This is a genomic window from Clostridium sp. OM02-18AC (assembly GCF_003481825.1).
Classification (GTDB): Bacteria; Bacillota; Clostridia; order Lachnospirales; family Lachnospiraceae; genus Brotaphodocola.
In genome coordinates this window covers 1-57,671 of sequence record NZ_QULW01000022.1, presented here as the reverse complement: position 1 = coordinate 57,671, position 57,671 = coordinate 1, and the positions used below count along the sequence as shown (strand labels likewise).

44 protein-coding genes, 1 tRNA gene, 1 pseudogene and 1 other annotated feature (1 of these 47 running past the window's edge) are annotated in these 57,671 nt (G+C 49.8%); of the genes and pseudogenes, 40 read left to right on the top strand and 6 right to left on the bottom strand.

The annotated features are described in order from the left end of the window. From DXB18_RS14120 to DXB18_RS14100, 6 genes are all read left to right on the top strand, one after another. Window positions 1–1,797 carry the 3' portion of a hypothetical protein gene (locus tag DXB18_RS14120; protein WP_347560900.1) on the top strand. Its footprint begins 450 nt before the window's first position, so the window shows 1,797 of its 2,247 coding nt (coding positions 451–2,247); its start codon lies beyond the left edge, outside the window; the stop codon is at window positions 1,795–1,797. A 171-nt stretch (window positions 1,798–1,968) separates the two neighbouring features. Beyond that, window positions 1,969–2,598 (top strand): cytidylate kinase-like family protein, encoded by a 630-nt coding sequence (locus DXB18_RS14115; RefSeq protein WP_118708483.1) that lies wholly within the window; start codon window positions 1,969–1,971, stop codon window positions 2,596–2,598. Continuing rightward, window positions 2,595–3,431 (top strand): hypothetical protein, encoded by an 837-nt coding sequence (locus DXB18_RS14110; RefSeq protein WP_118542169.1) that lies wholly within the window; start codon window positions 2,595–2,597, stop codon window positions 3,429–3,431. The genes DXB18_RS14115 and DXB18_RS14110 overlap by 4 nt, the downstream gene beginning before the upstream one ends. Before the next feature lie 176 nt (window positions 3,432–3,607). Then, window positions 3,608–4,738, top strand: coding sequence for an ATP-binding protein (locus DXB18_RS14105; RefSeq protein WP_118708481.1), 1,131 nt, complete (start codon window positions 3,608–3,610; stop codon window positions 4,736–4,738). A 206-nt stretch (window positions 4,739–4,944) separates the two neighbouring features. After that, complete coding sequence (locus DXB18_RS16765; RefSeq protein WP_279220639.1) at window positions 4,945–5,067, top strand: hypothetical protein; 123 nt, start codon at window positions 4,945–4,947, stop codon at window positions 5,065–5,067. A gap of 174 nt (window positions 5,068–5,241) precedes the next feature. Further along, a tRNA-Gly gene (locus DXB18_RS14100) sits at window positions 5,242–5,312 on the top strand. 78 nt (window positions 5,313–5,390) lie between these two features. Here DXB18_RS14100 and DXB18_RS14095 read toward each other — a convergent pair. Further along, window positions 5,391–5,939, bottom strand: coding sequence for a Uma2 family endonuclease (locus tag DXB18_RS14095; protein ID WP_118708479.1), 549 nt, complete (start codon window positions 5,937–5,939; stop codon window positions 5,391–5,393). A 237-nt stretch (window positions 5,940–6,176) separates the two neighbouring features. Here DXB18_RS14095 and DXB18_RS14090 point away from each other — a divergent pair, with 237 nt between their 5' ends. Genes DXB18_RS14090 through DXB18_RS14080 form a run of 3 tightly spaced genes read left to right on the top strand, consistent with a single transcriptional unit; the run spans window position 6,177 to window position 9,002 of the window. Beyond that, the gene (locus tag DXB18_RS14090) at window positions 6,177–7,556 is read left to right on the top strand and encodes a Na+/H+ antiporter NhaC family protein (protein WP_118708477.1); all 1,380 of its coding nucleotides are present in this window, start codon (window positions 6,177–6,179) and stop codon (window positions 7,554–7,556) included. A 1-nt stretch (window position 7,557) separates the two neighbouring features. Then, a complete protein-coding gene (locus DXB18_RS14085; RefSeq protein WP_118708475.1) occupies window positions 7,558–7,902 on the top strand; it encodes a TIGR04076 family protein in 345 nt (114 codons plus the stop codon). 50 nt (window positions 7,903–7,952) lie between these two features. Next, window positions 7,953–9,002, top strand: a complete 1,050-nt coding sequence (locus DXB18_RS14080) for an aldo/keto reductase (protein WP_118708473.1) — start codon at window positions 7,953–7,955, stop codon at window positions 9,000–9,002. Between the two features lie 92 nt (window positions 9,003–9,094). On the opposite strand, the gene DXB18_RS14075 is transcribed toward DXB18_RS14080, so the two are convergent. Then, on the bottom strand, window positions 9,095–10,153 hold the full coding sequence (locus DXB18_RS14075; protein ID WP_118708471.1) for a tripartite tricarboxylate transporter substrate binding protein: 1,059 nt from the start codon (window positions 10,151–10,153) through the stop codon (window positions 9,095–9,097). Window positions 10,154–10,177: 24 nt separating this feature from the next. Continuing rightward, the gene (locus tag DXB18_RS14070; RefSeq protein WP_118708469.1) at window positions 10,178–11,323 is read right to left on the bottom strand and encodes an amidohydrolase family protein; all 1,146 of its coding nucleotides are present in this window, start codon (window positions 11,321–11,323) and stop codon (window positions 10,178–10,180) included. A gap of 131 nt (window positions 11,324–11,454) precedes the next feature. Here DXB18_RS14070 and DXB18_RS14065 point away from each other — a divergent pair, with 131 nt between their 5' ends. After that, window positions 11,455–12,354: a LysR family transcriptional regulator gene (locus DXB18_RS14065; protein WP_118708467.1), complete on the top strand. Its 900-nt coding sequence runs from the start codon at window positions 11,455–11,457 to the stop codon at window positions 12,352–12,354. 78 nt (window positions 12,355–12,432) lie between these two features. On the opposite strand, the pseudogene DXB18_RS14060 reads toward DXB18_RS14065, so the two are convergent. Next, window positions 12,433–12,771, bottom strand: a pseudogene (locus DXB18_RS14060) (hydrolase); the annotation flags it as partial. Here DXB18_RS14060 and DXB18_RS16610 point away from each other — a divergent pair. From DXB18_RS16610 to rplL, 15 genes are all read left to right on the top strand, one after another. Further along, window positions 12,757–13,047 (top strand): hypothetical protein, encoded by a 291-nt coding sequence (locus DXB18_RS16610; RefSeq protein WP_243103507.1) that lies wholly within the window; start codon window positions 12,757–12,759, stop codon window positions 13,045–13,047. The pseudogene DXB18_RS14060 and the gene DXB18_RS16610 overlap by 15 nt on opposite strands. A 191-nt stretch (window positions 13,048–13,238) precedes the next feature. Beyond that, entirely contained in the window at window positions 13,239–14,792 is a 1,554-nt protein-coding gene (locus tag DXB18_RS14050; protein ID WP_118708465.1) for an ABC-F family ATP-binding cassette domain-containing protein, read from the top strand. Between the two features lie 476 nt (window positions 14,793–15,268). Beyond that, on the top strand, window positions 15,269–16,099 hold the full coding sequence (locus tag DXB18_RS14045; RefSeq protein WP_118708463.1) for a DUF6273 domain-containing protein: 831 nt from the start codon (window positions 15,269–15,271) through the stop codon (window positions 16,097–16,099). Between the two features lie 186 nt (window positions 16,100–16,285). Further along, window positions 16,286–19,990: a hypothetical protein gene (locus DXB18_RS14035; protein WP_118708459.1), complete on the top strand. Its 3,705-nt coding sequence runs from the start codon at window positions 16,286–16,288 to the stop codon at window positions 19,988–19,990. 4 nt (window positions 19,991–19,994) lie between these two features. Next, window positions 19,995–31,778 (top strand): hypothetical protein, encoded by an 11,784-nt coding sequence (locus DXB18_RS14030; RefSeq protein WP_118708457.1) that lies wholly within the window; start codon window positions 19,995–19,997, stop codon window positions 31,776–31,778. 473 nt (window positions 31,779–32,251) lie between these two features. Further along, window positions 32,252–33,259: a rod shape-determining protein MreB gene (gene mreB, locus DXB18_RS14025; RefSeq protein ID WP_118542213.1), complete on the top strand. Its 1,008-nt coding sequence runs from the start codon at window positions 32,252–32,254 to the stop codon at window positions 33,257–33,259. 397 nt (window positions 33,260–33,656) lie between these two features. Beyond that, a complete protein-coding gene (locus DXB18_RS14015; protein WP_118708454.1) occupies window positions 33,657–35,903 on the top strand; it encodes an ATP-dependent RecD-like DNA helicase in 2,247 nt (748 codons plus the stop codon). A gap of 26 nt (window positions 35,904–35,929) precedes the next feature. Then, entirely contained in the window at window positions 35,930–36,778 is an 849-nt protein-coding gene (locus DXB18_RS14010) for a ComF family protein (RefSeq protein ID WP_347560899.1), read from the top strand. A 186-nt stretch (window positions 36,779–36,964) separates the two neighbouring features. Continuing rightward, the gene (gene rpmG / locus DXB18_RS14005) at window positions 36,965–37,114 is read left to right on the top strand and encodes a 50S ribosomal protein L33 (protein WP_080552267.1); all 150 of its coding nucleotides are present in this window, start codon (window positions 36,965–36,967) and stop codon (window positions 37,112–37,114) included. Between the two features lie 12 nt (window positions 37,115–37,126). After that, entirely contained in the window at window positions 37,127–37,330 is a 204-nt protein-coding gene (gene secE, locus DXB18_RS14000) for a preprotein translocase subunit SecE (RefSeq protein ID WP_118542217.1), read from the top strand. Between the two features lie 19 nt (window positions 37,331–37,349). Next, the gene (gene nusG / locus DXB18_RS13995; RefSeq protein WP_118531258.1) at window positions 37,350–37,865 is read left to right on the top strand and encodes a transcription termination/antitermination protein NusG; all 516 of its coding nucleotides are present in this window, start codon (window positions 37,350–37,352) and stop codon (window positions 37,863–37,865) included. A gap of 77 nt (window positions 37,866–37,942) precedes the next feature. Then, complete coding sequence (gene rplK / locus DXB18_RS13990; RefSeq protein ID WP_118531260.1) at window positions 37,943–38,368, top strand: 50S ribosomal protein L11; 426 nt, start codon at window positions 37,943–37,945, stop codon at window positions 38,366–38,368. An 81-nt stretch (window positions 38,369–38,449) separates the two neighbouring features. Further along, the gene (gene rplA, locus DXB18_RS13985) at window positions 38,450–39,145 is read left to right on the top strand and encodes a 50S ribosomal protein L1 (protein WP_118708452.1); all 696 of its coding nucleotides are present in this window, start codon (window positions 38,450–38,452) and stop codon (window positions 39,143–39,145) included. Between the two features lie 48 nt (window positions 39,146–39,193). Next, window positions 39,194–39,333 (top strand) — a sequence feature (ribosomal protein L10 leader region). Between the two features lie 33 nt (window positions 39,334–39,366). Then, window positions 39,367–39,867, top strand: coding sequence for a 50S ribosomal protein L10 (gene rplJ, locus DXB18_RS13980; RefSeq protein ID WP_118542221.1), 501 nt, complete (start codon window positions 39,367–39,369; stop codon window positions 39,865–39,867). Between the two features lie 119 nt (window positions 39,868–39,986). Beyond that, on the top strand, window positions 39,987–40,361 hold the full coding sequence (gene rplL / locus DXB18_RS13975) for a 50S ribosomal protein L7/L12 (protein WP_118542223.1): 375 nt from the start codon (window positions 39,987–39,989) through the stop codon (window positions 40,359–40,361). Between the two features lie 148 nt (window positions 40,362–40,509). Here rplL and DXB18_RS13970 read toward each other — a convergent pair whose 3' ends face one another. Together DXB18_RS13970 and DXB18_RS16055 are read right to left on the bottom strand one after the other, a co-directional pair. Next, window positions 40,510–40,716: a cold-shock protein gene (locus DXB18_RS13970; RefSeq protein ID WP_118531268.1), complete on the bottom strand. Its 207-nt coding sequence runs from the start codon at window positions 40,714–40,716 to the stop codon at window positions 40,510–40,512. A 344-nt stretch (window positions 40,717–41,060) separates the two neighbouring features. Next, on the bottom strand, window positions 41,061–41,984 hold the full coding sequence (locus DXB18_RS16055; protein ID WP_182430589.1) for a LysR family transcriptional regulator: 924 nt from the start codon (window positions 41,982–41,984) through the stop codon (window positions 41,061–41,063). 173 nt (window positions 41,985–42,157) lie between these two features. Here DXB18_RS16055 and DXB18_RS13955 point away from each other — a divergent pair, with 173 nt between their 5' ends. The 15 genes from DXB18_RS13955 (at window position 42,158) to DXB18_RS13885 (ending at window position 57,618) form a co-directional block, all read left to right on the top strand. Continuing rightward, a complete protein-coding gene (locus DXB18_RS13955; RefSeq protein WP_118542227.1) occupies window positions 42,158–42,922 on the top strand; it encodes a polysaccharide deacetylase family protein in 765 nt (254 codons plus the stop codon). A gap of 244 nt (window positions 42,923–43,166) precedes the next feature. Continuing rightward, on the top strand, window positions 43,167–44,513 hold the full coding sequence (locus DXB18_RS13950; protein WP_118542229.1) for an AAA family ATPase: 1,347 nt from the start codon (window positions 43,167–43,169) through the stop codon (window positions 44,511–44,513). A gap of 228 nt (window positions 44,514–44,741) precedes the next feature. Next, window positions 44,742–46,499, top strand: a complete 1,758-nt coding sequence (rho, locus tag DXB18_RS13945; protein WP_118708448.1) for a transcription termination factor Rho — start codon at window positions 44,742–44,744, stop codon at window positions 46,497–46,499. A 272-nt stretch (window positions 46,500–46,771) separates the two neighbouring features. Continuing rightward, window positions 46,772–46,975, top strand: coding sequence for a 50S ribosomal protein L31 (gene rpmE, locus DXB18_RS13940; RefSeq protein WP_118531274.1), 204 nt, complete (start codon window positions 46,772–46,774; stop codon window positions 46,973–46,975). Window positions 46,976–47,072: 97 nt separating this feature from the next. After that, window positions 47,073–48,029, top strand: coding sequence for a DUF1385 domain-containing protein (locus DXB18_RS13935; protein ID WP_118708446.1), 957 nt, complete (start codon window positions 47,073–47,075; stop codon window positions 48,027–48,029). Beyond that, entirely contained in the window at window positions 48,026–48,892 is an 867-nt protein-coding gene (gene prmC, locus DXB18_RS13930; RefSeq protein WP_118708444.1) for a peptide chain release factor N(5)-glutamine methyltransferase, read from the top strand. Before DXB18_RS13935 ends, prmC begins: the two co-directional genes overlap by 4 nt. Before the next feature lie 208 nt (window positions 48,893–49,100). After that, window positions 49,101–50,174: a peptide chain release factor 1 gene (gene prfA / locus DXB18_RS13925; protein WP_118708442.1), complete on the top strand. Its 1,074-nt coding sequence runs from the start codon at window positions 49,101–49,103 to the stop codon at window positions 50,172–50,174. Window positions 50,175–50,187: 13 nt separating this feature from the next. Further along, window positions 50,188–51,084, top strand: a complete 897-nt coding sequence (gene srtB, locus DXB18_RS13920) for a class B sortase (RefSeq protein WP_243035253.1) — start codon at window positions 50,188–50,190, stop codon at window positions 51,082–51,084. A 158-nt stretch (window positions 51,085–51,242) separates the two neighbouring features. After that, window positions 51,243–51,920, top strand: a complete 678-nt coding sequence (locus DXB18_RS13915; protein WP_118708440.1) for a DUF3990 domain-containing protein — start codon at window positions 51,243–51,245, stop codon at window positions 51,918–51,920. Further along, the gene (locus tag DXB18_RS13910; RefSeq protein WP_118708438.1) at window positions 51,901–52,605 is read left to right on the top strand and encodes a helix-turn-helix transcriptional regulator; all 705 of its coding nucleotides are present in this window, start codon (window positions 51,901–51,903) and stop codon (window positions 52,603–52,605) included. Before DXB18_RS13915 ends, DXB18_RS13910 begins: the two co-directional genes overlap by 20 nt. Window positions 52,606–52,844: 239 nt before the next feature. Further along, window positions 52,845–53,747, top strand: coding sequence for a glucose-1-phosphate thymidylyltransferase RfbA (gene rfbA / locus DXB18_RS13905; protein ID WP_118542241.1), 903 nt, complete (start codon window positions 52,845–52,847; stop codon window positions 53,745–53,747). A 25-nt stretch (window positions 53,748–53,772) separates the two neighbouring features. Continuing rightward, window positions 53,773–54,801 carry a dTDP-glucose 4,6-dehydratase gene (gene rfbB, locus DXB18_RS13900; protein ID WP_118542243.1) on the top strand — a complete coding sequence of 343 codons (1,029 nt, stop codon included), beginning with the start codon at window positions 53,773–53,775 and terminating at the stop codon, window positions 54,799–54,801. Window positions 54,802–54,837: 36 nt separating this feature from the next. Beyond that, window positions 54,838–55,683 (top strand): dTDP-4-dehydrorhamnose reductase, encoded by an 846-nt coding sequence (gene rfbD, locus DXB18_RS13895; protein ID WP_118542245.1) that lies wholly within the window; start codon window positions 54,838–54,840, stop codon window positions 55,681–55,683. Between the two features lie 90 nt (window positions 55,684–55,773). After that, window positions 55,774–57,144: a phosphoglucosamine mutase gene (gene glmM / locus DXB18_RS13890; protein ID WP_118708436.1), complete on the top strand. Its 1,371-nt coding sequence runs from the start codon at window positions 55,774–55,776 to the stop codon at window positions 57,142–57,144. 18 nt (window positions 57,145–57,162) lie between these two features. Further along, a complete protein-coding gene (locus DXB18_RS13885; protein ID WP_118708434.1) occupies window positions 57,163–57,618 on the top strand; it encodes a class I SAM-dependent methyltransferase in 456 nt (151 codons plus the stop codon). The last annotated feature ends 53 nt before the right edge of the window (window positions 57,619–57,671 follow it).

Sequence of the window (57,671 nt, the reverse complement as noted above, 5' to 3'; positions counted from 1 at the left end):
GATGCGAAAAAGGTAGCCCTTCCGTGGAACTTTGATGTGTCCTATAAATTAAACGGCGTGCCGAAAAATGCCGATGAGCTGGCAGGTGCATCTGGGCTCATTGAGATTCACGTTGATGCGAAGTTCAATGACAGCGCGGATGTAAACGAATATTATAAGAACAACATGGTGCTGGCGGTAGCTGTTCTGGTGGATTTAAATGACTGCTACAGCGTGGAGGCAGACGGGGCACAGAAGCAGACCATTGGCGGTCAGAGCGCCGTTGTCTTTACCGCGCTTCCGGGTGAGGACGGAGACTACACCGTGCGCATTGGTACGGACAGCTTTGAGACGAGTGGTGTTTTCATGGCTATGACTCCGTTAACCGGCAGTGACCTGGAGCATGTGACGGATTTAAAGGAAGCAAAGGATACCTGGAAGGAAAGCGGCGACCAGATGCACGACAGCATGCAGCAGATGGCACTTTCCATCGAGGCGATGCGGGACGGTGTCAACGCTCTGCAAAACGGCATGAACTCCGCAGAGAGTGCGAGACAGACCTGGAGCGGTGCGAAAGACAGTATCCTGGCAGGCAACGACCGGGCGCTGGAAACCCTGAGCGCAGTATCCGACCAGCTCGAAGCCATGATCCCGCATATTGAGACTGCAAAGGATGCAGCGGATACGGCACACGACAGCCTGGGCGATATCGTAGCAACCGTGCGGGAAATGCAGGATCCGTTAAACAAGCTCCACAGCGCGTTAAAGGGCATTAAGAGTGGTTCCGAGGATATGGCGGGTCAGGTTTCTCCGCTGAACCAGCTGATGCAGCAGATCATTGCGCTGGATGCGAAGCTGCAGGCGAGTGAACAGATTTATGTAACTGCTGCTCTGCCTGGGTTGCTGACTAGCACGCAAGATCTGGAAGATGATTATTACATAGATGATGACTGGATCGTGAATGACGGCTGGGGCACGGATGAGGTTTATCTGCAGAATGACATGCAGGCAACGGAGAGTGACGCAGATGACGATGATGCAGGAATTGCCACTTATGCAGCGGGTGCCGGTGCATCTGCGGCTGCAGCATCGGGCGTTATGATGAATACAGAACGGCTGATCGAAAAGTTGCAGGAAAAGGCCCAGCTGTTGCAGACCTTATCCGCAGCCAGCAACAAACTGGCATCCGAACTTTCCAGTCTGCTGGACGATGTTTCTGACGCAGCAAAATACACCTCTGAGCTGACCGACAATCTGGAAATGCTCACCGAGGATACCGCAGCTCTGTACGATTCCATGGACAGCTATTACCCGGATCTGCAGGCAGCCCTGGACGATTCCGAGGAGCTGTTAAATCGCACCACGGAAGCGTTAAACACCGGAATCAGCACTGCGGCCATTGTGCAGAATACCCTGAAAAACAGCAGTGACAATCTGGATGCAGCCACCCGCGACAGCATCCGCGGCACCCTGGAACTTCTGGATAAGAGCTTAAGCGTACTGGACAGCACCGCTTCCATCCGCCATGCAGGCGTGACCATGAAAGAGGCAATCGACAAAGAATGGGATGACTTAGACGGCGATACCCGTTTCCTGAATATGGATCCGAATGCAGAAAAGGTATCCTTCACATCCGATGAAAACGAAGAGCCGCAGTCTGTGCAGATCATCCTGCGCACCGCGGAGATCAGCCTGGATGACGACGATGAACTGCTGGATGCGGAGAGCGAGGCAGCAAGCGAGAGCCCGTTAAAGCGGATCTGGAACGTACTCGTGAAAATGTGGAAAGCATTTGTGGAGATTATCAAGAACCGGTAGGAAGAGATAAAATGGCATTCCAAATGAATACAGTGGAAACGCGGCTGGCTGGCGATGTGTGGACAGGAATGGGAAAGCAAAGCCACAAAAACAGCTGCGCGAAAGCAAACGTGCGGGAACAGGAATGCATCGACAAAAAATGCGAAATGTTGGACAGGGGGAACACTACATATGAAAGAAAATAAAATCATCACGATCGGCCGACAGATCGGAAGCGGCGGCAGTCAGATCGGCATGGAAGTGGCAAAGCGTCTGGGCATTAAATGTTACGATAAACAGCTCATTGAACTGGCCAGCAGTTACGGAGAACTGGAGCAGAAGGTGCTGGAGGAAGCGGAAGAGAAACGCCCAAATCCGTTTCTCTATTCCGTACCGCGTCAGATGCAGAACGATAAGACCGGCCGCGGCATTGCCATCAACGATATGGTATTTAACGTGCAGTCGGAGGTGATTCGGCAGTTGGCGGCAAAAGAATCCTGCGTGCTGATTGGACGCTGTGCTGATTATGTGCTGCGCGAACAGCCGGGAGTAACGTCTGTATTTATCTATGCAGATATGAATGACCGGATCTGCCGGCTCATGGAAGCCCGTAAGATTACCCGCGATGAAGCAATCACCCTGATCAAAAAGACCGACAAGAGCCGGAGAAATTATTATGAGTGCTATACCGGAAAGCGCTGGGGAGCCGGAGCCAGCTACGATGTGACGCTCAACAGTGCGGAGCTCGGGTTCGATACCTGCGTGGATCTGATCTGCCATCTCTATGAGCGGAAACAGGAAGGGGAGACCGAAAAATCATGAAACATACAGTAAAACGTCTTTTTACAGGTGTGCTGATAAGTGCCATGGCTGTGCTTCTTTCCATCGGGGCAGCAGGTACCATGTATGCAGCATCCGATAAGAGCAAGGTAGGAAAGATCAGCCTGGTGTTCGACTCAGACCTGGGAATCGGGGTGGACGGAAAAGAACTTTCCGTTACCTGCGACGGCGCGAATACAGACCGTTACTACATCAGCGATGTGGATGTGGTCAACACCGACACCGACGATTTCAGCGACAGCAACCCGCCGGAAATCGAAGTCACCCTGTTTGTGGAAGATGAAGATCAGTGGTATTTTGCCAGCTCTTCCTCGGATGCATTCCGCTTAAGCCTTGCACCGTCTTCCAAGTCCCACTACGATAAGGTGGAGTTTGTCAGTGCAAAGCGGACGGAAAAGAATGCCATGCTGACGTTGCGTGTCCGGCTGATCTATGACAAAAAATCAAAGATTGACCGGCGTCCGGCAATTTCCCTGGCACAGAGCGATGCCTCTTCTTCGGCAGGTTTTGGCTGGGACAGCGCCCATCCTGGGACAGCATCCTGGAATGCGGAAAGTTCCGCTCGGTATTACCAGATCCAGCTGATGCGAAATGGCATCGACACCGGCATCATGCGCTCCGTTTACAAGACCAGTTATGACTTTTCCAGCCAGATGACGGAACCGGGAGACTACACCTTCCGCGTCCGCACCGTGCGCCAGTCCAGCCACAACAAGAGCGAGTGGGTGACCTCGGAGGTATGGACTGTGGCAGCGCAGGAGCAGGCGGAAGAAAACAGCCAGAATGTGGTTGTGGCAGGAAACAGTGGAAACTGAGTGCTGCAATTGCAAAATCTGCAAACAGAAAACCATGGATCAAGAAAGATAAATATTGAGTTTTGTGCACGTTTCCTGTATGATGGATATGCGCAAATCAGAGCAGACGGCTGCAGCGCAGGCGTCTGTTTTTGCATGATAAGAATTTAGATTTACCATCACACAGGAGTGAAATTATGAACGAGATCACAATAGAAGAATTTGACGCGCTGGACCCGGCTTCCTACCTGCTCTACGACATCCGCAGCACGGAAGAAATCAATCACGGTGCCATTAAGGGAGCCATTGCAAGCTCCGCAGAAGAGCTGGAAGAAAACCCGCCGGAAGAAAAGAATAAAAAGATCATCATCTGCTGCAGCCGCGGCCGTGTCAGCCGTGATGTAGCAGAGAATCTCTGCGAGCAGGGCTACGACGCAGTCAGCTTAAAGGGCGGCTACATTACCTGGCTCATGGCCGAGATCAAAAAGCAGGAAGCAGACGAGATCTGCGACTCCGTAGAAAAGAGCCTGCGCAAGAAATTCCACAAAAACATTTTCAGTAAATTTGCGAAAGCTATCAACCAGTATGAACTGGTGAAAGAAGGCGACCGCATTGCCGTCTGCATTTCCGGAGGCAAGGACTCCATGCTGATGGCAAAGCTGTTCCAGGAATTAAAGAAACACAACAAGTTCCCGTTTGAGGTAAAATTTCTGGTTATGGATCCGGGCTACAGCCCGGAAAACCGCCAGGTCATCGAGGAGAATGCCAGAAAGTTAAAGATTCCGATTGAGATCTTTGAGTCCGACATTTTCGATGCGGTCTATACCATCGAGAAATCCCCGTGTTATCTCTGCGCCCGCATGAGACGCGGTCATCTCTACACGTTCGCGAAGCAGCTGGGCTGCAACAAGATCGCGCTGGGACACCACTATGACGATGTCATCGAGACCATTCTTATGGGTATGCTCTACGGTGCCCAGGTCCAGACCATGATGCCGAAGCTTCACAGCACCAACTTCGAGGGCATGGAGCTCATCCGCCCGCTGTATCTGGTGCGCGAGGATGACATCAAGGCATGGCGTGATTACAACAACCTGCACTTTATCCAGTGTGCCTGCAAGTTCACCGACACCTGCACCACCTGCAACAACGAAGAAAACCAGTCCAAACGTGTAGAAATCAAAGAACTGATCCGCACCTTGAAACAGAAGAATCCATTCGTGGAGAGCAACATCTTCAAGAGCGTGGAGAACGTCAATCTGGATACCGTGGTAGCGTACAAAAAAGATGGGGTACGGCATCATTTCCTGGATGATTATGACGCGTAGGTTCCTGTTCAGAAACAGGGTTTTTGCATGGATATTTACAGGATTTATTCCCAGGAAAGTCCCGGAAGTTCTCTTTACTTGAAAAACAAGCTGTGCTATACTTAACTTAATTGTTGATAAATGAGCAGGTATTTTAAATGGATTTTTGCCTGTATCTGTGAAGCATTGAACAGATACAAGTCAAGTAAGAATGGAGGCGTTTTCAAATGGATATCATGATTTTTCTTGGATGCATTCTTTTGCTGGTGTTGTTCGTGGTAGTATCCGTGGTAGCCAGCATGCTGGGCATCATCGGCAGTGTTGTGGCAGAAGAGGATGACGAGGAATAAATATGGACGTAAAAAACAGCGCCAGATCGACATGAGGCGCTGTTTTTTATCGTCAGGCATCGGGGGAAAGTTGCTTTCTGCCAACGGAAGCTGCCCGGGGCAACTTTTGTCGCTGAAAAGTCCTTTACTTTTCTGACAATCGGACTTATAATAGTCTGTGTTTCCACAATATGTGCAGGCGTAGTTCATTGGTAGAACATCAGCTTCCCAAGCTGAGGAGGCGGGTTCGATTCCCGTCGCCTGCTCTTAAAAAATGGCTTAAATAAGCCATTTTTTATTGAGCGTGTTGCATTTCGTGTTGCATAGTTTCTAAATATAAGTTTTTAATAATTTTTCAGTAAATCATTTATCTTTATGCTCAAACCAGGATAAATCCCCACCGGAATATCAGAATCATAGGAATAGAGACATGGATCACTATCGCGGTCATAGTAGTAAACAACGACTTTTTCTTTTGCCGGATCCACGATCCAGTATTCCCGGACGCCGGACTGGGAATAAATTCCATTTTTTATTCCGTAATCTAATTTTCGGCTGGCTTGGGAGACGATTTCAAAGATCAAATCCGGAGCGCCCGAGCATCCCCGGTCCGTTAATTTGTTCGGGTCGCAGATCACAGAGATGTCTGGCGCTACCCAGTCCTTGTCATTGGCATCCAGGTTAACGGCGAAGGGTGCGGCATAAACTTTGCAGGATCCACGGCGAGCATCAATATAGTTTGCCAGTGTTTTGTAGATTTGTTCGGAAATTTCCTGATGGATCTGGCTAGGCGGAGCTATATCATAAAATTTTCCGCCGATCAGTTCCGCACGTTCCCCTTCTGGCAGATTCCAGTAATCTTCCGAGGTGTAATGATCTTTCGATAATGGCATGGTAACACTTCTTTTCTGCAATGATATGGTTCTTCAAAATTTTTCGATAACAAATCCCGCTTAAAATTGAAAATGTAACAGTGTTCATACGTATTTGTAATTGTACGGTATCATATTTACAAAACAAACACAAATATCCCTCTGATTGCTTGACATGATTTTTGAATGTTGCTATGATGGTTTACAACATTAAATTGCGAAAGCAAATCACAAAACTTGCGAAAAGAGGACCTGCATATGGAAGAGGAAAAGAAGTTAGAGTTTCGCGGCGGGATCGGTATGTCGCTGATCCCGGTTGGTATCTATGTGTTTTTCTGTATGGTGCTGTTTATCGGGTTTAAGGCATTCAATATGGAAGCTTTGGCGGTGGGCGGATTTCTGGCGCTTTTGATCGGAGGCGTCTTCTGTACCAGCTACAGCAAGTTCTGGGACAGTGCCATTCGCGGCATTTCCTCGATCACGTCAGTGTCGGTTGTTGTGATCCTGCTGCTGGTCGGCATGTTCAATGCGCTGATCAAGCTCTGCGGTCTGTCCGGCGGTTTTGTGTGGATCGCCAATGCCGTTGGTATGAAGGGCGGTATCTTTGTAGCGTTTACGTTTCTGGCTACCTGTATTGTATCCACTGCGACCGGTTCTTCCATCGGAACCATGTTCATTGCATTTCCGATCTTTTACCCGGCGGGTATGATGTTAGGTGCCAATGAGATGATGATGGCTGGCTGCATCGTATCCGGCGCTATTTTCGGCGACAACCTGGCACCGATCTCCGATACCACGATTGCCTCTGCTTCTACCCAGCAGTTCAAAAATGGCAAGCCGGCCGATATTGGCGGTGTCGTATCCAGCCGTATCAAATATTCTGCAGTCGCAGGCATCATTACGATCGTGCTGTTTGCGGTGCTTGGCGGAATTGGCGGTACCTACGAGGGCGGTTCCATTGATGCGGCAGCAAACCCGATGTCACTGATCATGCTGATCCCGGTTGTGCTGATGCTGGTCGTTTCCACCAAAACCCGAAATATTTACGAGGGCATTCTGGTTGGTCTTGCAGTTGGCACGGTGACCGGTCTTGCAGCAGGATTGTTTACTCCGGCACAGGTATTTTCCAATGATGCGGCGAACAATGCGGCAGTCGGATTTTTGGTAGACGGCATCAACAACATTCTGCCGACCTGCGCGCTGGTCATTTCGGTATTTGGTATTATGGGCGTTTTGACGGATGCGGGCATGCTGAACCTGATCGCAGAGAAAATCCTGGACAGTAAAATGGCAGAAAGCGCACGCGGCGCGGAGTTAGTCTGCATGGCAGGCATTGCGTTTACCACCATTTTGCTGGGTGGTGTGACCAGTGCTTCGATCCTGACGTTTGGTCCGATCTTAAACAAGATCGGTGCAGCAAGAAATATTCACCCGTACCGCCGGGCAAACCTGCTGGATGGAACAGCAAACAGCCTTCCGGCGATCATTCCGTTCATGAGCGTGTTCGTGTTCATCGGTTCCGCCCTGACCGGTCTGTCTCCGGTTATGGTAGCGGGCGGCACGATTTACGGATTTGCACTGTTCTTTGTATTTTTGATTGCGGTCATCACCGGCTGGGGATGCCAGAAAGAGGAATGATATGGACGATACCTTTGAGTTATATGATTTAAAAGTAGAAGTCGTGGCAACGGACCGTCCCATGGTCTGCAGTCACAAAGTGGGCGATTACTTCCTGGTGCAGGGCGAAAATCTGGTATTTCCGGAGCAGACATCGTTTTCCATGTACTCGCTCAGCGCGCTGCTTCCGCTGCTCCCGGCAAAAGAGCGGCCGCTTCATCCAAACGACTGGATGCTTTCCGACTGTGAGATCGCCTGTCCGGACCCAAACTGCGGGGCGAGATTTAAAATCACGCGGATTGGCAAACGGATCCAGAGCCACGGACAGTGCACGGTTGTGCCGCTTGCGAAACAGAATGTGGAATAATGGTACGCGAACAAGATTCATCACGAATTGAAAAAAGGAGATAACAGAACATGCAGAAAAAATGTCAATTGAAAAATGGATATACGTTTAACCGTGTGATCAATGGCTGCTGGCAGCTTTCTGCCGAGCATTGCCTTCAGGGACATCTCGATTACGACGATGCCATCCGTGCGTTTCATATGTTGGTGGAGCAGGGCTTTACCACGTTCGACTGTGCGGATATCTATACCGGTGCAGAAGAGGTGCTTGGCCGTTTCGTTATGGACTTAAAAGGAACCGGCCATTATAACGAGGAAGATATCCAGATTCATACCAAATTTGTGCCGGATAAGGATGTCCTCCCGGTCATCAACATGCAGTATACCGAGGGAATCGTAGACCGTTCCTTAAAGCGCATGCACCGGGAAGCACTGGATCTTGTGCAGTTCCACTGGTGGGATTTCAATGTGCCGGGCATGCTGGACACCGCGTTTGATCTGGTCCGTCTTCAGGAAAAAGGCAAGATCCGCAACATCGGTATGTGCAACATGGACACCAGTGCCTTGAAAATGATGGTCGATGCCGGTATCCCGGTTGTTTCCAACCAGGCTCAGTATTCCGTCTTTGACCGCCGCCCGGAGCGCACCCTGTTGGATTACAGTGCCGAGCATGGCATTTATACCTTCGCTTACGGCACACTGGCGGGCGGATTTCTGGCGGAGCGCTACATGGGCAAAGAATACGAGGCACCGGAAACCCGTTCCCAGGTCAAATACATGCAGATCATCGAAGATTCCCTGGGCTGGGACGGCATGCAGAAACTCCTTCCGGTCTTAAAAGAGATCGCAGAACATCACGGTGTGACGATCGCCAATGTAGCAACCCAGTACATCTTAAATCAGAAGAGCGTGGGTGCGGTCATGGTCGGAACCAGAAATTCTAAGCACGTGCAGTCCAACATCCAGACACTGGAGTTCGACTTAACCGCAGACGAGATGAAGACCATCCGCGATTTCGTCGACCAGTATCCGACCCCGGAAGGCGAATGCTATGAACTCGAGCGGACCTCCCCACGCTATAAGGGAATTATTTTGACAGACCGAAATAACGTGGAGAAATAACAAATTATTATATTTAACTTTAATAGGCTCGTGAGAACTGCATCTAGGCAACTCTCACGAGCTAAGTTATACAATCAATTCGTGATAAAAAATTACTGTAAGGAATCTTGAAGTTCTTTAAACTGCGTATACAGTTTTTCCTCATTTTTAGCAGCTTCTTCTGCTGTCATGAATTTCGGTACCTGTCCAAGCTCATTCAAAGCTTTCAGGCAGTCTTCATTTTTTAAAATTTCCTGTGTTGCCCATTCATATGCTTTTACAATTTCATCAGGAGTCCCTTTAGGAAAATAAAATGAAAAATCTTGTGGTGCGAATTCTACATCAATTCCCTGTTCTTTAAAAGTTTTAATGTCTGGTAATACTTCGGTTTCTTCCGGTCCTGGGAATCCGATACAGCTAAACTGACCCGCTTCCAGGTAATCTTTTGCTACGCCATAGGACGAAGGACTCAGTACAACCTGTTTGCCAAGTAATGCTGCCATTTTTTCTGATGTGGATCCAACATCTACAAAATCAAGATCTATTCCTGCTGCCTTTTCAAATGCCAGCAATTCATAATATGTGTATGCGCCCACTTCGGTGCAAGCCTGAAGCTTTCCTGGGTTTGCTTTTGCATCCGCAATAAATGATTCTAAGTCCGGATAGGCTTCTGCATTAGTATACAACTGCTGAGCTGGTTCTTCTGAAAAGTTTGGTCCCAATGTAAATGCTTCATAATTGTAATCTGTTACACCAGCTACATTCGCTACATTTACAAGATTATGACCATACAATACAGTAAGTCCGTCTGGATTTGAATTTAATACTGTATTGGCGGCTACAGATCCAGATGCTCCGGCTGAATTGACTACAACAGCATTCCAACCACAAACTTCTTTCACATACTGTGCCCACAATCTTGCTGATAAATCAACAGTTCCTCCTGGTGATGCTGGAAGAACTACAGAAATTGCACTTTCAGGTTTCCAATTGGGCTGTTCTGATTCAGGTTGTTCGGTTCCTGTTTCTGCTTTTTCTTCTTTCGTTTCCGTGGATTGTGAGGTTTCCGCAGCAACGGAGGTATCCGCTGGTGCTTTTTCTGTTTTTTGACCACAGCCTGCGGCTGTTACCGCGATAATCCCCATTAACGCCAAAAGTTTTACATTTCTCATAGTCTCTTCTCCTTTAATAATTTTTTATCGTTCAGTTAGCATATCACTGGAACAATACCTAAGTTGACCATCAATAATTGTTGCCATTGGCTTTAAAATTTGTTTACCTTCTACGGAATCATTGTATTTATCTCGAAATATAATCTTTTGATTAGCCAAATCTAATATAGAAATATCCGCCGGTGTTCCTTCTTTCAAAACACCTAACTTCCCAGTTTCACCAAACATTTGTGCTGCTGTTACGGTTGTTCTAAAAATCACTTGTTCAAGGCTCATTCCAAGTGCCATCAATTTTGACATTGTCATAAGTAAACTAAAGTCCCATGGATCATTCCAGTTTTCTATATTTAAATCTGTGCTAATTGTGTCAGGCAAAAATCCCTGGTTGATTGCTTCTTTGGCTAATGTAATAGAAAAATTTCCTTTTCCTTGGGATACATCGTAAATGACACCACGTTCTCTTGATTTCCATAACTCTTCTGGTATTTTTCCGTCGGATAAAATGGTATTGCCTTCACCATGATACATGTGGCACATGACATCATCTTTTCTCAGGTACTGGGAAAGCTCAGACATGGATACTGGAGGATCTGTGGGATGAATCAATACTCGTGTTTCCAGATGTTCGGCCAATTCAAGTGCTTTTTTCAGTGGATATAAGCCCATTTCCTTTACGACATTTTTACTGACTCTCAATTTTAGACCAATCACACGCCCTTTTAATTCTGCAAATGCCCGTTCAAATAAATCTAGATTCCATACATTTGGATCTATATTTTCTGCAAATTGCTTTGACATGATTTGTCCGCTTGCACTTGCATGGAGCATCATTTTGGTTTTCACTTCACAGGTATCCATGTATTGAAGCAGTCCTCTATAGTTTGATACTCCGGTACTTCCTGCATCAATCGTTGCGGTGACGCCATTTGGAATACACCCTAAATCTGCAGGCATTCCAATATAATTTCCTTTCCAGTTAATGTGTGTGTGTACATCAATCAAACCAGGTACTACCAAAAAACCTTTTGCGTTCAAAGTTTTTTCTGCTTCATATTCTAAATTCTGTCCGATGGAAATGATATATCCTCTGTGAAGTGCAATATCACCGATTTTATCTATTTTTTGTCCTGGATCAAAAATTCGCCCATTCTTTATCAACATGTCAATCATACGATTTTCATCCCTTCTAATGGCTTCTTGTATTCTCTGTGTTTTTTATTATAATAGAAACTGTAGTGTTATAAAAGTTTTTAAAATGACCAAAAAGTGTGCATTTTACATTACAGAAAAAGGGGCTCTATATGAACTTAAAACAACTCTCTTACATCATTGCTATTGCTGATACACAAAATATTTCTCATGCGGCAGAACAGCTTTTTATTTCACGTCCGGCACTTAATCATTATCTAACAACACTAGAAAAAGAACTTGGATATCCTATTTTTAAAAGAATTCAAAAGAAAATGATTCCAACGGATGCTGGTGCTATCTATATCAAATCGGCAAGGGAGATACTTGAAATTAAGAGACAGGCTTATAAAGCGATTGACGAAATTACAAGTGGAGAAAGTGGATGCTTGAATCTTGGAATAACACGTGTTATAGGAGCTGCCATGTTTACTTCTATATTTCCAGAGTTTCACAAACAATTTCCAAATTACACTGTAAATCTTGTAGAAGGAAACATCAACGAACTGGAGGAACGTTGTCTAAATGGCGAGATTGATTTCGCAATTATGGGACAAAGTTCCATTCAATCCCAATTAAAGCATATTGTTTTTAAACCATGTGAAATCGTACTTGCTTTGCCTTCTTCACATCCATACGCAAAAGAAGCTGAAAATCAACATCCTTATACAAAAATTGATCTTCAGCTCTTAAAAAATGACTCTTTTATATTAATGTCGAAGGCAACACGTATTCGAACGATTGCTGATTATCATTTTATGAAAGCAGGTTTTCTGCCGAAAATCCTACTTGAAACCAGCCTAAGTTCTGTTGCTTACGAAATGGTACGACAGGGGGTAGGACCTTCGATATTGATGGAATCTGCAATTAAAGATCATACTTCTGTTTCGTGCTTTTCCTTGAATCCATTAGAAGAATGGAAACAGAGTATAGCTTTTCGAAAAGGTACTATTTTTACCAAAGCTGAAACCTACTTCGTAGAATTAGTGAAAGCCTATTTTGAAGCTTATTAATAGAAGTGTAATTAATATAATAGAACCAGAAAGTTATTTTTCGGTGACTTCACGGTCCCATATCTTAGAATTAAATTGTTACTCCTGCTCCATCTCCGCATTTACGTAATCTTTGCAGGACCGCATGGCCTCGATGGTCTTTGCAAAAAGGTCATCCAGTTCCCATCCCAGGCGCTCGGCTCCGGTGCGGATGATATCGCGGGAGCATCCGGCAGCGAATTTTTTGTCTTTGAATTTTTTCTTTAAGCTGGAAACTTGCATATCTTTAGTGCTTTTGGATGGGCGCATGCGGGCAGCGGCACCGATCAGGCCGGTCAGCTCGTCAGCAGCAAACAGCACTTTTTCCATCTCGTGGATAGGCTCCACATCGCAGCAGATGCCGTAGCCGTGGGAACAGATGGCATGGATCATGTCATCGCCCACGCCACCTGCCTCTTCTCATCTCTGAATTTCCGCAAAAATTTCTCCCGCCAGCTTCCCCGGCAGCAAAATCAGGCGGCCATTGACCCGGAAGAGAAAAAAACGTCTGTGCCGGGAACGGCGGACACAGTGAATGACTGCACCAGGGACAAAACCCTGTTTTTCCAGACGTTCCCGTTTTACGGGTTCGCTGGCGATCCAGATGATGCGTGCATCCGCGGCAGATGGAATATGACTAAGGGGAAGAACCATAGCATTCCTCGCAAACCGTGATCTGTTACGATAAGATATGCGCAATTTCAGGGAAAATAGCTTGCCATGGCAGGGTTTGTCATGTAAAATGAGACACAGTCTTGATGCAGTGAAAAAACCATGAGGTCTGGCTGCGCTGCTGGAGATGGCAGCAGGTTTTTGACCGCAGGTATGCTGCGGGTGAACGGTAACAAGCTTGAGAGGAGTTTTGAATGAGTATTTTAAATGTAGAACATTTGAGTCACGGTTTTGGTGACCGTGCTATTTTCCAGGATGTGTCATTTCGCCTTTTAAAGGGAGAGCATATCGGTCTGGTGGGCGCGAACGGCGAGGGAAAATCCACGTTCATGAACATCATTACCGGCAAACTGCAGCCGGATGAAGGCAAGGTGGAATGGGCAAAACATGTGCGTGCCGGTTATCTGGACCAGCATACTGTGCTCGAAAAAGGCATGACCATCCGCGATGTGTTAAAGAGTGCCTTTGCGTATCTGTTTGAGATGGAAGAGCAGATGAACGCCATCTGCGATAAGATGGGCGAAGCCTCTGAGGATGAGATGAACGCCATGATGGAAGAACTGGGCACGATCCAGGATCTGCTGATGGCTCATGATTTTTATATCATCGACAGCAAAGTTGAGGAGGTTGGCCGTGCACTTGGACTGCAGGAAATCGGCATGGATAAGGATGTTTCCGAGCTGTCCGGCGGTCAGCGAACGAAGGTGCTTTTAGGAAAACTGCTTCTGGAAAAACCAGACATTCTGCTTTTGGACGAGCCGACCAACTATCTGGATGAGCAGCACATCGAGTGGCTGAAGCGTTATCTCCAGGAATACGAGAATGCTTTCATCCTGATCTCCCACGATATCCCGTTCTTAAACAGTGTCATCAACCTGATCTATCACATGGAGAACCAGAAGCTGGACCGTTATGTGGGCGATTACGACCATTTCCAGGAAGTTTATGCGGTGAAAAAGGCGCAGCTGGAGGCTGCTTACAAGCGCCAGCAGCAGGAAATCGCCGAGCTGGAGGACTTTGTAGCGCGCAACAAGGCGCGTGTATCGACCCGGAATATGGCAATGTCCCGTCAGAAAAAGCTGGATAAGATGGAAGTCATCGAGCTGGCGAAGGAGAAGCCGAAGCCAGAGTTCAACTTTATGGAAGCCCGCGCCGCAGGCAAGATGATCTTCGAGGCGAAAGATCTGGTGATCGGTTACGATGAGCCGCTGACCCGCCCGTTTGATATCAGCATGGAGCGCGGGGAAAAGGTTGTGTTAAAGGGTTCCAACGGAATCGGAAAGACCACGCTCTTAAAGAGTATCCTTGGGCTGATCCCGCCGCTTTCCGGCAGTGTAGAGTTAGGTGATTACCTGTATCTTGGTTACTTTGAGCAGGAGATGGCGCCGGGCAATACCACGACCTGCATCGAGGAAATCTGGAAGGAGTTTCCGTCCTATACCCAGTATCAGGTGCGTTCTGCCCTGGCAAAATGCGGTCTGACGACCAAGCATATCGAGAGTCAGGTGCGTGTCCTTTCCGGCGGTGAGCAGGCAAAGGTAAGATTATGTAAACTGATTAACCGCGAAACCAATGTCCTGCTTTTGGACGAGCCGACCAACCACCTGGATGTAGATGCCAAGGAAGAACTGGCTCGTGCCTTGAAAGCTTATAAGGGCAGCATCCTTTTAATCTGCCATGAGCCAGAGTTTTATGAAAGTTTTGCCACCCGCGTAGTGGACTGCAGCGAGTTCTGCCTGCGCGGATAGGATGTTATCATGCGTTATCGTTTCCGGAATGGGCAGACGATAACGCATTTTTTGTCATATTTTGTCGATGAACTTTTCTTGTACTGTTTTCGTTACTGTGCTATGATGATGGCACAGTAACGATTCATCTGAGATCTTGTTTTTCCTGTTATCTCATTTTTCATTACCCATTTCATTTTTTCCATTGATATCACACCTTTATATACCCACAGTATTACAAAATGATTATTTGAATGATTCATCCCATGTTATTTCTTACGCAGAAAGCGTATCCATGTTCGGTTCGGATTATAACCGCGCAGATCGCGCATTTTCAACAAACAGCAGCAAGGTTTCTCCCATCTGCGATAGATGGTGAGATGAATGACAGTCAGAAACTTAGAAACGGTAGATGGAAACAGGAATGACCCGTTAAGAAAACGGGATAGCCGGATTACAGGGAATCGAAAGAGAGGGGGATGCAATGATATTTGAGCATGTTTAAAAAGAGGAAAGCATGGCAGTTGGCGCTGCTTGTATGGCTTTGCTTGTTTCTGATTCCGGCAGTTCGGGCCTTTGGTGCGGGCACTGCGGCCAGGCATTGGAACATTGGAGACACCGTAATACGCCGGATTGACGGAAAAGATTACCGGTTTCGCTGCATTGACCAGAATTATGCCGACCATATGGACGTTCACCGGAACGGGGCTCTGTTTCTCTGCGATGAAGTAATCCCGGCCAATACCGGTTCCAGGTATGAGTTTGAGATGCCAGAGGATGGACCTCATGACTATGTGTATGTTCCGGGACCGATCGTGCGTTTTGGAAGCAGTGCGGACTACAAATATTCTTCTGTCCGGGGATGGCTTTCCAGGTCCGAGAGTGGTTTTGCAGATGCCATTATGGTCAATACGGGGGTAGAGCGCGCCTATCAGGGCAGTACAAAAGCAGAATACTGGGAACACCTGTTACAGGATGACCTGGCACCGCTTTATCTGGGAAGCCAGAAGATGGAAGACCGGCTGTTTATCCTTTCTGTGGATGAGGCATACCGTTACCGGAACTGGCTGTGGAAATTTCATGGGGCAAAGAAACGCAATCCAGAGACACAGATTGGGGAATTCTGCAAAGGATATTGGCTGCGGACACCATGCGGGAAGGCAGAAGGCACGGAAATTTACATTGTGGATCTGGTGAATGGGAATATCCGGCCGGAGAAAGTCAGTGTACGCGAGCAGAAATCGGGAAAGGGGATGGAGCAGGATGAAGAAATCAAGGTGACCGGTACAACCGGGGTGCGGCCTGCCTTTGTGCTGCCGCAGAGGTAACCGTGTTTGCTGGTCGGAGAAAGGTACGGAAGAACATGGGAAAATCAGTGAAAAAGAGGAACATGTACCTGGAAAAAACGGGAAATCAGGAAAAATCCGGGAAAGAACCTGGAAAAGAGATGAGCGGGCAAAAACACAGAAAAAAGTAAAACGTTGCGGGAAGAAACAGGAAAGTAAGGGGGATGTATGAAGAAATACAGGAAGAATTATGAGATGAGACGGAAAACAGCATCGGCAATGGCGGTTATGCTGGCAGTATTGTCACCGGGGGTACTTCCTGCCGGGTACGCCATGGCAGAAAGCGCGGGGGCGTTTGTGCCGGAAAGCAGAGCCGGATATGTGCGGGCAAGCGGGAGCGATTCGCTCTGGCAGGAGTCAGGACAGAAAACCACATGGAAAGGTGGCGCCAGACAGGCGGAAGCCGGGGAGAATAGCTTGAAGACAGAAAGATCCGGACAGGACGAACGGGAGACCCGTGCGATTGGAACGGATGATCTGGAAGAAGGTGAATCCGGAGTGGACGAGATAGAGCTGGAGATGGATCTGGCGACGGATTCTGATGCGGCAAGCGAAGCTGATTTAGGCATGAATCGGAAAAAACAGGCTATGGCTGATCTGGCAACGGATTCCAATGCGCAGCCGCTCCCTCAGATTGCGACCCAGTCGAACCTAGCCTTGTTTGCGGTTCAGCTTTCCACTACAGGGGATCTCTGGACGGATTGGAATGGCAATACAAATTTCCCGGGAGACGGAACGAAAGAATCACCGTATCAGATCGAAACGCTGTCGCATCTGATGGGACTTTCCGAGTCGGTGGCAGCAGGAAATGATTATGAGGGCTGTTACTTTGAACTGACACAGAGTCTGGATCTGGGCGGACTTTCCATAAACAATGGCAACTGGAATCCGATCGGGTGGTATTGCAACCGCGCGGAATTTGGCGGTGAGGTCCAGACACCGTTTCGCGGTCATTTTAATGGCTGCGGAAATACAATAACCGGATTTCAGATCCTTGGAGAATCAGACGGGATGAGCAACCTTGGCTTGTTTGGTGTGATTGACGGCGGAAGTGTGGAAAATCTGGAGATTGAGGGTGAACAGGTCACCGGAGAAAACTGGACCGGAATTCTGGCTGGTACGATAAAAAATGGTGCAGTGATCCGCAATGTCACCGTATCGGGCTATGTATGTTCAAAGCATTACGCGGGGGGAATCGCTGCAATTGCAAGTGGTACGGGAAACGGAACCGGATCCGGGACGCAGCTGCAGGAAGGCGATGGAGCGGTAATCATTGAAAACTGCAGGGCGGACGGAATCACCATGAATGTGAAGGAGTCCGACGGAGCAGTCGGAGGAATCACAGGCAAGGCAGAAAAGGCATACCTGATCGATAACGTGGTGATCACGCAAAATGGCAGTTCCGACCGCATTCAGGGCAAAGGCTATGTGGGCGGAATTGCCGGTATCATGAATCTGAGCGGCATTTACAATTCCTACGTCAACGGTACGATCGGCGGAAACGGAAGCCGTTCTGTGGGAGGAATTGTTGGAAAATATGAGAGCGGCAATCTGGTGTTGGCGCGTATGGCGGGTATCATCTCCAGGACCAACGCGGGCAGTGCTTCCCGGGAGGGCACGTTTATAGGAACCCGTGCCAGCAGCGACCGGTTCACTTACGGAACCGAACGGGACAGCCGGATTTCCTATTTGTTTACCAATACCCTGGCGAAGGCGAAGCAGGTATTTGGAAGCACGATCGACGGGGATAACAAGTTTGAAAAAGATGCCCACATTGGCTACTGGTCTGACATGGAGCGCAAATATAAAACGATATCCGGTCAGCTTGAATACGACTGCGGGGAGCGCTTCTTTTATGAGGAACTGGAGGATGGCGTCCGCTATATCGTTACCCAGAAACTCGGGCGGGAGTTTACCATGGACGGATATAAAAAAGACCTTCCGTTTGCCATGGATCATTTTGCGCCAGGATATATGGGAGAGCCGACAAGAGGGTATCTGGTTTACATTCCGAGGATTGACACGATGAATGCCAATGGAACCTATGACACGGATGTGGCAACGTTATCGGCAATTTCTTCTACGGGAAGTTCCTATTACCGGGATGTCGATAAGGATCATCCGTCCGCGATCAAAGCCGGGGCGACTGTGACCGTGACAACCGCACCCAACAATACAGCGGAAAACCGCTACCAGATGGTTGTGGACGAATCCGAGACCGGCGGAGTGAAGCCACCGGTTTATCTCGATGAGGACGGTCTGGAGCAGCCAATGCAGTATGTGGGTGCAGGTGCCTACTCGTTCCTCATGCCGGAGTGCGATACAGAGCTGACAGCGGAATACATCAAGCTGACTACGAAGCTGACAGCAGATCCAAATGAGACGCGGATCTCGGTTGTTCAGACACGAAGCGGGGACCGCAAGCATCCGCAGATCGTGACGGAAGTAAAAAATGAAGATGGCATTTTAATCGCCCGTTACGTGGATGGAAAGCAGGATCACAGCGTGGAGGTGCAGCCGGTCTATATTCATGTGGAGCACAATGGAAATGGGCAGACGATAGACCGCACCGTGCGCTGGACGGTCGATGACACGGATCTTCTGGAAAACCGTTCGGAAACCGGATATACCCGGAAAGATGCAGCGGTTCTGCCCAATATGAATTCTGCATTTGTCACAGATATCATAAACCAGGAAGTAAAAGCCCAGGCAGAAAATGAGTACCGGGAGAAAATCCGCGATACCGTTTACACCCGCTATGGTGTGGTGTCGGCAATGACCAATCCGGATACCTCATTGGACCATGCGACACTTTACGCAAACTGCCGCGTAGCCGTGGATTTCCAGATCGTGGACCGGACAACCCTGCGCGTGGAAACATTAAACCTGAATCAGAACGAGGCAGTCTTTACCATAACGAGAAAACTGACAGGAAGCTGCTATCAGCCGACCGAGAGCATCACAGTAACAGGACCGGTGACCCTGACTGCGGCATTGAATCCGGAGCACCCGTTCTATGAACAGGTGAGCTGGACCGATACGGAAAGCGGAAAAAATCTGCATCTGGAAGTATCGGGAGCAAACAGACAGAACTGCAGGATCACACCGGTATGGGATTCGAAAGGAGAGCATAATCCGGCATGGATCCAGAACCTGATCAGCCGGGACCGCACCCTGAAACAGGAAAAACCGCTGGAAAAAGTAAGTGGAAACGGAGTGAAAGAAGAAGTGGTGACGGCCGTCAGTGAGGATCAGACCCATGGGCATATCAAGGCGCAGTGCCGTGTTCGGATCGTGTTTGTCACACAGGATGAGACTGTGCCGAGAGTCAGCACTGGAGGATCTGGTGGTGGCGGAAGCTCCTCGGGAGGCTCCGGTGGTTCTGGCGGATCGGGAAGTTCGACCGGCATTACCTCTGGCGGGGTGACGAAAGCCGCTGGTCCGTCGATGCCTTCTTATGTGGTGACAGGAACCTGGGTGCAGAATGCGGCAGGCCAGTGGATGTTTGCGGACAAGGACCGCACTTACGCAAAGGAGTGGGCAGCCGTGCACAATCCATATGCCAATACGGCGGTCGGTCAGAGCGTTTATGACTGGTTCCGCTTTGATGAAGCCGGATTTCTGATGACCGGCTGGTATCAGGATACCGATGGAAATATGTATTATTTAAACCCATCTTCCGATGGAACACAGGGCCGCATGCTGACAGGCTGGAACTGGATCGACGGACAGTGCCTGTACTTTGAAGAAGCATCAAACGGTATCCGCGGTGCGCTGAGAAAAAATTATACAACTGCAGATGGAAAACAGACAAATGAGCATGGCGCGTGGGTCGTAAACGGAGTGCCTAAGCGCCAGGAAGAGGCGAAATAGAAGAATGAAACGATTCCTTAGCATCAGGAAGAAGTTAGCGCTGTTTCTGGCAGTCCTGCTGATCAGTGGGAAACTGCTCCCGGTTTTCTTTCAGCTTCCCTGGAAGGCAGAAGCAGCCCAGCCGGGCGATACCATGATTGCATACGGTTCCGGTTTCCATCATTACTGTATCGATGGAACCGGAGCAAACCGGGCATTGATCGATGGCGATGAATATGTGTACATACTGCCGTCCGAGACACTTACAAGAGAAGAAATGGCCATCGTATTCTGGGGCATGCTGACGCTGCAGGCCAGCTTTGGCAATGTACCGCAGATCAATGCGGTGATCCAGAACATCAATGCCGGTGCATCCGCACAGGGTGTTCCGGCCATCTCAAACCTGGTCACAGAGGCAGATCTGAAACTTTTGATCCATTCGCCGTCCGTCCGCGGAAAATACCCGTGGCTGAAAACCGTGCTGGAAAAAGAAGAAACGTATCTGCAGCTGGCGGGCCTGCTGGGAGGCACGGCGCGCAGTGCAGGTGCAGATCCTCAGGCGGAAAAAGCTGATCTGCCTGCCGGTCTTCTGCCTGTGCAGCAGGAAAGCATGCAGGCAGAAGAAAATGCTGCAGAAGCCAGAAATGCCCGTGCATCTGGCGGTGGTGTCCCGTCTGTGCTGCAGGGACATACCCAGGCGGGAAATCCGCTGCAGCTGACCCCGGTGCAGGGCGCAGAACGCTCCGGGGAATATGTTCTGGCATTGGATCCGTCCGGGGCGGATGCAGAATTTATCCGCAGTGTCCCGCTTAAATTTTCTTCCACGGGTGCAGAAGGTTCGTTTACCGCGCAGGTGCCTGGCGGCTGGGTATGCCAGAAGACAGATACCGAGATCCGGCTGACTAATACCGGAGGCGGCGGGGCACTGTATCTGATGTTCGATGTCCGCGGAACACGGTATGCTTCCGGCGGCGGAACGTTTTCTTCGCCGGAAGAAGTGTATGAACAATGTCTGCAGATCTGGCGCTGCAGCCGCTGTTCCGGGACACACCGCCAGATGTACAATGGCTCCGCGCCGTTGTCTGCGCACCAGCGCCTGGCGTTTGTGGAAGTCAATGTTCCCCAGCTTTGTTACTATGCAGGAACGGGCGGAGCAGTTTCTGGCGGAACCGGGCAGGGCGGAGGCATGGCTTTTGAGGTTTACCGTCATGAGGAAGACTGGACCTCCACCTATAATGTCCGCTTGAGAAAGTACGACCATGAAACCGGGAAACCGCTGGAGAATGCAGTATTTTCCCTCTATGAGCGGTTTGACGACAAAGAGGAGATCCATACAGACCGGGATGGTGCCGCGTATATCTATGCGGGAGGAGCACCCTATAAAAGCTTTCACAAAGACAGTCCGGTTTTGTGGGACGATTTCCGCTTTGTCTCTGCCATGATGACTGATGCGGCGGGAGAATCCGCCAAAACGGTCGAACACGGTTATCATTACGATAAGACCTTTTGTGACGGTCATCCGGCACCGGTTTTTGTCTCGGTACCGGAAGAAGAGGAAAATGAAGAAACCGGAGAGATAGAAAACCAGGAGGAAATCGATGCGGCAAAGGAGGAAAACCGCCGCCTTGCGGCGCTCTGGCAGAATACATACCAGTCCTGTGAAACCTGGTCAGAAGGAGATTTTTCCGGTGTCCATTTTCACTGGCTTATGCCGGAGGTGGACATGGGAGAGATTGGAAATATTGCATCCAGTGGCGGAGAAGAAGGCGAAACGCCTTCAGCCGGTGCCACTGCCTCGGCAGGCGGAAGCAGATCATTTTCCGATTCTGGCTGCGAGGACGATACCCGGGAAACCTATGAGCGTTTTATTTCCCTGAAATACAGTTATGCCATTGCGGAAGACACAGCGCGGGAAGGCTACACCCTTCATGGAAATCACAGCGATGACCTCCCAATTGAAGTCATCATCACGGATGCGTCGGAACACGGAGCCAATGCGGACTTTGCAGGCATTTACAGCAACGAAATCCGGGTAAGTGACCACGCAGTTCCGGAACCGGCGAAAACGCTGCAAAAACTGCGGCAGCAGGCAGAAGAAGGCCGGATGGTCGCAGAGATGGAAGCTCCGCTGGTGAAAAAAGAACAGAAATCATTCTGGCAGAAATTATTTTCCATATTTATCCCGGTATGGACCGATGAAGTGCAGCTGATCGACGACCGGAAAGCGGAAGAAAAACAGGGGGAATCCCCGGTTGCCGAAGCAACGGGATCGAATGCGAAAGCAACTGTGTCAGATGCAGAAGCGACAGTGGAAGCGAAGACGCCCGCAGCGGAGCAGGAAACCCTTATGCAAGATACAAAGATACGCATGCCAGCTGCGAAAATGTACACGGCAGTACAGAAGGCAACAGCATCGGATGTGGAGAACACAGAAAACACGAAAGACACAGAAAACACGGAGGATACAGATCGTGTTTCTCAACAGTGGATCCTGAAACTCCAGTTCCCAGGTGACCAGACGGAAAATCCTGGGGCGGCAGCAGTCACGGAAGCAGCGGAAACAGCCACAGCGGTGGCAGCCACAGCCTTAACCGGATTTTTCAAAAACGGCAGACGCGCAGCCTTTGCAGGAGGTGTAGGCTGTTTCGTGGAGACCTACAACCGGGGATTGAATGCTGCGAGCAGCGGAAGTGAGACGGATACAGGACCATCGGATCAATACAGTCACTGTAATAATGCGGATCACGAAGAGGACTGGTGGCGGATCTACGACCACCGGACGGAAGGCGAACTTCATATCAACAAGCGCGATATGGACTTAAAAAGCGGCGAAAGCCGGGATTACGATTCCTATGGCGACAGTCAGGGTGACGCAGTTTTGGAAGGCGCAGTGTATGGTCTGTTTGCGGCGGAAAACCTGGTGCATCCGGACGGAAAAACAGGAATCGTTTATCAAAAAGACGATCTGGTTGCCGTGACTACGACAGATAAGAATGGAGATGCCTCGTTTCTTGCCTTCACGGAAGCGCCGGGACAGTTTTACCAGTATGAAAGCGGACAGATCACGAACCGGTCGGGCGGATGGAACCAGTCGGCACCTTCCAATCTGTATGACAGAAGCCAGACACTGGATGATTATACCGCAGACGGACAATATCTGAGAACCTATCCGGATTACCAGGCGGCGAATGGAAATTGCTGGATCGGCAGACCGCTTCTGATGGGCGAATACTACGTGAAAGAACTCAGCCGGTCAGAGGGCTATGAACTGTCGGTCGGAAACCGGAAACATCCGTTCACGAATGCAGGACAGGATCTGAATGCTGCGGTATCAGCGGCAGCAGGTGATGGCTATGCAACGGTGACAAAGGGGCTCTATGCGCAGCAGCAGGTACAGGCTGGTGCGAGCGGCGCATACGGAGATCCGACGTTTCAGGAATTGTTTTTCGAGGTAAGCAGTGAAAAGAGCGGAGGTTTTGATCTGGTATTTTTCGGAATTCCGGCAGGAAGCAGACTGTATCGCCTGGACAAAACGGTAAAAACAGAACCGGCGCAGGTTGGAACCGGTCGTTTCACAGAAAAAATCGAGACGGACGCCTGGGGGAATCCGGTCTATGTTACCGCGGAAGAGAAAGGACAGTATCCAAAGTATCGTGCGGATGGAACCATGCTTACCAGAGAGCGCCCGGTAAACCGGACGGTAACGGGAGTAGAATGCGCGGAAGAAAAGAAGCTGGATACGTCCCGCTGCGAGGAACTGATGCAGCGTGCGGAAACCGGAATGGATGAAGCAGCGGTGCAGGAACGGCTGAGAAAAGCATTTACGCAGGCAGACAACGGATTTATCAAATACAAGCTGGAACTGATCCTGCGGGCGCATGGAAAAGGGACTCCAAAGCAGACTTCCGATGCCGGATCCCGCTATACGACTTTGGAGCAGCCGGTATATGATACCGGATTTGCAAGCGGAAGTCAGGTGCAGTATGGTGCACCTGTTATTACACTGCGCATCGCGCGTCAGAAAGAAAATGGCGAAGAAGCATCGGCAGGAGAAATTCTGGCTGCGCTGCTCGATTATTATCAGGAAAATGCGTATTACTCCTATGGTGGCGTGGACCGGATCGAAGAGACAGAAGATACGTTTCTTATCACGTTATATGCAGGCCGCGTCGGAAATCCGGAGAGTTTTTATGTGCCGGAGCGTGGAGAACGGAGTGCGGCATTTTATCTGCGGGTTCCTTTTGTACCGCAGGAGCATTCCGGTTCGCCCCGATATGTCTATGCCGTTTACACGGAAGCAGAAGAGGAAAACAGTTTTGGGGTATATACGGATTTTGCGGCGTCAGGAGGAGACGGAGCAGGAACTTTGGGGTCACTCCGGGTATCGGCGCTTCTTGTCCCGGACGCAGCGATGGATGCAGATGGCAGTCTCATAACCCGTTGTGTTACAGAAAACGTGTATTACGAACCGGGCGAGATACCGCTTGACGCAGCAGGAAACCGGATTCCCAAAATCCAGTATATAGAAGAAACTGTGCCGGGTGAGACCCGGAAAAACTATGGAAACTGGACGGAAATCACTTCTAAGATACAGGAAAATGTCTGGCACGCAGAGAGCAGCTATACCGATTTTTACGGAGCAGTTCACCGGGATGACATGGCACAGCAGTATGAATTTAAGCTGGTGCTGCCTGGCGCGGAGCAGGTTGTGCTGACACAGGAGGATATGGCAGGGCTGACGGGAAACTGGAAGCCGGGCGATACCATGGGTGCAGCGGCTTATTATGAAACCGTGAAACGGGCATTTGTGCGTGCCAGCCTGGATTATAAAACCGGAATCGAAGGAGCGGAAAACAGCTTTGTGAAACGCACGGAACTGGTGTACCCGGGGCAGGATGCCGTCTGGCAGGATGGCGCGGGAAGACCGGGAAGCGGGACTTTTGCGGACCCGGTCCCGGTGGAAGAGCGGAGTATCCGCCAGCAGATCCGGATCAGCAAGACCATAGAAAAGACTTCTTACAATAATACAGATTCCTACGCAGATGTGCATGAGGACTGGTGGACGAAAACGTATGACAAAGCAGAAGCAATGGAAAATTTCCGCTTTAAAGTGTATCTGAAATCAAATCTTCAGAAGCTTTACCGTGCAGAAGACGGTACCGTGATCTGGCAGGACCGGAAAGGAAACGAGCGGAATTTTGCCGGGCAAAAACAGGCGAATACTGCATTTCCGGAACTGGTAAACCAGATTGATACGAAAGTGCTGCATCGCACTGATCCGTTATATAAAAACTCAGACGATGCGGCAGTTTACAACGAGGCACTTTACGCGTATCAGGACGGAAAGATCCGGAAAGAGCCATCGCCTGGTTATACGGCACTTCTTGAGACAACAGAAGCACTGGTGGAAGACGGAAACCGGACACGCACGGTGAAACGCCCCAATTACGAGAAATTTTTTGATGCCATCGAAACCGCAAATCACGACAAGTGGGATGATGCGGCACCGACGTATACCAGCTGGCGCCCGATCGGCAATGCAGCCAACCATAGTGAAGACACTATCTGGAACATGAGAGTTTCGGACCGGGTGCGGCAGTTCGCCATTACCTGGTATTTGGATGCTGAGATCGCGAAATTGGTCCAGCCGTCAGAAAGTGCCGCACCAGAGAGTACTATGTCGGAGACCGCTGCGTCAGGAAAACAGCAGCCGGAATACACGGCCAATCAGGGCAGTACGGGTTTTTCGGATGAAATTCTGGACTGTGGACTGCGGGAAGCCATCATAAAGGCGCAGAATTATTTAAAACCATTCTTTGCCTATGATCTGGATGAATTGTATGCGATTGCATGGGATACAGAAGCAAACGGTGGGACAGACCGGGATGCTACGACGGTATCCGTAGACATTCGAAACGAGTCCACAGGCGCTCGAAACGAATCCGCAGATGTTCAAAGCAAATCTGCAGATGTCCAAAGCAAATCCGCAAACGTCCAAGGCAAATCTGCAGATGTTCAAAACAAATCCGCAGATGTTCAAAACAAATTCGTAGATGTCCGAAGCGAGTCTGGCGGGGCAGAATCGGAACTGGAATATTACGGGATTTCAGCGATGCTTCCATACGGAACCTATGTGGTTGTGGAGCAGCAGCCGAAATATGCAGATCTGGAAGATTTCAAAAACCGTCATTACGAGGTGGATAAACCCAAAGAAATTTCCCTGCCTGCCGTGTATACTGATGAAGCCGGCGCCCGGACTTCCCCCGGAAGGCTGGATCCGTTTTATCAGTACAAAGCGTCCTATACGGCAGCAGAACTGGAAAAACGTTATCACATCCGCTTCCTGGAAGAGTCCCATGTGATCCAGGCGCACAGCAACCGGGGCGATTACGAAATTTACAAATATGGAATGGAGATTGACCGGATCCAAAACGGAGTGCCGGTAAGTCCGGCTGTCGGTGATTATTTTGCATTGACACAGTCGGAATACCGGCCGTTTAAAAACTATTACAATGTACAGGATGACCGGGCTTCGGGCGCAGTGCCATATTATCTGAGTGAAGGACAGGCAGGTCGGAATCTTGTTTCTGCGGTATATCGTTACAGTTCCGTTTCGGAACAGTCCCAGATTGTGGATGACGTCTGGTATCCGGGCGGTACTGTCACAGAAGACAATGTGCCTGGAATTTATTACCGGGACCAGGTCACAGCCATGCTGGGATCCCAGACAGCGTATGATGGTCGTTATGCATCTGCCCTGGTGCCGTATTCAGTGCTGGGTGCAGATACTTTGAAAAACACAATCCAGACAGCAGATTCAGGGGCAACAGTGCCTTTGGACAATACAGCAGACTTGGAGAAAGCAGCGCCTTTGGACAATACAGCAGATTTTGGGAAAGCAGCGCCTTTGGACAATGCAGCAGATTTGGAGAAAACAGTGCCTTTGGACAATACAGCAGATTTGGAGAAAGCAGCAGATTTGTCTGGAACAGCAGATTCGATTTGTCTTGGATATGGAAATGTCCGCTTCCGAAACCGCCTCTATACGGCAAGGATCCGCCTGGAAAAACTGGATTCCGAAACCCATGAAAACATTTTGCATGATGGCGCCATATTCCGTATTTATGCGGCAAAGCGCGACGATGCGAAAGACGGGGAGGGAAAGGTCCTTTTTTATGAGGAAGATACGCAGATCGATGGGACAAAGGAATTTCTGACTGCCATGGGAGCAGCAGATATCCGCCCGGTTTTAAGAGGAAGAAGTCTCGGTGATCTGTATACTGGTGTTGTCCCGGCAGGGACTCCGGTATGCGACGAGTCCGAGCAGATCCTTCTGGGAGACCGGTTTGGCCTAGAAACTGGTGTCATGAAATCCTTTGTTACTGTGCGGGATAGTCTTGTTCCGGCTCCGGATGGAAAAAATCAGGCGATGAAGACGGAGAAAATCTCTGTAGGGGAACAGATTGCAGAAAACATTAAAGCTGTCAGAAACAGCAAGACAGCACAGGAGTTGGAATATCAGCTGCAGACGGTCGGCTACCTGAATACACCACAGCCACTCTCCGCAGGTACGTATGTGCTGTGTGAGACAAAACCTCCGGCGGGCTATGTCCGTTCCAGGCCGGTCGCGCTGGAACTTTATTCTGACCAGGTGACTTATTACCAGAATGGAAAACGGGACAAGCGGGTGCTTTCTGCCATTTACGAGGATCCGGCAGAAGAACAGACAACCTGGAAAACCAAGCCGCAGGATCAGATCCATACGGCGCGGGTATACCTGGAGAATGAACCAATTCGTCTGCAGGTGGAAAAACGTGCAGACTGTGCGGAAAATGAGGCGCCCGGTTATGCCGTCGGGGCAAAAATGACCTTGTTTGATGCCATTTCCCTGACTCCGTCCGGAGATTCCCAGGATTTCACCTATGAAGGTTTGGTGATCGAGCGCAATGATGCAGGGCATATTGAGCGTATGTATGTAAAAGAAGGTTACGGAGGGGAAAAAACGGAATTTCTTCCAGAGCGCGATGAGGAAGGACACCGGTATACGGTTACCTGGCCTGCCGGTACAGATCGTTATGGTGAGATAATCCAGGTGGAGGGAAACAGCTGGAATTCACTTACCGTCATGCGCCCGGATACGGATATCCTGTATTATGACCTGAGTGACCTGACGATCACCATTACACCAGAGACGGATGGCCGGGACGGACGTTATCAGGCTTTTGCCTGGAAGGGCGCGTCGAAATTTCTTGAATTTGCGGGAGGAGATCTGACAAAGATCAGCTATGATGAAAAGGATAAGGTCCTGACGCTGGATGAGGGAACCCATGTTTATCATCTGGGACGTGACGGAGCGCGGGATGCCCTGGTCGATCCGTATACCGGCATGGCATACGTCGTAAAGAATTTTGACGGAAACAACGGAAGCTGGGACCAGATCCGTGGAAAAGCTGGAACCGGAGCCGGAAAAAAGCAGGTGCTTGTCTGGCCGGTCAATCTCCGGAAGGATGCGTACGGCAACATCATTGCGCGGGATAAGATCACGACATTCCGCGCGGCGCTTGCCGGGGACGGAGATCACACCTACCTGACCGGAAGCTGGAAATCGGAGCATGGAGAAGAAAGTCACCGGGAATCTACGCTTCACCAGAACAGCTGGGGACAAAATCGGAATGAGGAAATCCTTCTGGATGACAATAACGGACAGTTTAAAAAATCGATGAATCCGGTTTACGACTGTCATGGTATGGTAATGTACTATCCGCAGAGTGAAGAAACATATGACAAGGCAGCAGAATTTTACGACCGGAATGGAGATTTTGTCCGTTCTCAGTTTTCGGATAATCTGGAAGCATATAACCATGCTGCATATGGAGTGCAGGAGCATGCGCAGCTTTTTGACGAAAACCAGACATTGCTGCACCGGCAGGGAGAAGCCTACGTGATGGAAAACACCTGGATTACTTCCGAAAAATATCCAAACGACCCATTTGCGGCGGATATGACAACGGGAAGTGCAGATGTTTTAGAGCGGGTCGCAGCAGGATGCTATATTATGGAAGAATTGCAGGCACCGGAAGGTTTTGTAAAGGCACTTCCGGTTGGAATTCAGGTAGAGGAAAAAAGTGAAAACCAGACCGTGACCATGGTCGATCAGCCGACAAAGACCGAATTCTCAAAGACCGATGGTACAGAAACAAACTCTGCATTTGATTGTGGATATGTCGAAGGTGCCGTGCTTGGATTGTGGAAAACAGGCGATGCAGGCTCCGATACAGCAGAAAACGATAATGCAAAACTGGCAGTGGCTGAAGGCAAAAGCGCACCTGTGACTGTCTGGACCACAACCAGCCAGCCCCATTCTGTCACGCAGCTTCCGACGGGACGTTACTTTTGGAAGGAACTTGAGGTGCCATCCGGGTTTGTTTCGCATGACCCAATCGCGGTTACGGTGGCAGAACGTCCGGAACTTCAAAAATATGAAATGAAGGAGGATCACACGCGTGTTGAGGTAGAAAAATATTATCTGGAAAACGGAAAAGATCATGCAGAGGGAGAACAGTTCCTTGGCGGTGCCGGTTTCACCCTGTATCCGGCGCGCCTGGATGCAGCGGGGAATATCTGTTACAAAGATGGCGCACCGGAGTACGATCCCTCGTCTGTGATCGCGCACTGGGTTACGGATGACGGTACAACTTACCGCAATTTCCCGGATGCATTTGAAACTATGTATCTGGAACATGGAGCAAAGCCTGGAAGCAGCGTCATGTGGGATGCGGGGGAACATCTTTACCGGGCAGAATATGAGGCAGGGTACAAGAAAGAACTGTTAAAACCAACAGACCCGGAGCAGACCGTTTATGTATACCGGATGAAAAATGGAGCAAAGATCCGGATCGGTGTGACCAGAGAGCAGGATCTTTTTGCGGATCATCCGTTCCGTTTCGAGTATCAGTTTGACTGGCAGAAGCTGTCAGACGTAAACACACATGCCTGTACGTATCTGACCGTAGAAAACCGCCAGCGTTTTGATTACCTTCCGGCCGGAGGCAGTTATGTCCTGGTTGAAACGAAAGTACCGTCGGGGTTTGCGCGGGCAGGTGAGGTACTGATTACGGTAAACGATACGGGAGATGTACAGCTTTACCGTGTGGAGAACGAAGAGGGGACATTGCTGATCTCGAAAGTGTATGAGGATGGGGACAAAGAACTTGCCGGAGCCAGGCTGGCACTTTACCGTGCGAATGAAGAAGGCGGTCTGACAAAAAGCAACAGCTATCTGTTTGATTCCTGGATAAGCGGAAGTGATGGCCGGTACACGGAACTGGATGCCATCAACCGCAGAATCCCGCAAGGCTATGCGGAGGGCGATTTAAAACCGCACCGGATCCGGCGTCTGCCGGATGGCATATACTGGCTGACAGAGCAGAAAAGCCCGGATTACTACACAACCTTTCTCCCGGTAGAGATTGTGTATGAATGGCAGCCGGAGATCCGTGTTGTGCGTGTGAACGACCGGCCGGTGACCGGTACTTTAAAACTGGAAAAGACGGACTCTGCGGGACGGATGCTTGAAGGTGCAGTGTTTGAACTTGCGGCATACCGGGAAACAGAGCGCCAGAAGCTGGTTCAGAAACTGGGACCCAAGAAAACGGAATATCGCGAAATGAACGGTCAGGAAACTGCAGATACACAATTGCAGCAGCCGGTATTCCAGCTCCGTCTGACGGCACCGGCTGAGCAGAAGAGTCTTCCTGTGGGAGAAACAGGGGCAGATGGCGCTATTCATCCGTTCTGGTATGAATTGCGTGAAGTGATCCCGCCGCCTGGCTATGCGCTGAATCCGGAAGTGATCCGGTGGCAATTTGAGCCGGATCTGGGAGTCGCACCTTACCCGTGGGGAGGAAGCGCACAGAAGCAGATCACGGTGACAGATCACAAAACCAGGATTGTGATAGCAAAGCTGGATGCGGATGCAATGTCTGCTCCGGATGGAACACGCAATGCCGGAGCAGGCATCAAAACGGATGCAGGAGCAATATCAGGTGCGAATACAATGACAGATGAAACTTCCAGGCAATATGAAATTTCCGGACGATATGAGATTTCCGGATTGGAAATACCGGATGTGGAAGAAATTCCGTCAGAATGGTTTCTTGTGGGAGCCCGACTGGCTGTTTATGAAATCACCGGAAAAAAAGAAGATGGAACGCCGGTCTATAATCCGGATGCACCGCTGATCAGCTGGATTACCCAAAAGAAAACACCGTGGCATGCAGTGGAAGGATTGACCGCTGGAAAAGAATATCTTTTGATTGAAGAAAAATCACCGGAAGGTTACGAGTGCTTTGAACCGGTCTGCTTTCAAATCTCGGAAGATGGCAGCCGGATTGTCCGTGCAGATCAGGCAAAGATCTGGAATGGAACGGGTCTGATCGTGGTGGACCGGAAAATACTGAAAGAAGACATACCGGAAACACCAGAGCCGGACAAGCCGAAACCGGAAGAAGAGAAAACGTCGGGAGGTGGCAGTTCAGAGTATGAGAACCCCAAAATCCAGCCGGTTCTTCGCATCGGAAAAATTCTTGCATGGTATCAGCCGTTGTCACCAGACGGTGCGGGCTGGCTGTATTTAGGACCAGATGGCCGGTGGAAGATCCGTCTTCCGCGTCTGGGAGATGAACGGAAAACCTGCTTTTTCGGTGCGCTGCTTCTTTTGTCTGCAGCCGGTCTGTATGCTGTGAACAGGAAGAATAAGGATCGAAAACACGTGCAAAAACAGAAAAATCAAAACGGGCAGGAAAAATAGCAGGGAAAATCCAAAGCAGAAAAGCAAAATCAAAGGGCGAAAAGGTTTGGCAGTCCTTTTCGCCCTTTGATTTTGGGAATGGTAGGTATACAAAATAAAAGAAAATGTTTTAGGGGGGCCGGGCAGTTTCGGGCTGCCCGGTATGAGTATGAAAAAGCTTTGTAATTTCAAGTTTTCACTTGAAACAAAGGTTCCATTACCCTTTCGGATAATGTACTTAGAGTATAGAAAAGAATTGTGACCAAACTGTGTCGCTACCATAAAAAAAATATAAACATAATAAAAAATAAAAAAACCCTTTCAAAAACCTCCTGGATTGTATATAATAAGAGAGATTAGAACGAAAATTGTGCTCTTTGCGCATATTCATAGATAGCTGCTCACGTATGTGTGAACAGCAGTGACAGAACTGGGAAACAAGGCAGCTGTGGCGAATACACAGTTGTGAGAAGAGAAACATCAGGAGGAAATTTATGTTAGTATCCAACGATATCGGAATCGATTTAGGTACGGCGAGCATTCTGGTATATATCAAAGGCAAAGGCGTTGTCCTGAAAGAGCCTTCCGTAGTAGCGATTGACCGTGATTCCAACAAGATCATGGCGATCGGCGAGGAAGCGCGCCTGATGATCGGAAGAACCCCGGGCAATATCATTGCCGTAAGACCGCTGCGTCAGGGCGTTATTTCTGATTATACCGTTACTGAGAAAATGTTAAAATATTTCATCAACAAAGCCGTTGGCAAGCGTACCCTGCGCAAACCGCGCATCGCAGTCTGCATCCCGAGTGGTGCGACCGAAGTAGAGAAGAAGGCAGTGGAAGACGCTACCTATCAGGCAGGGGCACGTGAAGTATCCATTATCGAGGAGCCGGTTGCAGCAGCGATCGGTGCCGGAATTGATATTTCCAAAGCCTGCGGAAACATGATCGTAGATATCGGAGGCGGTACTGCAGATATCGCAGTCATCTCTCTGGGCGGAACCGTAGTAAGCACCTCCATCAAGATCGCCGGAGACGATTTCGATGAAGCGTTAGTCCGTTACATGAGAAAGAAACACAATCTGCTCATCGGTGAGAGAACCGCAGAGGAAATCAAGATTAACATTGGTTCCGCATACCGCAGACCAGAGGTTTTAAAAATGGAGGTTCGCGGACGTAACCTGGTTACCGGACTTCCGAAGACCATTGAGGTTACTTCCGAGGAAACCCTGGAAGCGCTGCGCGAGCCGGCTATGCAGATCGTAGATGCTGTTCACAATGTCCTGGAGAGAACTCCTCCGGAACTTGCAGCTGATATTTTTGACCGCGGTATCGTTATGACCGGCGGTGGTTCCCTGTTAAACGGTCTCGATCAGCTGATCGAAGAGAAAACCGGCATCACCACTATGGTAGCGGAAGATCCGTTGACTGCCGTAGCAATCGGAACCGGTAAGTTCATTGAATTCCAGCATGGAGACAAAAAAGAGCAGGAATTCAACTAACAGATCGAAAGGGTCTCGTGTCCATCGCGGACGCGGGACTTTTCTTGTTTCATAGGAAAGTGCGTCCTATGAAACAAAAACGCTCCGCGGGGATGCGCACTCGGCGCAAGGGTGGATGGTTGCTTCGGCAACCGCGCCTCGGCGCGAGAATGCGCCAAGGCACATTCTTTCTTGTTTCACAGGAGATTTCCCCAACAATAGCAAGGATTCTCCCATCCTCTACAGGTGGCGAGATGAATTGCCAACAGGAAACTTAACGGCAGTGGTGGGCGGAGATAAATCGGTATCCCCCACTGACAAGAGGCAAATCATAGTCAGTCTCCGTGAAATGATCGACTGTGGATTGAAAAACAGCAAGAAACACCGATTATGCGGGAGGATACAGGAGAAACAAAAAATGGCGACAGTAAGCGGATATGTGGAACGAATCAAATATCGCAACGAAGAAAATGGATACTCCATTCTGGATGTCAGCGCGGATGGGCTGGATTATGTCCTGGTGGGAACCTTTCCTTATATCAGTGAAGGAGATTTTATCGAGGCAACCGGACGTGACGTGGAACATCCGATCTACGGTGATCAGATCCAGGTAGAATCCTATGAACTGAAAGCACCGGAAGATACGGCATCCATGGAACGCTATCTGGGTTCCGGAGCCATCCGCGGTGTGGGAACTGCCCTGGCTGCGCGTATTGTGCGCCGTTTTAAGGCAGATACGTTCCGCATCATCGAGGAAGAGCCGGAGCGGCTGGCAGAGGTAAAAGGAATCAGTGAAAAAATGGCACGTGCGATTTCGGAGCAGATGGAGTTGAAAAAAGAAATGCGCCAGGCTATGATGTTTCTGCAGGACTACGGCATTTCCATGAATCTGGCCCTGAAAATCTATAATGAATACGGTTCCCGCATGTACGGCATCATCAAAGAAAACCCATATCGTCTGGCAGATGATATCCAGGGAGTCGGTTTCAAGATGGCAGACGAGATCGCCCAGAAAGTTGGCATTTTCACCGATTCCGATTTCCGTATCCGCAGCGGCATTTACTATACCCTCTTACAGTCTGTGACAAACGGACACACCTACCTGCCGCAGGAGGAATTGCTGGCAGCAGCGTCGGAACTGCTACATGTAGATCCGTCTGTTATGGAAAAACATCTGACCGATCTTCAGATAGAAAAGAAGATCGTGGTGAAGGTGGATGAGGAGCATTCAGCAGCACCGAGCCGTCATGTCTACGCATCCCAGTATTACTACACGGAACTTAACACTGCCCGTATGCTTCACGATTTAAACCTGCGCGGTTCTGAGCCGGAGGCAGAGATCCGCAAAAAACTGGAAGTCATCTGCGCGGAGGAGAAAATCGAGCCGGATGAACTTCAGATCCGTGCAGTCATCGAGGCAGTCAACAGTGGTCTTCTGATCATCACCGGTGGTCCGGGTACCGGAAAAACGACCACGATCAATACCATTATCCGTTATTTCGAGCAAGAAGAGATGGAAATCCTGCTGGCGGCTCCGACCGGCCGCGCAGCCAAGCGCATGACTGAGGCGACGGGGTATGAAGCGCGGACCATCCACCGCCTTCTCGAACTGACCGGGGTTCCGTCGGACGATAAAGATACTTCCGGCATGCATTTTGAGCGAAATGAAGAAAATCCACTGGAAGCCGATGCCATCATCATAGATGAAATGTCTATGGTAGATATTTATCTGATGCATGCACTGCTTCGCGCGGTGAACCCGGGAACCAGGCTGATCCTTGTGGGCGATATCAATCAGCTCCCAAGCGTCGGCCCGGGCAATGTCCTGCGCGACATGATCGCATCCGGGGCGTTCAATGTGGTGCAGCTGACCCGGATCTTCCGTCAGGCGGCAGAGAGCGATATTATCGTCAACGCCCATAAGATCAACGATGGCGAGCAGATCCCGCTTGGAAAGCGCAGCAAAGATTTTCTGTTCATCCGCCGGGAACACCCCGACGCAATCATCAGCGCCATGCTGACGCTGGTGCGGGAAAAACTTCCGAACTATGTTCATGCTGATATGTTCGATATTCAGATCATGACACCCATGCGCAAAGGTGCGCTTGGCGTGGAACGGTTAAATACCATTCTCCAGAGCTTTCTGAATCCGAAAGATCCATCGAAACCGGAAAAGGAAGTGAACGGTACGATCTACCGGGTGGGCGATAAGGTCATGCAGATCAAAAACAACTACCAGATCGAGTGGGAGACCCGCAACAAATATGGGATTCCGATCGATTCCGGAGCAGGCGTGTTCAATGGCGACATTGGCATCATCCGCGAGATCAATACGTTTGCGGAAGAACTGACAGTGGAGTTTGATGAAGGGAAAATGGTAGACTACAGCTTTAAACAGCTGGAGGAACTGGAGCTGGCTTACGCCATCACGATCCACAAATCACAGGGAAGTGAATACCCGGCCGTGGTCATTCCGGTCTATTCCGGTCCCCGCATGTTAATGACAAGAAACTTAATCTACACAGCGGTAACCCGTGCCCGCGCCTGTGTCTGTCTGGTAGGCATCCCGGAAATGCTGCAGACCATGGTCGACAATGTCGTGGAGCAGCGCCGCTATACTGGCTTGAAAATACGAATTCAGGAGGTCATGCAATCCGAATTATAAAATCACCCACAAAATTATCTGAAAAGGTGGCCAAAAAACCGCTTGTAGAATCATCTGCAAACATAACTGCAAAATTGCCCTTGAAATTATCTCTCCAGGAAAATCTCCTCCAGCTTCTCTTTCCGCGCCGATGTCCGGTGTGCGGACAGATCGTTCTGCCGGAAGGTGCGCTGATCTGCGCAGGCTGTGTGCGAAAACTGCATTTTATCCGGCAGCCATCCTGCAAAAAATGTGGAGCAGAACTCATCAGCGACCGGGAGGAATATTGTCCGGAATGCAAACGGCATCAACGGAGTTTTGAGTCCGGCGTTGCCCTGATCCGCTACAACGACGCGGCGCAGAAATCCATGGCAGCGATCAAATACAAAAACCGGAGGGAATATCTGGATTTTTACGCAGAGGCCATCGTCCGGCGATATGGATATTTCTTTGCAAGACACAAAGATGCGGTTCTGGTGCCGGTTCCGGTACATCCGGCCAGGCTGCGCAGCCGCGGCTTCAACCAGGCGGGGGAGCTGGCGGTGCGTCTTGGACGTCTGAGTGGACTTTCTGTAAATGAGACAATGCTGGTCCGCACCCGGAAAACGGCTCCGCAGAAAGAACTTGGACCGGAAGAACGCCTGCGGAATCTGCGCAAAGCATTTGCGGTGCGGGAAGGCAGATCGTCTGGTCTCTTACAAAAGCTTGTCATCCGGTCTTCGGCAGTCAGACAGCTGTCTGACTGGCACTCATGCACCGCACTGCCCGCAACTGTCATCCTCGTCGATGACATCTACACCACCGGCAGCACCATCGAAGCCTGCACACGGGTACTAAAAGAGGCAGGAGTCCGGCAGGTATATTTTGTATCCATCTGCATTGGCGGAGGTGTCTGACCGGAAAAAATAAAAATCTAGCAAAAAATAAAGAAAAAGATTGACGCATGGACATCGTTATGCTATAGTGGTATGGCGAATGGAAGAGCTTAGGTCTTTTTTTTATGCTCAAAATTAGCTTACGGGCTGACAAGACACAAAAGAAAGGCTGAAAAAACAACGAAAAATCAAGTGGAGGTGGAAGTCGTGCGCACAAAGATTACACTGGCATGTACAGAATGTAAACAGCGGAACTACAACATGACGAAGGATAAAAAGACACATCCGGATCGCATGGAGACCAAAAAATATTGTAGATTCTGCAAAACTCATACTTTACACAAAGAAACAAAGTAAGGAGTGTGAACTATGGGAGAAACTACAGGCACTGAGAAGGCTCCGAAGACGAGCTTTTTCAAGGGTTTAAAAGCTGAGTTCAACAAAATCGTATGGCCTGACCAGGAAACCGTTGGCAAGCAGACAGTTGCTGTAGTAGCGGTTACCGCTGCGCTGGGAATTATCATCGCAATCCTGGATTTCATTATCAAATGGGGCCTCAGCTTCATTATTTAATTAAGGCGAGGGTGATAAGATGTCAGAAGCAAAGTGGTATGTAGTTCATACCTATTCGGGCTACGAGAACAAAGTAAAAGTTGACATTGAGAAAACCATTGAGAACCGTAACCTTCAGGATCAGATCCTCGAAGTTTCCGTTCCGATGCTCGAAGTCGCAGAACTCAAAAACGGCGTGGAGAAGCTTGCGGACAAGAAAATGTTCCCGGGCTACGTGCTCATCCACATGATCATGAACGATGATACCTGGTATGTAGTACGCAACACCCGCGGCGTGACCGGCTTTGTCGGACCGGGCTCCAAGCCTGTTCCGTTAAGCGATGAGGAGATGGAGAGCCTCGGCTTTGGAAAGACTGAAGTTGCTCTGGACTATGCAGTTGGCGATACCATTGTGGTAACAGCCGGCGCATGGAAGGACACGATCGGTGCCGTTAAGTCGATCAATGAAAGTAAGCACACTCTTACGATCAATGTCGAAATGTTCGGCCGTGAAACACCGGTTGAACTCAATTTCACAGAAGTGAAACACATGTAACAACGAAAAGGGACCGGCGAGGCCGGTTCGTGGGAGGGACACCCCCGACAATACCACATTATTAGGAGGTCATTATCATGGCAAAGAAAGTAACTGGTTACATCAAATTACAGATTCCGGCAGGCAAGGCTACTCCTGCTCCGCCAGTTGGTCCGGCACTCGGTCAGCACGGCGTTAATATCGTACAGTTCACCAAGGAGTTCAACGCAAGAACTGCAGATCAGGGCGATCTGATCATCCCGGTTGTTATTACCGTATACGCAGACAGAAGCTTCAGCTTCGTAACCAAGACTCCGCCGGCAGCTGTTCTGTTAAAGAAAGCCTGCAAGATCAAATCCGGTTCCGCAACCCCGAACAAGACCAAAGTTGCTACCATCTCCAAGGCAGATCTTCAGAAGATCGCTGAGACCAAGATGCCTGACTTAAACGCAGCAAGTCTGGAAGCAGCTATGAGCATGATTGCAGGTACTGCAAGAAGCATGGGTATCACTGTTGAGGAGTAATTCTTCATACAGAACTGAGATGAAACTTTAAATACGTGGGAGGGAACATCCCCGACAATACCACTAGGAGGTTATTTTATTATGAAACATGGAAAGAGATACGTAGAAGCGGCTAAAGCAGTAGACCGCGCTACTCTTTATGATGCAGCAGACGCTATCGCACTTGTTAAGAAGACTGCTGTAGCTAAATTTGATGAAACCATTGAGGCTCATATCAGAACCGGTTGTGACGGACGTCACGCTGACCAGCAGATCCGTGGTGCAGTAGTTCTGCCGCACGGAACTGGTAAAGTTACCAGAATCCTTGTTTTCGCTAAGGGCGTAAAGGCTGACGAGGCTCAGGCTGCAGGCGCAGATTTCGTAGGCGCTGAGGAGCTGATCCCGAAGATCCAGAACGAGGGTTGGTTAGATTTCGATGTAGTTGTAGCTACCCCGGATATGATGGGTGTTGTTGGTCGTCTGGGTCGTGTACTTGGACCGAAGGGCTTAATGCCAAACCCGAAGGCTGGTACCGTAACCATGGACGTAACCAAAGCTATCAACGATATCAAAGCTGGTAAGATCGAGTACAGACTTGATAAAACCAACATCATCCACGTGCCAGTGGGTAAAGCTTCTTTCACTGAGGAGCAGTTAGCGGACAACTTCCAGACGCTTATGGATGCAATCAACAAAGCAAAACCGGCTACCTTAAAGGGTACCTACATCAAGAGTGCAACCCTGACCTCTACCATGGGCCCGGGCGTTAAGCTGAACGTAGTTAAGCTGATGGCTTAATCGGATTTTGTAAAAAACTGATTGACAATCCGAATATAGTATGTTATCATACACAAGTATTGACTGCCGAAGACAGTAGGTGCCGCAAGGCGTAAGGTTACAGCCGCCTACCGAGGAACGTACAATTTGTATTTATGACGAATTTGTAGAGCCCCTCTGTCTGACAGTGGGGCTTTTCCTTGCAGTCTCCAGTTATATAATAAAACAGGAGGAAGACATTCATGGCTAAAGTTGAGTTAAAACAGCCTATCGTAGCTGAGATCTCCGAGCTGTTAAACGGCGCTGCATCCGCAGTAGTAGTAGACTATCGTGGTCTTACTGTTGCTCAGGATACCGAGCTGCGTAAGCAGTTAAGAGAAGCTGGTGTTGCTTACAAAGTATATAAGAACACCATGATCAAGCGTGCAGCTGAGGGTACCGATTTTGCAGCTCTGGATCCGGATTTAGAAGGACCGACCGCAATCGCTGTATCTAAGGACGACGCTACAGCTCCGGCAAGAATCCTGGCTGAGTTTGCTAAGAAAGCAGACAAGCTGGAAATCAAAGCTGGTGTTATTGAAGGTACTTACTATGATCAGAAGGGTATGCAGGTTATCGCAACCATCCCGTCCAGAGAAGTACTTCTCGGAAGATTGCTGGGCAGCATCCAGTCTCCGATCACCAACTTCGCTCGTGTGCTTAATCAGATCGCTGAGAAGCAGGGCGAGAGCGCTGAGGCTTAATTTGTTGACAGACCGGCAGTTTGCCGCATGATCATCCGAACTAAGTTTAAGCAATTCGATGAAAGTCGAACCACAATGATTGATTCAGAAATATAATTATTTTAATGGAGGAAATTAAAATGGCAAAGTTAACCACTGCAGAGTTTATCGAAGCTATCAAAGAGTTATCCGTATTAGAGCTGAACGAGCTGGTAAAGGCTTGTGAGGAAGAGTTTGGCGTATCCGCAGCAGCAGGCGTTGTAGTTGCAGCAGCAGCTGGCGCAGGCGAGGCAGCTGAGGAGAAGACCGAGTTCGACGTAGAGCTGACCGAGGTTGGCCCGAACAAGGTTAAAGTTATCAAGGTTGTACGTGAAGCTACCGGTCTTGGTCTGAAAGAGGCTAAGGACGTAGTTGACGGTGCTCCGAAGGTCCTGAAAGAGGGCGCTTCTAAGGAAGAGGCTGAGGACATCAAGGCTAAACTTGAGGCTGAGGGCGCAAAAGTTACCCTGAAGTAATAAAAACTCAACTAGAGCTTAAACCCCGGGATCCGCAAGGATTTCCGGGGTTTTGTTGTTATATGAAAATTCTGTATGAAACACATAAAAAAATACCCGGAACTCCTTGACGGAATTCCGGGTATTTCATTTTCTAGGTGGTAAATTATTAAGCTACAACGTGAACGTTAACAGCCTGAAGACCACGGTTGCCCTCAGCGGTATCGAAGGTAACTTTCTGGCCATCCTCTAAGGTCTTGTAGCCGTCAGCTACGATACCGGAGAAGTGTACGAATACTTCCTCGCCAGTCTCATCGTTGGTGATGAAGCCATAACCCTTAGTAGCGTTGAACCATTTAACTGTACCGTTATTCATTGTGGTACCTCCTATAAAAATTAAAATTTGTATTTTCGTATGAAACAAAAATCACATATTTTTGTAAATCTGGAATGTACTTCTTGACTTACAAAAATATGTGAATCAAAAGCTCATATCAAAATACACTGTGAGTTTACCACCCAACCCCCAATCTGTCAAGCAATTTTGGCATTTCTTGACATAGTAAAGTGATAGGAGAAAAATAGGATTATCCATGTGATTTGATGCTGCAGACACTGGGAAACAGATTTGTGTGATGGGTGCGTGGCCGGGGAAAGTAGCCGGCCGCGCACACTATGCCAAACCAAAATAGGGAAAAGATGTCATAAGAATAAAAACAGTTAAGCAAACGGTTTATTTAAGTCAGAAAGCCAGGCTTTCATAGGTCCGGAAAGCCATTTGTTCCGGTGATAAAGTGTCTGCAGGAAGATCCCGGTGCCGGAAACTTTATAATCCAGAGGAACAAGAACGTCTGCAGCCGAATGCTGCCTGACGATCAGCTCAGGGACCAGAATCATAGCATTCATGGGGCTGCGTGAATCCGGTGTTTCTGCGCTATTCTGAGCCCCCAGGGAAGCATTTGCCGCAACATAAAGGGCGAGTCCCGGATCAAAAATGTTCACCTGTCGGAAAAACGTAAAATCAAATGATTCATGACCGGATTCAAAATAGCCGGTACGAATAAGCGGATAAAGCGAAAGATCCTCTGGAGTCAAACCATGCCGTCCGGCCAGGGGATGTTCTTTGCTGACATAGAGACAGAGCAGCACCGGCTGATCTTCCCCGGCATGGATCAGGTCTTCGCCGGTGTACCGGGTATCCAGAGTCAGTGCAAGATCCACTTCATTGTGCCGAAGCCGGGAAAGCAACTGCTCTGGATCCGGAATTGTTTCGGTGTGAAGATTTACCTGTGGATATTTTTGCAGATACTGTGCAATCTGCGCACTGATTCGTGGTCCGGCGAGCGGACTGAAAATTCCAAGCCGCAGAGAACCGGAAACGGTGGAGGTATCCTGTTTCCCGACCAGAAGAGCATCTTCCGACATGCGGACAATGGCAGCTGCGTAGGATAAGAACTCCTGACCCGTCTGGGTGATGCGGATCTGCTTGCCTACGCGTTCGTAAAGCTGTGTGCCTAACTCCTGCTCAAGCTGCTGCATCTGCATGGTAACGGTAGACTGGGCATACCCCAGAACTTTTGCAGCTTTCGAGAGACTTTGGGTCTCAGCCACTTTGGTAAATGTAATCAGGTTTCTAATTTCCATGAAATACTTTCTATTATCGGAATTAATGAAACATATTAAAAATACTTCAAAATATTTGACATGACTATTGTAGCGCGTATCCTGTAAAAAGGCAAGCGCAGTTTTGCAATTACGGAACATAATTTTGCAAAAACCAGATATATATGAAATAGAAAGCGGGAGAGGGGAAAACGATGAGCAAACCGAAATGGAAAATCCGCACGTTGAGCCTGCTTCTTCTGGCGGTGATTCTGGCAGATGGGGCTCTGACCGGCGCAGCTTTTGCAGTTGCACAGCATGCTGCATATCCAGAACGTGTGGGACGGGCATACGCCGGAAATCAACTGGAAATTCCTGCGGTCCGGCAGGTTGCTGCATTCGTGCCAGAGCAACACGACTCTTCCGTTCCCCAGGTCGCCCTCACGTTCGATGATGGCCCTCACCAGACCTGTACACCGAAATTGTTGGATGGCCTGAAACAGCGCGGTATAAAAGCAACTTTTTTTCTGATGGGGGAAAATATTGCCGGAAAAGAAGAACTGGTACAACGGATGCAGGAAGAGGGACATCTGATCGGCAATCACAGCTACCGTCATATCCAGATGACAAAGGAGGGGGCAGAGCAGGCCTGTGCCGAGATAGAGCAGACGGAGCAGCTGATCCAGTCCATCACCGGAAAACGTCCGGAATATCTGCGGCCGCCTTACGGAGCCTGGAATGAGCAGTTGGAATGCCGTGTAAATCTGACCACGGTACTCTGGAACGTGGATTCCCTGGACTGGAAGTTCCAGAACACCAGACGGATCGTGCGGCGGGTCGAAAAAGATGTAAAAGATGGCGATATCATTCTCATGCATGATATTTTTCCTACGTCAGTAGAAGCAGCACTGCAGATTGTTGATGATCTGCAGAAACGGGGTTACGAATTTGTGACCGTGGAAGAACTTCTGGTAGACTGAATCCGGGTTGACTGGGCAATCGGCGTGGATTATACTAGAAAAAGCACAAATGTTCGCAAAAGGCAGCACCACAAAAACAGCGCCCCAAAGCAGTGTTGCAAAGGCAGCACTTCAAAAACAGTGCCCCAAATGTAATATCAAAAAACGAAGCGCATAAACCTCAAAAGCATCAATAGCAGGTTCAGCGGAATCGATTCAGCATAAAAATGAAAACTATACACACCGACAGGAAGGAAACATACACATGGATTTGTTTGACTATATGAGAGCGAGCACCCAGGAGCAGGAATCGCCCCTGGCGTCCCGCATGCGCCCCACCACCCTGGATGAGGTGGTCGGGCAGAAGCACATCATCGGAAAGGACAAGCTGCTTTACCGTGCCATCAAGGCAGACCAGCTTGGCTCCATCATTTTTTACGGACCGCCGGGAACCGGAAAGACGACGCTGGCAAAGGTTATCGCCAACACCACCAGCGCGAGTTTCCGCCAGATCAATGCCACGGTGGCGGGTAAAAAAGACATGGAGGATGTCGTAAAAGAGGCAAAAGATGCCCTCGGGATGTACGGAAAAAAGACGATCCTTTTTGTCGATGAGATCCATCGCTTCAACAAGAGCCAGCAGGATTATCTGCTTCCCTACGTGGAGGATGGGACCCTGATCCTCATCGGAGCGACCACGGAGAATCCTTATTTTGAGGTAAATGGGGCACTTTTGTCCCGTTCCCGGATTTTCGAACTGAAAGCACTGGAAAAGGACGATGTAAAAGAACTGATCCTGCGTGCTGTACACGATGAGAAAAAAGGCATGGGAAGTTACCACGCTGTGATCGATGACGATGCTGCTGATTTCCTGGCGGATGTCTCCGGCGGGGATGCCCGCGCCGCGCTCAATGCGGTAGAACTTGGTGTCCTCACAACAGAGCGCAGTCCGGCAGATGGCCTGATCCACATTACGCTGGAGGTGGCACAGGAGTGCATCCAGAAACGGGCGGTGCGCTACGACAAAGATGGGGATAACCATTACGACACCATTTCCGCCTTTATCAAGAGCATGCGCGGCTCGGATCCGGATGCTGCAGTCTATTATCTGGCGCGGATGCTGTATGCGGGGGAAGATATCAAATTCATTGCCCGCCGCATTATGATCTGTGCTTCAGAAGACGTGGGCAATGCAGATCCGCAGGCACTGACTGTGGCAGTCAGCGCGGCGCAGGCTGTGGAGCGCATTGGTATGCCGGAGGCGCAGATCATCCTGTCCCAGGCTGTGACGTATGTGGCGACCGCACCGAAATCCAATTCCGCGTGCAATGCCATTTTCGAGGCCATGAGTGCCGTGAAAAACCAGCGTTCCATGCCGGTTCCGGTACATCTGCAGGATTCCCATTATGGCGGTTCTGCAAAACTGGGTCATGGGATCGGCTACAAATACGCACACGACTATCCGAACCACTATGTAAAACAACAGTATCTGCCGGATGGCATGGAAGGAAGCGTCTTCTATCGCCCATCTGGAAATGGTTACGAGTCGAAAATTGACGAACATATGCGATTTTTGCGGGAATCGGTCCAGAAGGAAGACAATTCCAGATAAAATAAATCTTTCTTTTTTCAGGAGAATCCATTATAATAAATACGTACGCGGGGACAGCGCCATGCCGTCTCCGCATCATTGAAAAATGGCTGGCGGTGTACCTGGTGCACCGGTTCAGTACGAATCCATTATTCCAAAGTTCTTAGAAGATATCTGCCGCTTTAGGAGATATCTATCAATTTATATTTTATATCCCACCTAGATAAAAGTTCAGAATGGAGAAAATGTATGCGAGAAAAATTACAGACATTACCCGTTGCCATGTTGAAGGAAATGGCAAAAGAACAGGGCATAAAAGGAGCAACTTCCATGAGGAAGGCAGAGCTGATCGAAGCACTTTGCAATGCGGTCGGAGCAGTGGAAGAGCCGACAGGGACGACTGCGAAAGAACAGCCAGGAGAGCCGAATAAGGCACCTGCGAAAGAAATGTCAGCAGAATCAACCGGGGCAGCTGCGAAAGAGCAGTCGACAGAAGCGGCCGGGGCAGCTGCAAAAGAGCAGCCGACAGAAGCGGCTGGGGCAGCTATGAAGGGACAGCCGCGCCGCTATTCTTACCAGAATCGTCCGCAAAATGGCCGCAGCGGCATGGTGAGACGGAACGGGGAGCAATCTTACCAGAACCGTCAGGAGCAGAGCAGCGAGCAGACCTACCAGCCGCGCCAGAGCCACCAGGAGCAGAGCAGCGAGCAGACCTATCAGCCGCGCCAGAGCCGCCAGGAGCAGAGCAGCGAGCAGACTTATCAGCCGCGCCAGAGCCGCCAGACTCAGAATACGGAACAGACCAACGACCAGAGCAACGATCAGTCATACCAGAATACGCGTGATGAGGAAAATGAAAAGCAGCAGGAAGGCGTAGACAGCGGGGTACCGGCAAGCGGCATCCTGGAGGTTATGCCGGACGGCTTCGGCTTTATCCGCTGCGAGAATTTCCTTCCGGGCGAGAACGATGTGTATGTTTCCCCGACCCAGATCCGGCGGTTTGGCTTAAAGACCGGAGATATCATCAACGGAATCCGCCGTGTGAAGACCTCAAATGAGAAGTTTGCGGCACTGTTATACATTCGCAACGTCAACGGCTATCCGGTCAGCGCGCTGGAGCGCCGCCCGAACTTTGAAGATCTGACTCCGATCTTCCCAAACAGCCGTCTGCATATGGAAACCGCGGGAAAGAGCAGCACCGCCATGCGTGTGCTCGATCTTCTTGCACCGATCGGCAAAGGACAGCGAGGCATGATCGTGTCTCCGCCAAAAGCCGGTAAGACCACTCTCTTAAAGCAGGTGGCGCAGGCAGTGACCACCAACCATCCGGACATGCATATGATCATTCTCCTGATTGATGAACGCCCGGAGGAGGTTACGGACATCAAGGAGTCCGTGGTAGGCAACAATGTGGAGGTAATCTACTCCACCTTCGATGAGCTTCCGGAGCGCCATAAGCGTGTTTCCGAGATGGTGATCGAGCGCGCAAAACGTCTGGTAGAGCACGGTCGCGATGTCATCATTCTCTTAGACAGCATTACCCGTCTGGCAAGAGCCTACAACCTGGTAGTTCCGCCGAGCGGACGTACGCTTTCCGGCGGTCTTGATCCGGCAGCCCTGCATATGCCGAAGCGTTTCTTCGGCGCAGCACGCAACATGCGTGAGGGCGGCAGCCTGACCATTCTTGCCACGGCGCTGGTCGATACCGGAAGCCGTATGGATGATGTCATCTACGAGGAGTTCAAGGGCACCGGCAACATGGAGCTGGTATTAGACCGCAAGCTCTCTGAAAAACGCATCTTCCCGGCAATCGATATCTTAAAGTCCGGCACCCGTCGCGATGACCTGCTTCTCAGTCGTGATGAAGCCGAGGCGGTGGACATTGTACGCAAGGCAACCAACAGCTTAAAACCAGAGGATTCCGTGGAGCGCATCCTGGATCTGTTCGCGCAGACCCGCAGCAACCGCGAGTTTGTGGAAGTGGCGAAGAAACGCCGAATGTTCTAAAAAATTCGAAAAAATGGCGAAGAAGCACCGGATGTTCTGGGAAATTCGCAGAAGCGGAAAAGAAATGCCGGATGTTCTGGGAAATTCGCAGAAGTGGAAAAGAATACACGGCGAAAATATCTCGAAAATCGTAGAAAATATGCTTGCCAAGCCTATATTTCTATGATACAATTATGGAGCTGTTTATAGATGTGGCGTGATTTTAACGGTACAAACGAGACCGTTAGACGATCACAGTACTATATAATTGAGAAAGTGAAGAGGTGAAAATCATGAGAGAAGGAATCCATCCAGCTTATTATCAGGCTAAGGTTACCTGCAACTGCGGCAACGAGTTCGTTACCGGTTCCACCAAAGAAGAGATCCACGTAGAGGTTTGCTCTAAGTGCCATTCTTTCTACACCGGTCAGCAGAAAGCTGCTTCTGCACGCGGTCGTATCGATAAGTTCAACAAGAAATACGGCGTTAAGGCGTAAGCATAACGAGAGCGAAGTAAGGTTGAGACTCAAGTGGAGACACTTTGGCTCAGCCTTATTTTTCTTTATACGGATATTTTAAGGAGACACAGATCATATGAAATATTCCGGTATCGGCGGCCAGGCCGTCATTGAAGGAATTATGATGAAAAATAAAGACCAGTATGCCACAGCCGTGCGCAGACCCGACGGCGGCATCGAGGTCAAAAAAGACACCTACGTCAGCATGACGGAAAAGGTGCCGTTTTGCGGACTCCCCTTTGTGCGGGGCGTCTTCAGCTTTGCGGATTCCATGATCCTCGGCATGCGGACCTTAAGCTTTTCCGCCAGTTTCTTTGAGGATGATGAAGACTCCGAGCCAGGAAAACTGGAACTGTGGATGGACAAAGTATTCGGTGAGAAGGTTGAACAGGTCCTTATGGCGGTCGTCATGGTATTTTCCGTGATTATGGCGATCGGCATTTTTATGGTGCTGCCGCTGCTCATCGCGAACGCCTGCAAACAGGTCATCCATTCTGACACCATCATGGCAATCCTGGAAGGGCTCATCCGCATCGCGATCTTTATTGCATATATAAAAGTAATTTCCCGGATGGAGGACATCCGCCGCACTTTTATGTATCACGGTGCGGAGCACAAGTGCATCAACTGCATCGAGCATGGCATGACACTCACCGTAGACCACGTGCGGGCAAGCTCCAAGCAGCATAAACGATGCGGAACCAGTTTTCTGATCATCGTTATGCTGATCAGCATCCTGTTCTTCATGGTTGTGCGCGTCGACAACGTATGGCTGCGCATGGTAAGCCGCATTATCCTGGTGCCGGTCATTGCTGGTGTTTCCTACGAGTTTTTACGTCTGGCAGGCCGCAGCGACAACCCGGTTGTCAACCTTTTAAGCAAGCCGGGACTGTGGATGCAGAATCTGACCACCAGCGAGCCGGATGACTCGATGATCGAGGTTGCAATCGCAGCAGTTGAAGCCGTATTTGACTGGAAGGCGTACCTGCGGGAAAATTTCCCGGAGACGGAGATTTCGGAGGACGCATCATGACACTCTACGATCTTCTAAACGAAGGCAGTTCCGCGCTCCAGCAGGTGGGTGACACCGACGCGGAAAACGATGCAAAGCTGCTGCTTCTCACTGCATTTGATTTAAATCTGGTTCATTTTTTGATGGACCGGCTGCGTCCGCTCTCCGAAACCGATGCGGCTGTGCAGAAACAGATTCAAAATTACCGTGCCATGGTCACAAAGCGTGCGTCCCGTGTTCCGCTGCAGCAGATCCTGGGCAGCCAGGAATTTATGGGACTGGACTTCTTTGTCAATGAGCACGTGCTGATCCCGCGCCAGGACACCGAGACACTGGTGGAGCTGGTATTGGAAGAGCAGAAAGAAAAAAATAAGAAGCTGTTGGATCTGTGTACCGGGTCCGGCTGCATTGCCATCAGCCTGGCAGTAAAGGGCGGGTACGAATCGGTGACTGCCACAGACTTGTCGGAAGAGGCACTGCAGGTGGCGGAGCGGAACGCAAGAGCACACCAGAAAACAATCCGTTTTTTCCATGGTGATCTGTTTTCTGCCCTTCCGCCAGACGAAGAAAAAACCTTCGACATCATTACATCCAACCCACCATACATTCCAACGGCAGTTATTGCCACCCTGGAGCCGGAGGTGCGGGAGCATGAGCCGATGATGGCATTGGACGGCACAGAAGACGGTCTGAAGTTTTACCGGCAGATCGCAAAGGAAGCCGGAGCCTGGCTGAAACCGGGAGGCAGCATCTATCTGGAGATCGGATACGACCAGGGCGAAGCTGTCAGCGGACTTTTAGCGGATGCAGGTTTTACGAATGTCCGGGTTGTCAAAGACCTTCCGGGCAAGGAACGTGTGGTATGCGGCTGCTGGGAACGGTGAGGACAGCATACACAACGAGCATACACAATGACACAACGAGCATGCGCAACGGTAGGAATGCGAGTCACCGGGAGGGCGCTGAACGAACCAAACCGTTCCGAACACGATAGAATCATACACATAGATACTTGCTGCCGGGCACATATACGTGAACCGCAGCAAACCACGAACATCAATCAGTACCATTACAAAATATAGGAGGAACCCCATGTTTGACAGATTAGATGACATCCTCATCCACTATGAGGAAATCATGCAGGAATTAGGCGAGCCGAACGTAACCGAGAACCAGACCCGCTTCCGTAAGCTCATGAAAGAGCAGGCGGACCTGGCACCTCTGGTAGAGGCTTACAAGGCCTACAAGCAGGCAAAGCAGGACATTGAAGACAGTCTGGCACTTCTGGAAGAAGAGAACGATGAAGACATGCGCGAACTTGCCAAGGAAGAACTTTCCGATGCCAAGAAGCGTGTGGAAGAGCTGGAGCAGGAATTAAAGATCCTGTTACTGCCGAAGGACCCGAACGATGACAAGAACATTATCCTGGAGATCCGCGCCGGTGCAGGCGGCGACGAGGCAGCTCTGTTCGCAGCAGAGCTTTACCGCATGTACGTAAACTATGCAGAGAGCCAGCACTGGAAAGTAGAGATCATCTCCTTAAGTGAGAATGGAATCGGCGGCTTCAAAGAAGTCCAGGCTATGATCACCGGCAAGGGCGCTTACTCCAAGATGAAGTACGAGTCCGGCGTACACCGCGTACAGCGTGTGCCGGAGACCGAGTCTGGCGGACGTATCCATACCTCCACCGCTACCGTAGCAGTGATGCCGGAGGCAGAAGAGGTAGACGTTCAGATCGATATGAACGACTGCCGTATCGATGTTATGCGTGCGTCTGGTAACGGCGGACAGTGCGTCAACACCACCGACTCCGCAGTACGTCTGACCCACATCCCGACCGGAATCGTCATCTACAGCCAGACCGAGAAATCCCAGCTGCAGAACAAGGAAAAGGCATTCCGTCTTCTGCGTTCCAAGCTGTACGATCTGGAACTGGAAAAGAAGCAGAACGCGGAAGCAGCAGAGCGTCGCAGCCAGATCGGTACCGGCGACCGTTCCGAGAAAATCCGTACCTACAACTTCCCGCAGGGCCGTGTCACCGACCACCGCATCAACCTGACTTTATACAAGTTAGACAAGATCATGAATGGAGACATCCAGGAAATTCTGGATGCATGTATCGCAGCTGACCAGGCAGCAAAGCTGGCGAAGATGAACGAAGTGTAAAAAGGGGGCAGTTATGTCCGATATGGAACACAATCAAAAACCAAAAAAGAATTCCAGCGGTCTTCTTCGCCGCCTCATCATCGCCATCCTCTTACTCATCATGATCGCCAGTGCCCTCAGCCTGGTGAAGGAGTGGATGGATGCAGCAGCCCAGCGACGTCTCGAGGAGAGCCTGGCGCAGGCAGCGAGTCAGACGGAGGCAGAGACCACACCGCCGGAAACAGAAGAAACGGAGGCAGAGACCGAGGCGCCGTATGTCTCCCCGATTGATTTTGCTTCTTTATTAGAGACGAATCCGGACACCATCGGCTGGATCCGGGTGCCGGATACCAAAATCGATTATCCGATCGTCCAGTCTCCGGACAACCAGTACTATTTACATAAGGATTTTGAGGGGAAAGACAGTGTGTACGGCACCATTTATCTGGATGCCGACAGTAAGTCTGACTTCAGCGGTTGGAATAACCCGATCTATGGCCACCACATGAAGGATGGCTCCATGTTTAAGGATGTTGTGAAATTCAAGGACCAGGATTTCTTTGAGGCGCACCGCTATTTTGAAATCTATACCCCGGAGCGCACCATCCATTTAAAAACGCTGGGCTGCTACTACAGCGATTCCAATGGCATCGTCCGCAAGACCTCGTTCAAGTCCCAGGCATCGTTTGATCAGTGGGTGAGTGAGCGTCTGGCACCGTGCAGCTTTGCAGAGGTGCCGGAGCAGCCGTTTGATTCCATGTTTGTGCTGGTAACCTGCAGCTATGAGAAGAACGACGCCAGAACCCTGCTCTTTGCGGCAGAGGTTGATGAAGATGGGAACTTCCTGCCTGCAACCGGACGGAATGTACCGGAAACCAGTGCAGTTCCTGCGGAATCGACCAGTGCGGAAACCGCAACGGTTCGTAAGTAGGAGATTTGTTGCTGCTCATATGCTGCGCAGGCAGCAACAAATTTGGCAGATTCCTAAAACAAATAAGAAAAATGATTGTACAGATATCGCTGTAGAGATATAATAAAAATATCTCTACAGCGATATTTTTATTTCGCGCAAAGGAGGCGATGCGGATTATGAAGAAACTTCTCTATCATGGTTCTGACCATATAATTCCCAAGCCGGAATATGGACTGGGAAACTATAACAATGATTACGGACGGGGCTTTTATTGTACGGAAAACATAGAACTGGCAAAAGAATGGGCTTGTGCGAAAAATAAGGATGGATACGCAAACCGTTATCAGTTAGAAATGGATGGGTTACATGTATTGAATCTGAATCAGGATGATTACAGTATCCTAAACTGGCTGGCACTTCTGACCCGTTACCGCAGTTACTGGCAGCAGCGTTCCATTGCAGAAACAGCAAAAAACTATCTACAGGAGCATTTCATGATCGATATATCGGCATACGATGTCATCATTGGGTATCGTGCGGATGATTCCTACTTTTCTTTTGCGCAGGATTTTGTAATGGGAACCATTTCTTTCAAACAGCTGGAACATGCCATGCGCCTTGGAAAATTAGGAGAACAGGTGGTATTGAAAAGCCAGAAAGCCTTTTCACAGCTTCTTTTTCTGGGATATGAGGCGGCTTATGCGGAAGAATATTATCAAAAGAAGCAGCAGCGCGATAAGGCAGCACGGCGGCAATACCGGGAAACCAGAGGAGAAGGCGCGCAGGTTTCCGATATCTATATGATTGATATTATGAGAGAGGGGATGGAGAATCATGATCCACGCTTGCGATAAAGAATATCACAGCCATACGGTAGCAGAAGCGGGTTCCGGGCAAAGCCAGCTCCATGCTTACGATGAGGACTATCTCCCATTGGCACAGCGGGTGCTTGGGGATATGCTGGATTACGCGGTGAATACATTAGATTATGATCTGCAGGATTTTTATACCATGTTTCTGATCAGCGGCATGGCGGCGCAGTTTGAAATCGGCAATTGCGCGTTTGTTGCCGGGAAAAATGGCTGTGAAATAGCCAAGGAAGTACTGCGTCTTAGCGGACTTTCTGTTCCGGATGTGGAAGATCTGATGTATCTGGATAAGTCCCCGGAGTATTGGACGGGGTGGGTATTGGCGTATTATCAGTGGTATCGCGTGGAAAACTTCAAACAGATCCAAAATGCAGTTCCGGTTACGGAGGTCTGCGGCATGTATGATCCGCTCCATGAGGCAGATATCAGCAAATTTGTGGAAATTATGGATGAACGGATGCAAAAAGCCAGACAGGAGTCCAGACTGAAGCGCCTTAGGGCATACGCCAAATTATCCCAGCGGGAACTGGCAGCACAGTCCGGTGTCCCACTCCGGCAGATCCAGCTGTTTGAGCAGGGCGAGCGTGATATCGGCAAAACCCAGGCGCGGACATTGCAGAAGCTTGCACGTGTGCTGCATGTCTCGGCGGAAACACTTACGGATTCCTGAAGACAGGGGGTTACTGCTTATGCATATGTGCCCGGCAATGGGATTTTGCCGATTTGGAATGCGAAGCATCGGCAAAAACCCGAATCCAGATATGAATCCAGACACGAATTTCCACGCTTCCTTTCCGCGCGCAGATTGCAATCTCCGCGCATCTGTGGTATAGTACAAACTAGCTTAGACTGTCCGTACTTACAAAAGAGACCCGGGCGGTATTTTATGTTTTTAAAAGGAGAACACTTATGAAAGGTATCATACTGGCAGGCGGCTCAGGTACCCGCCTGTATCCGCTGACCAAAGTTACATCCAAACAGCTGCTTCCAATCTACGACAAGCCGATGATCTACTATCCGCTGTCTGTGCTTATGAACGCCGGCATCCGGGAAATCCTGATCATCTCCACTCCGGTGGATACTCCGCGTTTCGAGGCACTGCTTGGAGATGGACACCAGTTTGGCGTGGAACTGTCTTACGCCGTACAGCCGAGCCCGGACGGACTGGCTCAGGCATTCATCATCGGCGAAGAGTTCATCGGCGGTGAGCCGGTTGCCATGGTACTGGGTGACAACATCTTCCACGGCCAGGGCTTAAAGAAACGCCTGCGCGCGGCAGCGGCCAAAGAGAAGGGCGCTACCGTATTCGGTTACTATGTAGACGATCCGGAGCGTTTCGGTATCGTAGAGTTCGACTCTGAGGGCAAGGCAATTTCCATCGAGGAGAAGCCGGAGCATCCGAAGTCCAACTACTGCGTGACCGGTCTGTACTTCTATGACAACCGCGTGGTTGAGTATGCCAAGAGCTTAAAGCCATCTGCCCGCGGTGAGCTGGAGATCACCGATCTGAACCGCATCTACTTAGAGAACGGCGAGCTGGATGTTACCCTGTTAGGACAGGGCTTTACCTGGCTGGATACTGGTACCCACGAGTCTTTAGTAGAGGCAACCAACTTTGTCAAGACCGTCGAGACCCATCAGCACCGCAAGATCGCGTGCCTGGAGGAGATTGCTTACTTAAACGGCTGGATTACCAAAGAGCAGGTGCTGGAGACCTATGAGGTATTAAAGAAGAACCAGTACGGCCGTTATTTAAAAGACGTTCTGGACGGGAAATACATCGATAAACTTCACGGAAATGACATGAAGTAGAATAGTAGAAAAGAGGAAACAATCCATGACCATCATCGTAACAGGCGGCGCCGGTTTCATCGGCTCCAACTTCGTATATCATATGTTAAACAAGTATCCGGATTACCGGATCGTATGCGTAGACTGTCTGACCTACGCAGGTAATTTATCCACCCTGGAAGAGGCATTAAAGAACCCGAACTTCCGCTTCTGCAAGATCAATATCTGCGACCGCGAGGCTATCTACAAGCTGTTTGAGGAAGAGCATCCGGACATCGTGGTAAACTTCGCAGCAGAGAGCCATGTAGACCGCTCCATTGAAAACCCGGAGATCTTCTTAGACACCAACATTAAGGGAACCGCAGTGATGATGGATGCCTGCCGCAAGTACGGTATCAAGCGTTACCACCAGGTATCCACCGATGAAGTATACGGCGACCTTCCGTTAGACCGCCCGGATCTCTTCTTCACTGAGGAGACCCCGATCCACACCAGCAGCCCGTACAGCTCCTCCAAGGCAGGCGCTGATCTGCTGGTACAGGCATATCACCGCACCTACGGTCTGCCGATCACCATCAGCCGCTGCTCCAACAACTACGGTCCGTACCACTTCCCGGAGAAGCTGATCCCGCTTATGATCGCAAATGCACTGGCAGACAAGCCGCTCCCGGTTTACGGCGAGGGCTTAAATGTCCGCGACTGGCTGTATGTGGAGGACCACTGCAAGGCCATCGACCTGATCATTCACAAAGGACGCGTCGGTGAGGTTTATAACATCGGCGGTCACAACGAGATGCGCAACATCGACATCGTGAAGCTGATCTGCAAAGAGCTGGGCAAGCCGGAAAGCCTGATCACCCATGTCACCGACCGTAAGGGCCACGACATGCGTTATGCCATCGACCCGACCAAGATCCACAACGAGCTTGGCTGGCTGCCGGAGACCAAATTCGCAGACGGCATCAAGAAGACCATCAAATGGTACCTGGAGAACCGCGAGTGGTGGGAGACCATCATCTCCGGTGAGTATCAGAATTATTACGAGAAAATGTACGGAAACCGCGAGGAGGTATAATCCTGCGGTGACCATCATTCAGAAAGAGGAAACAACATGAAGGTTCTGGTAACAGGAGCAAAAGGCCAGCTTGGAACTGACCTGATGAATGAACTGGCAAAACGCGGCATCGAGGGCATCGGCGTCGACGTGGAAGAGATGGATATCACCGATGCAGAAGCCTGCAGACGTGTGATCAAAGCGTCCGGGGCAGATGCCGTCATCCACTGTGCCGCATATACTGCAGTAGATGCAGCTGAAGATAATGTGGAACTCTGCCGTCGCATCAACGGAGAGGGCACCCGCAACGTCGCGCAGGCATGCAAAGAGGCTGATGTGAAACTCATGTACATCAGCACGGACTACGTGTTCGACGGTCAGGGCACCCGCCCGTGGGAGCCGGACGATGAGCGCCATCCGTTAAATGTATACGGACAGACCAAATATGAGGGTGAGCTGGCAGTTGAAGAACTGTCCGACAAGTACTTCATCGTGCGCATCGCCTGGGTATTCGGCGTGGCAGGAAAAAACTTTATCAAGACCATGCTGCGTCTGGGCAAAGAACGTGGAGCAGTCAGCGTTGTCGATGACCAGGTTGGTTCCCCAACCTACACCTACGACCTGGCAAGGTTGCTGGTCGACATGATCCAGACCGACAAGTACGGTCGCTACCATGCCACCAACGAAGGACTGTGCAGCTGGTACGAGTTTGCGAAGGAAATCTTCCGCCAGGCAGGCATGGATGTTCCGGTGACTCCGGTCAGCAGCAGCGAGTTCCCGGCAAAAGCAACCCGCCCGTCCAACAGCCGCATGAGCAAGGAAAAACTCAGCGACAACGGCTTTGAGCGCCTTCCGGCATGGCAGGATGCGCTGGGCCGCTTCTTAAAAGAAATCGAATATTAAAATACGAAAGGTTCCCGGCGGCGCAGGTGTGCCTGCCGGGAATTTCAGGTTTTGCTTTTAAACTGAGCTAGAAAAGAGGAGAACAACATTATGGGAAAATATTTTGGCACCGACGGATTCCGCGGAGAAGCAAACGTCAACCTGACTGTGGAACACGCCTATAAAGTAGGCCGTTTCCTGGGCTGGTACTACGGAAAACAGGCGAAAAAGACTGCAGATAACCCGGAAGGCCGCTGCCGCGTTGCGATCGGTAAGGACACCCGCCGCAGCAGCTACATGTTCGAGTACTCCCTGGTTGCAGGTCTCACCGCCTCCGGCGCAGATGTTTACCTGCTCCACGTTACCACCACACCGAGCGTATCCTACGTCGTGCGCACCGAGGAGTTTGACTGCGGTATCATGATCTCTGCCAGCCATAACCCATATTACGACAACGGCATCAAGGTCATCAACGGCAAGGGCGAGAAACTGGAAGAGGACGTTATTGTTGAGATTGAGCGTTACTTAGATGGCGAGATGGAAGAAATTCCATTTGCCTTAAAAGATGCCATCGGCCGCACCACCGACTATTCCGCAGGCAGAAACCGTTACATCGGTTATCTGATCTCCATTGCCACCCGCTCCTTCAAGGGCAAAAAAGTGGCTCTGGACTGTGCAAACGGAAGTGCATCCGCCATCGCCAAGAACGTCTTTGACGCCCTGGGTGCCGAGACTCATGTCATCAACAACCATCCGAACGGATTGAATATCAATACCGATTGCGGATCCACCCACATCCATGTGCTGCAGGATTACGTGAAAGAGACCGGCTGTGATGTCGGTTTCGCCTACGACGGAGACGCAGACCGCTGTATCGCGGTTGACGGGAACGGCAACGTGGTAGATGGCGACTTGATCCTCTATGTGTGCGGCAAGTACATGAAAGAGACCGGCAGCTTAAAGAACAACACGGTTGTCACCACCATCATGTCCAACTTCGGTCTGTATAAGGCATTCGACCGGGAAGGCATCTCCTATGAAAAGACTGCAGTAGGCGACAAATACGTCTACGAGAATATGTCCCAGTACGGAAACTGCCTGGGTGGTGAGCAGTCCGGTCATATCATCTTCAGCAAGCATGCCACCACCGGTGATGGCATCCTGACCTCCTTAAAGGTTATGGAAGTCATGCTGGAGAAGAAAGAGACCCTTGGCAAGCTGGCTTCCGAGGTTGAAATCCTTCCGCAGGTACTGAAAAATGTCCGTGTCCATGACAAAAAGCTGGCACAGGACGACCCGGCGGTTCAGGCAGAGGTCAAAAAAGTTACAGAAATTCTGGGAAGCGACGGACGCATCCTTCTGCGCCAGTCCGGCACCGAGCCGGTGGTACGCGTCATGGTAGAGGCACCGACCACTGCGCAGTGCGAACAGCTGGTGGACCAGGTGATCGAAGTCATGAAGGCACAGGGACATGTGCTGTAGAAAGCGATAATGCAATAGGTGAATGCATTTGAAGAGGGAGATTGTAGAAGTATTGATCTGAAAAAAACAGCGGATTTGGCACTGTGCCTTTATGATGTGGTAGGCTCTTTTGTCCGTGAGGAAGATAACAGAGCAATTGTGAAAAATATTCATCGCCATTTAAAACGAGGGGCAATTCTTGTTCTCAGTGTTATGAATCGTGAACTGACTGAGCATATAGCCATTCATAAGGTGCCGGTTGTTGCAGAACATCTGGATGAATTGGCACGCTTGAAGCCAAGCAAAATTATGCAGAATAGTGGAAATATATTCTCACCAGATTATTATTTGTTGGAAACCAGTACAGGTGTGGTATACAGAAAAGAACAGTTTGAAAATGAAGATGAACTATCTGCTGAATATGTAATTCGTGACAAGCGTTATGATTGTGATGAATTTGCAATTTGCTGGAATCCGAAGGTTTTGGTATTTTAGGATAACAAGCGGGAATCCTCGGTTATTCAATTGCCGAGATGAAAGCGTCTGAA

Excerpts from the sequence above, each read along its gene's own strand:
- rpmE (WP_118531274.1), top strand. The coding sequence starts at position 46,772 with ATGAGAGAAGGAATCCATCCAGCTTATTATCAGGCTAAGGTTACCTGC.
- DXB18_RS14045 (WP_118708463.1), top strand. The coding sequence starts at position 15,269 with ATGTTTAAAAAGAGGAAAGCATGGCAGTTGGCGCTGCTTGTATGGCTT.
- DXB18_RS16765 (WP_279220639.1), top strand. The coding sequence starts at position 4,945 with ATGGATATCATGATTTTTCTTGGATGCATTCTTTTGCTGGTGTTGTTC.
- DXB18_RS14110 (WP_118542169.1), top strand. The coding sequence starts at position 2,595 with ATGAAACATACAGTAAAACGTCTTTTTACAGGTGTGCTGATAAGTGCC.
- prfA (WP_118708442.1), top strand. The coding sequence starts at position 49,101 with ATGTTTGACAGATTAGATGACATCCTCATCCACTATGAGGAAATCATG.
- prmC (WP_118708444.1), top strand. The coding sequence starts at position 48,026 with ATGACACTCTACGATCTTCTAAACGAAGGCAGTTCCGCGCTCCAGCAG.
- rfbA (WP_118542241.1), top strand. The coding sequence starts at position 52,845 with ATGAAAGGTATCATACTGGCAGGCGGCTCAGGTACCCGCCTGTATCCG.
- DXB18_RS13955 (WP_118542227.1), top strand. The coding sequence starts at position 42,158 with ATGAGCAAACCGAAATGGAAAATCCGCACGTTGAGCCTGCTTCTTCTG.
- DXB18_RS14095 (WP_118708479.1), bottom strand. The coding sequence starts at position 5,939 with ATGCCATTATCGAAAGATCATTACACCTCGGAAGATTACTGGAATCTG.
- secE (WP_118542217.1), top strand. The coding sequence starts at position 37,127 with ATGGGAGAAACTACAGGCACTGAGAAGGCTCCGAAGACGAGCTTTTTC.
- DXB18_RS13970 (WP_118531268.1), bottom strand. The coding sequence starts at position 40,716 with ATGAATAACGGTACAGTTAAATGGTTCAACGCTACTAAGGGTTATGGC.
- DXB18_RS14035 (WP_118708459.1), top strand. The coding sequence starts at position 16,286 with ATGAAGAAATACAGGAAGAATTATGAGATGAGACGGAAAACAGCATCG.
- DXB18_RS14065 (WP_118708467.1), top strand. The coding sequence starts at position 11,455 with ATGAACTTAAAACAACTCTCTTACATCATTGCTATTGCTGATACACAA.
- DXB18_RS14070 (WP_118708469.1), bottom strand. The coding sequence starts at position 11,323 with ATGATTGACATGTTGATAAAGAATGGGCGAATTTTTGATCCAGGACAA.
- srtB (WP_243035253.1), top strand. The coding sequence starts at position 50,188 with ATGTCCGATATGGAACACAATCAAAAACCAAAAAAGAATTCCAGCGGT.
- mreB (WP_118542213.1), top strand. The coding sequence starts at position 32,252 with ATGTTAGTATCCAACGATATCGGAATCGATTTAGGTACGGCGAGCATT.
- DXB18_RS14080 (WP_118708473.1), top strand. The coding sequence starts at position 7,953 with ATGCAGAAAAAATGTCAATTGAAAAATGGATATACGTTTAACCGTGTG.
- DXB18_RS13935 (WP_118708446.1), top strand. The coding sequence starts at position 47,073 with ATGAAATATTCCGGTATCGGCGGCCAGGCCGTCATTGAAGGAATTATG.
- glmM (WP_118708436.1), top strand. The coding sequence starts at position 55,774 with ATGGGAAAATATTTTGGCACCGACGGATTCCGCGGAGAAGCAAACGTC.
- rplL (WP_118542223.1), top strand. The coding sequence starts at position 39,987 with ATGGCAAAGTTAACCACTGCAGAGTTTATCGAAGCTATCAAAGAGTTA.
- DXB18_RS13915 (WP_118708440.1), top strand. The coding sequence starts at position 51,243 with ATGAAGAAACTTCTCTATCATGGTTCTGACCATATAATTCCCAAGCCG.
- DXB18_RS13950 (WP_118542229.1), top strand. The coding sequence starts at position 43,167 with ATGGATTTGTTTGACTATATGAGAGCGAGCACCCAGGAGCAGGAATCG.
- rplJ (WP_118542221.1), top strand. The coding sequence starts at position 39,367 with ATGGCTAAAGTTGAGTTAAAACAGCCTATCGTAGCTGAGATCTCCGAG.
- rfbD (WP_118542245.1), top strand. The coding sequence starts at position 54,838 with ATGAAGGTTCTGGTAACAGGAGCAAAAGGCCAGCTTGGAACTGACCTG.
- rho (WP_118708448.1), top strand. The coding sequence starts at position 44,742 with ATGCGAGAAAAATTACAGACATTACCCGTTGCCATGTTGAAGGAAATG.
- DXB18_RS14075 (WP_118708471.1), bottom strand. The coding sequence starts at position 10,153 with ATGAGAAATGTAAAACTTTTGGCGTTAATGGGGATTATCGCGGTAACA.
- DXB18_RS16610 (WP_243103507.1), top strand. The coding sequence starts at position 12,757 with ATGGATCATGTCATCGCCCACGCCACCTGCCTCTTCTCATCTCTGAAT.
- rfbB (WP_118542243.1), top strand. The coding sequence starts at position 53,773 with ATGACCATCATCGTAACAGGCGGCGCCGGTTTCATCGGCTCCAACTTC.
- DXB18_RS14050 (WP_118708465.1), top strand. The coding sequence starts at position 13,239 with ATGAGTATTTTAAATGTAGAACATTTGAGTCACGGTTTTGGTGACCGT.
- DXB18_RS14090 (WP_118708477.1), top strand. The coding sequence starts at position 6,177 with ATGGAAGAGGAAAAGAAGTTAGAGTTTCGCGGCGGGATCGGTATGTCG.
- DXB18_RS16055 (WP_182430589.1), bottom strand. The coding sequence starts at position 41,984 with ATGGAAATTAGAAACCTGATTACATTTACCAAAGTGGCTGAGACCCAA.
- rplK (WP_118531260.1), top strand. The coding sequence starts at position 37,943 with ATGGCAAAGAAAGTAACTGGTTACATCAAATTACAGATTCCGGCAGGC.
- DXB18_RS14105 (WP_118708481.1), top strand. The coding sequence starts at position 3,608 with ATGAACGAGATCACAATAGAAGAATTTGACGCGCTGGACCCGGCTTCC.
- rplA (WP_118708452.1), top strand. The coding sequence starts at position 38,450 with ATGAAACATGGAAAGAGATACGTAGAAGCGGCTAAAGCAGTAGACCGC.
- nusG (WP_118531258.1), top strand. The coding sequence starts at position 37,350 with ATGTCAGAAGCAAAGTGGTATGTAGTTCATACCTATTCGGGCTACGAG.
- DXB18_RS14085 (WP_118708475.1), top strand. The coding sequence starts at position 7,558 with ATGGACGATACCTTTGAGTTATATGATTTAAAAGTAGAAGTCGTGGCA.
- DXB18_RS13910 (WP_118708438.1), top strand. The coding sequence starts at position 51,901 with ATGATCCACGCTTGCGATAAAGAATATCACAGCCATACGGTAGCAGAA.
- DXB18_RS14030 (WP_118708457.1), top strand. The coding sequence starts at position 19,995 with ATGAAACGATTCCTTAGCATCAGGAAGAAGTTAGCGCTGTTTCTGGCA.
- DXB18_RS14115 (WP_118708483.1), top strand. The coding sequence starts at position 1,969 with ATGAAAGAAAATAAAATCATCACGATCGGCCGACAGATCGGAAGCGGC.
- DXB18_RS14015 (WP_118708454.1), top strand. The coding sequence starts at position 33,657 with ATGGCGACAGTAAGCGGATATGTGGAACGAATCAAATATCGCAACGAA.